Below are 55,159 nucleotides of genomic sequence, written 5' to 3' on the forward strand. Positions count from 1 at the left end.
GCTCAGCGTCATTCTGGAAAGCCGCGGCCACTCCGCTTCGATGATCGGCCTCAACACGGCCGTCGCCGGCCTCGCCTCTATCGCCGGCGCGCCGCTCGCCACCCCGCTTGCCATGCGGCTCGGCGTCGCCTGGACCATGCTGTTGATGATCGCCATCGGCGCGCTGGCCTTTGTCGGTTTTCATTTCGCGCCGGATTTCTGGATGTGGTTTCCGCTGCGCGTCGCCCTGCATATCTCGCTGACGGTGCTGTTCATCCTGTCGGAATTCTGGATCAGCACCTCCGCGCCGCCGAACCGCCGCGGCCTTGTGCTTGGGATCTACGCCACCGTTTTGTCGCTCGGCTTTGCCGCCGGACCCTGGCTGTTCGCCCATCTCGGCAGTTCGGGCTTCCTGCCATTCGGCGTCACCATAGCGCTGGTGACGCTTGCCGCGATTCCGGTGCTGGCGGCCCGCAACGAGAGCCCGACAATCGTCGCCGAGAGCGAGACCAGCCATTTCCTGCGCTACATCTGGCTGGTGCCGACCGCGACCTTCGCCGTGCTTGTCTTCGGCGCCGTCGAGACCGGCGGTTTCTCGCTCTTCCCCGTCTATGGCAGCCGCATCGGCTATTCGGAGGCCGACGCCGCACTGCTGCTGACAATGATCGGGCTCGGCAACGTGCTCCTGCAGATCCCGATCGGCATGATCAGCGACCGTGTCTCGGACCGGCGCCATCTGCTTCTGGGCTGCGCCACCGTCGGCCTGATCGGCACCGTCTTCATGCCCTTCTTCGCGCAGAACTGGCATCTTATGGCCGCCCTTCTGTTTGTCTGGGGCGGCGTCGTCGCGGCGATGTATACGATAGGCCTTGCCCATCTCGGCTCGCAGCTTTCCGGCCATGAGCTGGCGTCCGCCAACGCGGCCTTCGTGCTGTGCTACGGCGTCGGCATGGTGATCGGTCCGCAGGCGATCGGCATCGGCATGGACGCCTTCGGCCCCTCCGGCTTCGGCTGGTCGCTGGCCATCTTCTTCGCCGCCTACATGCTTCTGGTCCTGGTCAGGCTGGTGCGCAGGATTCTCTAATGGATGTCGCCCAGAAGTGTTCAGCGGTTCTGGGACAACGACATGCATCAAAATAAAGACCTAAAGCGCGTCGCCTGAATCTGTTTCAGCGCGACGCGCTTTAGGCGGACGCCGCCGGCATCGGACATCCTGACATCACCGTGTCAGCAGCACCCCTGCTATACCTTGGCTCCAACGCCAGGCAGGAGAATTGCGATGATCGACAGCGGCTTTGAAACCAGATCCCTCAGGATGGAACTGCTTCTGCTCGTCACATTCCAGGCGCCGGCCGCCGATGTCGAGCGCATCATGGAGGCGGTGGTGGCGATCACGCCGCTGCGCATGGGCAAATATGACAGCAACGCCTATCAGTCGGCGCAGGGCATTGAGCGCTACCGGCCGCTTGAGGGCGCCGCCGCCGGCGCTGAGAACGAACTGCGCCGGCGGCCGGGCACCGTCGAAGTGTCGTTCGAGATCGCTGACGACCAAGCGCTCGCCGCCCGCGTTGTCGAGGCGATATTCCAGGCCCATTCCTACCAGGAGCCCGTCATCCGCATCCAGCCGCTGCTCGCCAGCCGCTCCAAGGGTCTGGACGACCGCGCCAATCCGAATCGATGGTGGAACACGACGGGCGACTGGAAAAAGAAGGGACAGTTGGTCGAGCACAACGCCTGAAGCGTGAACTCCGACGATGCCGAAATGAGGCAAGAATGGCGCCCGGGCTTGACTTTCCGGGAGCGTTCTTTATGTGTCGCGCCAAGTTTCCCGCGTCCGGGTGTTTTCCCCGTGCTCCAGCGGCCAAAACTCCACGAACATTAACGGACGAACATCATGGCCAAAGCCGCAAACATCAAGATCAAGCTTCTGTCGACCGCCGACACTGGGTTCTTCTACGTGACCAGCAAGAACAGCCGTACCAAGACGGACAAGCTCTCGTTCCGCAAGTACGATCCGGTCGCCAAGAAGCACGTCGAGTTCAAGGAAACCAAGATCAAGTAACCTGGTTATCCTGAGAATCGAAACGCCGCCCTCCGGGCGGCGTTTTTGTTTTGGAGCAATTTTCAGGAAGCACGGTTTTCCGACAGGAAGAAAGACTGCGACACAGAGCTGCGCGGCTGTCAGCGCAAGGTCAGTCGGCGGTTTGTAGGAAAAAGGGGGCCGGTCGGCGTTTGGCAGCGGTACGAGGAGGCCACTATGTGCCAGCGCCGGCCGGCCGACCCCACGGACCCAGGAGATGCGGCGGACCTGAGCATCATGGGGTATTTTTCGGATCGAGCCGGCTAGTCTACCCTCGTGCCGGCTTGCCTTCTGTCTATGCGCCGCAGATTTGCGCAAGACCTTATAAAAATCAACCATTTCTTAACCACCGCTCGCGAATCGCTTGGGTTAAGGTAAATTCCTAACCTTGTGGGGACGGCCGGGAATCGGCGCCTTTTGCAGGCATGCCGCTGAAGCACGAGCATGCGCGAAATCTAAATCTAAAGCATAAACAGCGGGTCGGAAAGATGGCGAGGCGCTTCAAGCAGCCTTGGCGACCACCCGATTGCGGCCGCCGCTTTTGGCTTCATAGAGCGCAAGATCGGCGCGCTTCATCAGTGCCGCGACGCTGTCGGTTCCCTTCAGAAGCGAGGATACGCCGACGCTGACCGTCACCTCGATCGTCTTGCCGTCGCTCCCGATGACAAAAGGCGCCTGCGCGATCTCGGCGCGGATGCGCTCGGCCACCTTCTCGGCGACCGCGCCGTCGGTGTCGGGCATAACCACGACGAACTCCTCGCCGCCGAAGCGGCAGGCGAGATCGATGCCGCGCACATTCTTGCGCAGCCGTCTGGCGAATTCCCGCAGCACATCGTCGCCGCCGTCATGGCCATAAGTGTCGTTGATCGACTTGAAGCGGTCGAGATCGGTGATCATCACCGACAGCGGCCGCCGCCGCGCTGCGGCGCGATCGAACAGCGTCTGCAGGTGGCTGTCGAGGTAGCGCCGGTTGTGCAGCCCTGTCAGCCCGTCGATCACCGCCATCTCGATCGTCTGGGCGACGCTGGCGCGCAATTGGTCGTTGTAGCGCTTGCGCCGCACCTGTGTGCGCAGCCGCGCCGTCAGCTCGTGCTGGTCGATCGGCCGGATCAGATAATCGTTGATGCCGAGCTCCAGTCCGCGCAGGATGCGGCCCTCCTCGCCCTCGTCGGCGAGCAGCATGATCGGCAGGAAGCGGGTGCGGTCGAGCGAACGCAGTTGCGAGCAGAGCCTCAGCGCATCGAAGCCGGAGAATGCGGTCGAGATCAGCACGCATTCATACGGTGTCTCGGCCGCCTGAAAAAACCCTGCGTTGGGATCGATCGCCACATCGAGATCGGCGCTGTGGCGCAGCATCTTCTGGATGCGTTCGACCGAGGATCTGCGCTCGTCGATGAGAAGCACCTTCGGCTTGACGTCTTCGGTCGCGAAATCACGGCTCAGAAGTTCCTCAATCCCGATATTGCGCGTGGTCGAGGCGCGCAGCCTGAGCTCGTCGGTCAGCGACTTCAGCCTGACGAGGCTCTTCACCCGGGTCATCAGCTGCAGGTCGTTGACCGGCTTGGTCAGGAAATCGTCCGCGCCGGCCTCTAGGCCGCGCACCCGATCCGAGACCTGGTCGAGCGCGGTGATCATGACCACCGGTATATGCGAGGTCGCCGGATCGCCCTTCAGGCGCTTGCAGACCTCGAACCCGTCCATGCCTGGCATCATCACGTCGAGCAGCACGACGTCGACCTTGCCGTTCTCGCAGGTCTCGATCGCATCCGGGCCGTTATTGGCCGTCAGCACCTCGAAATACTCGGCAAGCAGCCGAACCTCCAGCAGCCGCACATTGGCCGGGATATCGTCGACGACGAGGATCCGCGCGGTCATCTCAAAAGGCTCCGGTTCTGCTGGTCACGGGCATCAGGCATCGCCCAGGTAGGATTTGATCGTCTCGATGAAGCGCGGCACCGAGATCGGCTTGGAGATATAGGCCTCGCAGCCGCCCTGACGGATGCGCTCCTCATCGCCTTTCATCGCGAAGGCGGTGACGGCGATGACGGGGATCGAATGCAATTCGTCGTCTTCCTTCAGCCATTTGGTCACTTCCAGGCCGGAGACCTCGGGCAGCTGGATGTCCATCAAAATGAGGTCCGGCCGGTGCTGGCGCGCCAGATCCAACGCCTCCAACCCGTTGCGCGTGCGGACCGTCTCGTAACCGCTGGCTTCGATGAGGTCCCGAAAGAGCTTCATGTTGAGCTCGTTGTCCTCGACGATCATGACCTTCTTAGCCATCAATTTCCCGTCCCGACCGCCCTCGAAGCCGAAGACCGTCGCAATGCGTCTCCTCGGACCGCACCCAACCCTTTCCACCCTAGCCCAATATAATTGACGAAACGGAAACCGGAGGTTGGAAAGCTGCACCAATTCCACCTTCGGGCGTTTTGCGGGAGAGAGCGGAGGCTTGCCGCAAGCGACGCTTGCCGTTACTGCGTTAGCAGACTCAAAAATCCACCATTCCAAAGGTAATGATGGCGAACGCAGCGTCAATGCGCGAGGAAGCGGAAACCATTGCCGTCAAGGCGCTGGGCTTCGTCGCCGCCGATCCGGAACTTCTGCCCCGCTTCCTGGCGATCACCGGCATCGAGGCCAACTCGATCCGCAAGGCCGCCGCGGAGCCTGGCTTCCTTGCCGGCGTCCTGCAATTCATCCTCGCTCATGAGCCGACGCTGCTGCGCTTCGCCGAGGAGACCGGCACGCCGCCGGCCGCCGTCGGCAAGGCATTGCGCGCGCTCCCGCTCGGCAACGACGATCACGAGCGCTCGACATGAGCGACGATCCCGAGACGGCGCGGCAGATCGAGGAGCTTGCCGCCGACGACCGGCCGCTGCTGGTGCTCGATGTCGACGATGTCGTGCTCGAATTCGTCCGGCCCTTTCCGCATTTCCTCAAAACGCGCGGCTTCGGGCTGACGCTGGCTTCCTTCCGCCTCACCGGCAACATCGCCGAAACGGCTACCGGGCGGCTGATCGAACAGCCGGAAGTGACGGCGCTGCTGGGCGAATTCTTCGACACCCAAGCGGATTGGCAAAGCATCACCGAGGGCGCGGCGGATGCCCTGGCGATGCTTGGACAAGGCGCCGAGATCGTCATGCTGACCGCAATGCCGCACAAGCATCGCGCCGTGCGCCGCGCCCATCTCGATGCGCTGGGGCTCGACTACCCGTTGCTGACGACCGAGATGGCCAAGGGGCCGGCCATCGCCAAACTGCGCGGACTTAAAGGCCGGCCGGTCGCCTTCGTCGACGACCAGCCCTCGAACCTGGTCTCGGCGCGCAATTCCGTGGCCGACGCCCACCTCTTCCATCTGATGGCCGACAACTCGCTGCGCGCCTTCCTGCCGCCGACGCCGGAGGACATCGTCTCGGTCGAGGACTGGCGCGAGGCCGCGCCCAAGATCGCTGCCGCGCTCCGTCTTTAGAGCGTTTCACCGTTTCACGGAAACGGCGAACCACTCTATCTCCTTGTTTTTACGCAATTCCGGACGGAAAACCGCTCACACTTTTCCTGGAATTGCTCTAGTCAGCCTGGAGGCGATGGATGCAGAAGTTCGAGGCAGGGGCAAACATCGATGGTTTCGAGCTCGTCGAGCGGCTTCAATCCGGCGGCATGGCGACGCTATGGCGCGCGAGAAATCCGAATTTCGATTTCCCGCTTCTGCTGAAGATACCGTTTCTCAACCCGGGCGGAGACGTTTCCGTCATTCTCGGCTTCGAAGCCGAGGAATTGATCCTCAAACGCCTGTCGGGTCCGCATGTGCCACGCTTCGCGGCATCCGGAAGCCTGGCGAAGGTTCCCTATATTGCCATGGAGTTCGTCGCCGGCATCGGTCTGGCGGAGCTGACGAACCGCGCGCCACAGCCGCCGGACGAGGTGGCAAGGATCGGCGCCGAAATCGCGAAAGCGCTCGCCGCTTTGCACCGCCAGAAGGTCGTCCACCTCGATCTCAAGCCTGAAAACATCATTCTGGCCGAGCGTGGCGCCGTGCTCTTGGACTTCGGCCTCGCCCGCCATGCGGAGCTTCCGGACCTTCTCGGCGAAGAGAGTTCCGTGCCGATGGGCACGGCAGCCTATATGTCGCCGGAGCAGGTGCTGGGCGAGAGGTCCGATCCCGCAAGCGATATATTCGCGCTGGGCTGCATCCTCTATCAGCTCGCCACCGGGGAGGAGCCATTCGGGCGTCCGGCCACCTTCGCGGGAATGAAGCGCAGGCTCTACCATGCGCCCAAGCCGCCGCGAGACATCGACAAGGCCGTACCGAGGTGGCTGGAGGCCGTCATTGTGCGCTGCATGGAAGTCGACCGATCCAGGCGCTATGGCGAAGCGGCGCATGTTCTGTCGGATCTCAGGAACCCCGATCAGGTTGTGGTCGCCAGGAAGAGCGCGCCGTCGAACGAACGGGCCTGGGGCGCGATCAGGAATCTTTTCCGCAGGACGGATGAGAAGTCGCTGGTTGGCAAGGCGGCCAGCTCCGCGGCGCGCGCCGGACCGCCGATCGTTCTGGCCGCAGTCGACCTTGCCAACGGCAGCGATGCGCTGGCAGGCGAGGTTCGCAACGAAACCGCGCGTGTCCTCGCGGCACGTCAGGATTCCTGGCTGGCCTGCGTGACGGTGTTGAAGACCGAGATTGTCGGCAAGACACCGGATGTCGATGAATCAGGGCGCCTTGTCTATCTGCAGCGCCTGGTCGCGCTCAAAGACTGGGCGCGTCCGCTGCATCTGCCGGAGGACCGCATAAGCTATCACGTGCTGGAGGCCGTCAGTCCGGCCGACGCGATCCTCAATTATGCCGAGCACAATGATGTCGGGCACATCGTTGTCGGCGCCCGATCCTCTTCGGCAATTCGCCGCCACCTCGGCAGCGTGTCGACCAAGGTCGTGGCGCGAGCCCTTTGCTCGGTGTCGGTCGTGCGATTGAAAGCGGTCGAGGAAGAAAGGCGGCTGCCGCCGTGACGTGGTCGGTGCCCTGCAAGCGAGCTTGACTTCGGCCTTGCCTGCCTGTCGACTGCTCCCAGAATTGCATTGGGCTTTGCGAGGGGCATTGTCCTGACATGGCATCGATCGACCAGCAACCCGCGGGGCGGCCGGACAGCGGGCTTTCCTTCATCCCGGTGGCCTGGCTCGTCATCGTCATGGGCCTGTCGGCCTATGGCCTGATCTCGAACTGGCGGCTGATCGGCGACTTCAGCCTGCCGGATAACGTCCTCTTCCTGATCTATGGCGGCCTCGCCGGCGGTGTCATCACCATTCTGTGGGGGCTGTACCTGCTTGGTCTCGCCTTCAACCGATCGGCCCGTTTCCCGCGCCACTACACGATCTGGCAGGTCGCCATCATCATATGGATCCTGGTACGCCAGGCCTATGTGCTGCTGGTGTCCGACTTCGTGTTCTCGGCCGAGGGGCTGGGTTTCACCGTCGCCGAGATCGCCATCGGCCTGCTCTGCATCTATCTCCTGCGCAACGGCGCCGGCGCCGAGACGGTCTACGCCAATCCGGAGACCGAGCGGCCGCCGGTCTTCGTCTCGATCCTCGCCGCGCTGCTCGGCATCATCCTTGGCGGCGTGATCGGCGCATTTGGTGGGTTCTTCGCCGGTTCGCTGATCGCGGACCTGACGCATATGAGCTGCTTCGAGGGCGCCTGCGGATTTTTCGCGGCTTTCATCGGGCTGGGCGGCCTGATCGTCGGCGCGATCGCCGGCGGCATTTTCGCCATCTGGCGGGTCAACCGGCGCAGGCCGCCGCGGGCTCAGTAATTCCAAGGCCTCAATTTCATGGGGCCGCGATTGCGCGGGAACCACGCACGCTCTATGTCGATGGCGGGGTAGACGGGAGCCTTCCCGGGGAGAGCGTCGATGTTGCGGTTCATCTTTCGGCTGGCAGCCATGATAGCGCTGTCGATTTCGGTCATCATGGCGGTGATCGACACGACACGCTCGGTCGCCGCCTCCTCGCTGGTGATGACGCCGCTCAACGCGAGCTGGCTCGCGGTCTCGCCGGATACCCGCGCCGCCTTCGAGAGCTTCGTGCGCGCCAAGGCAAGTCCGCTGGTGTGGGACGGCGCCATCGCCTGGGTGCTCGCGCAGCCTGGTTTCGCCGTGTTCGCGGTGCTTGCTTTCCTGCTCTACGCCATCGGCTACCGGCGCAGGCGCCGGGGCGCGGAATTCGCTCCAAGCCCCTGAAGGCTCTCGTTGCGACGCAATTCCGGACGGAATGCTACGGCGAAACCGCGCGAGCCTGACCGCTTCACACTTTCCTGGAATTGCTCAAAGAGCCGTGCCGGAGCGCCGGTAACCGCTTTTTCCAACAGGTCAAAAATCCACGTGAATTTTGTTTCGCGCCGTGCCAGATTGGCCGCGAGCGGGAAGGGCAAACAACTTCCTGCCTGGCGTCGCCAGCCTGCCGGAGAACCGGGCAGGCAGGCGGCGCAAAACGGAAAAATAACCGACAGGGTGTGGATCACATGAAACGTATCGTTCTCGGCCTTCTGGCCGCAACCGCAATGGTTCTTCCGGCTTTCGCCGCGGACGTGCAGCCGGCCATCCTCTATGATCTGGGCGGCAAGTTCGACAAATCCTTCAACGAAGCCGCCTATCACGGCGCTGAGAAGTTCAAGACCGAAACCGGCGTCGCCTATGTCGAATTCGAAGTCTCCAACGCCTCGCAGCGCGAGCAGGCGCTGCGCCGCTTCGCCGAGGATGGCCGCAACCCGATCGTCATGGCCGGCTTTGCCTGGGAAGACGCGCTTAAAGCGGTCGCGAAAGACTATCCTGACCTGAACTTCGCCATTATCGACGATGCCGTCGACCTGCCCAATGTCCGCTCGCTGGTGTTCAAGGAGAACGAAGGCTCCTACCTCGTCGGCATCCTTGCGGCGATGGCGTCGAAGTCGAAGAAGGTCGGCTTCATCGGCGGCATGGACATCCCGCTGATCCGCAAGTTCGAATGCGGCTATGTCGGCGGCGCCAAGTCGGCGGGTGCTACCGACGTCATCCAGAACATGACCGGCGACACGCCGGCCGCCTGGAATGATCCGGCCAAGGGCGGTGAGATCGCCAAGACCCAGATCGACCAGGGCGCCGACGTGGTCTACGCGGCGGCCGGCGGCACGGGCGTCGGCGTGCTGCAGGCGGCGGCGGATGCCGGCAAGCTCGGCATCGGCGTCGATTCCAACCAGAACGGCCTGCAGCCAGGCAAGGTGCTGACCTCGATGATGAAGCGCGTCGACGTCGCCGTCTACAACGCCTTCATGGACGGCAAGAACGGCACCTTCAAGGGCGGCCTCCAGAATCTCGGCCTCAAGGAAGGCGGCGTCGACTACGCCATGGACGACAACAACAAGGCGCTGGTGACCGACGAGATGAAGGCCGCGGTCGAAAAGGCCAAGGCCGACATCATCGCCGGCAAGGTCGAGGTGCACGACTATACCGCTGACAACAAGTGCCCCTATTGATCGGCAGCTGAAGCAGGGTTTGAACCGCCGGGCCAGTGCCCGGCGGTTTCGTTTTTGGCAGGGGACGATGCGGCCGGCGGTCGAAGCCGTGGCCGAGGGGACAACCTATAGCGTGCCGACGATATAGCCGAGCGCGAACGCTGCCAAAAGGGCAAGCGCAATGACAAAACCAAGCCTGCCGCCAAGCGAATGCAGGCCGACGCCGTAGGACTTGCGCTCGAGCCGGTGGATCATCACTGGCGGCGGTTCGGCCTCGGGAGCGGCAAGGCCGGCGCGCCGCGCCTGCATCTGCGGCAGTTCGGCAAGGCGTTGTGTGATCAGCTCCCAGCGATTGCTGCGTGCATCGGGCGCCGCCGGATCAAGCGCGCGCAGGCGCTCGGCGAGCCGCAGCACCGTGTCGCGAAAGGCAGGATCGATCTCGAGGTCACGCTCGGCGCGGGCGCGTTCCCTGTCGTTCATCAGGCCGAAGACATAGTCGCCGGCCCGGGCGACGCGGTCGCTTTCACTGGACATGGCCGTCTTTTCCCATGGGCCTCACCAATGCGGCGGCTTGGTCACCGGAACGTCGGAGGCGGTCTGCTCCTCCAACTCCAGGAAGCGGTCGGTCAAGGCAGCGAGCTTGCGCTCCATGCGCTCGATCACCTTCCACTGTTCGGCGATCTGGCCGGACAATTCCTCGATCGTCTTTTCCTGCTCGGCGGCGCGGATTTCCAGCGTCGTCAGCCGATCGTCAGGCGTGGCCATGCAAAACCGGTCCTTGCGAATGTGAAGCCTTCACCCAAGCAGATATTCGTGTGATGCCCACGAGTACCCGCTTATGCTCAGTTGGTTCTCGCAGGTTCCGATCGCAAAACCGCGGGACACTTTTGCGGAACCTGCTCAGGTTCGAAATTGACAAGGGCGCGGGGATTTGTCGAGAGTGAACGGCCGATTGGCATAAGCGGGGCATCATGCTAGGCATTTTGACCAAGCGATAAAAAAACTGAGTGGGACAGGCTGCATGGCGCAAGCCGCAATTGAGCTCATAGGCATCAACAAGAGCTTTGGCGCGGTGCGCGCCAACCGCGACATCAACCTGGAGGTCGCGCGCGGCACCATCCACGGCATTGTCGGCGAGAATGGCGCCGGCAAGTCGACGCTGATGTCGATCCTCTACGGCTTCTACCAGGCCGACAGCGGCGAAATCCGCGTCGGCGGCAAGCCCGTTTCGATCCACACGTCCAACGACGCGATCGCGCTCGGCATCGGCATGGTCCACCAGCATTTCATGCTGGTCGACAATTTCACGGTGCTGGAAAATGTCATCCTCGGCGCCGAGACCGATGCGCTGCTGAAGAGCAGCATAACCAAGGCGCGCTCGGAGCTTGACCGGCTGGAACGCGAATACGGCCTCGAGGTCGACCCCGACGCCGTCATCGAGGAGCTGCCGGTCGGCCTGCAGCAGCGCGTCGAGATCCTCAAGGCGCTCTATCGCGGCGCCGAGATCCTTATCCTGGACGAGCCGACCGGCGTCTTGACGCCGGCCGAGGCCGACCACCTCTTCCGCATCCTCAAGCAATTGAAGGACCAGGGCAAGACGATCGTGCTCATCACGCACAAGCTGCGTGAGATCATGGCGATCACCGACACGGTTTCGGTGATGCGCCAGGGAACCATGGTGGCGACCAGGACGACAAAGGAAACCACGGTCGGCGAATTGGCCGAGCTGATGGTCGGCCGGCGCGTGCTGCTCAGGGTCGAGAAAGGCCAGTCGGAAGCCGGCGCGGTGAAACTGTCGGTGAAGAACCTGACGGTGAAGGACCAGCGCGGCGTCACCATGGTCGACAACGTCTCCTTCGACGTGCGCGGCGGCGAGATCGTCGGCATCGCCGGCGTTGCCGGCAACGGCCAGTCCGAGCTGCTGGAAGCAATCTCCGGCATCAGGCATGCGGTCTCCGGCGAGGTGATGCTCGACGGCAAGCCGATCGACCTCACCGGCAAGGCCGATCCCGGCGAATTGCGCGACCGCGGGCTGGCCCATGTGCCGGAGGACCGCCACCATGTCGGGCTGGTGCTCGCTTTCGAGGAGAACGAGAATTCCATCCTCGGCTATCACGACGACGAACGCTATCTGAAGGGGCCGTTCCTAGACGTCGATGCCATCATGGCCGACGCCAAGGACAAGATCGAGAAATACGACATCCGTCCCGCGAATCCACGGCTGAAGACGGCCAATTTCTCCGGCGGCAACCAGCAGAAGATCGTGCTGGCCAGGGAAATGGAACAGGACCCCGGCGTGCTGATCGTCGGCCAGCCGACGCGCGGCGTCGACGTCGGCGCCATCGAATTCATCCACAAGCGGCTGATCGCCATGCGCGACCAGGGCAAGGCCGTGCTGGTGGTGTCGGTCGAGCTCGACGAAATCCGCTCGCTCTCCGACCGTATCCTGGTGATGTTCGCCGGCCGTGTCGTCGGCGAGCGCGGCCCCGAGGCGACCGAAGGCGAGCTCGGCCTGCTGATGGCCGGCGTCGAGCACCAGGAGGCCGCCGAATGAGCACGCCCTACGCCAAGCTGCCGGCCTGGGCCGATTACGGGCTGATCCCGCTGATCAACCTGTCGGTCGCCTTTATCGTCGCCGGTTTCGTCGTCATGCTGGTCGGCGAGAACCCGTTCCGCGCTGCCGTCATCCTCGTCGAAGGCGCCTTCGGCAGGGGCACGGGCATCGCCTTCACGCTCTTCTATGCCACCACCTTCATCTTCACCGGACTGTCGGTGGCGGTGGCTGCGCATTGCAGCCTGTTCAATATCGGCACCGAGGGCCAGGCCTATATAGGCGGCCTGGGCATCGCGCTCGTTTGCCTGAGCCTCGACAGCGTGATGCCCTGGTGGGTGATCTTTCCGATCGCGATCGTCGCCGCCGCGGCGTTCGGCGCGCTCTGGGGCCTGATCCCGGCCTATCTCCAGGCCAAGCGCGGGTCGCACATCGTCATCACCACCATCATGTTCAACTTCATCGCGGCCTCGGTGATGGTCTATCTCTTGGTCGGCGCGCTGAAGCCGGCCGGTTCGCAGGCACCGCAGACGCGCAATTTCCTTGCCGGGGCGGAACTGCCGAAGCTCAACTGGGTGATCGAATTGTTCGGCGCCAAGATCCGCTCGGCGCCACTCAACATCTGCTTCCTGCTGGCGCTGGTCATGGCCTTCCTGGTCTGGCTTCTGATCTGGCGCACCAGGCTCGGCTATGAGATGCGCACCTATGGCCATAGCCCCAAGGCCGCGCGCTACGCCGGCATTTCGGAAACCCGCATCATCATCACCGCGATGATGATCTCGGGCGCGCTGGCCGGCATGATGGCGCTGAACCCCGTCATGGGCGACCAGCACAACGTCGCGATCGATTTCGTGTCCGGCGCCGGCTATGTCGGCATCGCGGTGGCGCTGATGGGCCGGCTGCATCCGGTCGGCATCGTGCTGGCGGCGATCCTGTTCGGCATGCTCTACCAGGGCGGCGCCGAGCTTGCCTTCGAGATGCCGGCGATCAGCCGCGACATGATCGTCATCATCCAGGGCCTTGTCATCCTGTTCGCCGGCGCGCTGGAACATATGTTCAGGCCTTACATCCAGGCGCTGTTCGCCTCGGTCAGTCCGAAGTCGGTCGGCATGCAGGCGGTCAAGGGGACAGGGGCCTGAGATGGACATGTTCAACGCAATCGTCCAGGTGCTGGATTCGACCATCCGCCTCTCGGTGCCGCTGCTGCTCGCCTGTCTGGCCGGCCTTTACTCGGAACGGGCCGGCATCTTCGACATCGGGCTGGAAGGCAAGATGCTGGTCGGCGCCTTTGCCGGTGCTTCGGCCGCGGCGGTCTTCCACTCGGCGCTGATCGGCCTCGGCACGGCGATCCTGATCTCGGTCGCTTTCGCCCTGGTGCATGGCTTTGCCTCGATCACGCATCGCGGCAACCAGATCGTCTCCGGCGTGGCGATCAACTTCATTGCCGCCGGGTCGACCATCATCCTCGGCCAGGCCTGGTTCCAGCAGGGCGGGCGCACGCCGGCACTGCAGCCGGGCGAACGCTTCGAGGCGATCATCTGGCCCGGCGCCGAGGCGATCAGGGATGTGCCGATCATCGGCCCGATCTATGCCGAGCTGATTTCCGGCCACTCGATCCTGGTCTATTTCGCCTTCGCCATGGTGCCGTTCACCTGGTGGGTGCTGTTTCGCACCCGCTTCGGGCTCAGGATGCGCGCCGTCGGCGAAAATCCGGCCGCCGTCGACACTGCCGGCATCTCGGTCGCCTGGCTGCGCTATCGCGCGCTGATCTGCACCGGTATCCTGACCGGGGTCGCCGGCGCCTATCTGTCGATGGTCCAGAATGGCGGCTTCGTGAAGGACATGACGGCGGGCAAGGGCTATATCGCGCTGGCAGCGCTGATCTTCGCCAAATGGAAGCCGGTCAACGCCATGTTCGCTTGCCTGTTGTTCGGCTTCCTCGACGCGGCATCCATCCGCCTGCAGGGGTCGCCGCTTCCCCTTGTCGGCAAGGTGCCGGCGCAGTTCATGCAGGCGCTGCCCTATGTGCTGACCGTTATCCTCCTGGCGGGCTTCATAGGCAAGGCTATTCCGCCGCGCGCCGGCGGCGTGCCCTATGTCAAGGAACGTTGAGATCGGGAACGCTGAGGCTGGATTTTCGTTCGGCGGCGACCGGCATTTGAACAAGATCGTGGGAGAGAAGAACCGGATGTCGCATGATCTGTTCGAGGCGGCGAAGACGGCGATGGCCAAGGCCTATGCGCCCTATTCGAAATTCCCGGTGGGTGCCGCGCTTCGCACCGAGGACGGGCGTGTCTTCACCGGCGCGAACATCGAGGTGGCGTCCTACCCCGAGGGCTGGTGCGCCGAGACGACCGCGCTCGGCCACTACATCATGGGCGGCGGCGGCAGGATCGTCGAGATCGCCGTGATCGCCGAACGCATGGCCAAATGCTCGCCCTGCGGCGGCTGCCGGCAGCGGCTGGCGGAATTCTGCCGGCCGGACACGAAGCTCTATCTCTGCGACAACACCGGCGTGGCCGAGACGGTCACCATGGGCGAGATGCTGCCTTACGGCTTCAGGGGCGATATCTTGAAATGATGGAAGCGCTGGATCATCTGGTCGAGAAGCTGGACGGGCTGGCGCCCAAGGCGGCGCTGGTGCTGGGCTCGGGCCTTGGCGGGCTGGTCGACCAGGTCAAGGATGCCAGGCGCGTCTCTTATGCCGAGTTGCCGGGCTTCCCGCGCAGCGGTGTTTCAGGCCATGCTGGCGAGGTGGTTGCCGGGCATTTCGCCGGCACGCCGGTGCTGATGCTGTCCGGCCGCGCGCATTATTACGAGCATGGCAACGCCGCCGCGATGCGCCCGGCACTGGAGGTGCTGGCCGGCATCGGCATCTCGCATCTGATCCTCACCAATGCCGCCGGCTCGGTCGATCCTGAAATGGGACCGGGCTCGGTGATGCTGATCACCGATCACATCAATTTTTCCGGCTCCAACCCGCTGATCGGCGAGCCGAGCGACCGCCGCTTCGTCGGCCTCACCGAGGCCTATGATAAGGGCCTGCGCAGCGCGATCGAAAAGGCGGCCAAGGAAACCGGCACGGCGCTGCACAGAGGCGTCTATATGTGGTTCTCCGGACCCTGCTTCGAGACGCCGGCCGAGATCCGCATGGCGCGCGTCATGGGCGCCAACGCTGTCGGCATGTCGACCGTGCCGGAGGTCATTCTCGCGCGCTTCCTCGGCCTCAAGGTCGCCGCCTGCTCGGTCATCACCAACCTGGCGGCCGGCATGACCGGAGCGGAGCTCTCGCACCAGGAGACCAAGGACATGGCGCCGGTCGGCGGCGCGCGGCTGGCGACGATCCTGCGGCGCGTCTTCCAGGACGGCTTGCCCGACTGATGCTGCCGCAGGAGATCATCCGCCGCAAGCGCGACGGCCACAGGCTCTCGTCCGATGAGATCGCGGCCTTCGTCGCCGGGCTGACGGCCGGCACCATTTCCGAAGGCCAGGTCGGCGCTTTCGCGATGGCCGTGTTCCTCAACGGCATGAGCCCCGAGGAGGCGGTGGCGCTGACGATCGCCATGCGCGATTCCGGCGACGTGCTCGACTGGTCCGACCTGCCGGGGCCGGTCACCGACAAGCATTCGACGGGCGGCGTCGGCGACAATGTCTCGCTGATGCTGGCGCCGATCGTCGCCGCCTGCGGCGCCTATGTGCCGATGATTTCCGGGCGCGGCCTCGGCCACACCGGCGGCACGCTGGACAAGATGGATGCCATCCCCGGCTATGCCAGCCAGCCGGATGTCGCGCTTTTGCGCAAGGCGGTGCTGGAAACGGGATGCGCCATCATCGGCCAGACCGCCGATCTGGCGCCCGCCGACCGCCGGCTCTACGCGATCCGCGACGTGACGGGCACGGTCGAGTCCATACCGCTGATCACCGCTTCGATCCTGTCGAAGAAGCTTGCCGCAGGCCTGGGCTCGCTGGTGCTCGACGTCAAGGTCGGCAACGGCGCCTTCATGGAAAAGTCGCGCGATGCGGTGGCCCTGGCGAACAGCCTGGTGGAAGTCGCCAACGGCGCTGGCCTGAACGCTTCCGCCTTGGTGACGGGCATGAACGAACCGCTGGCTTCGGCTGCCGGCAACGCGGTCGAAGTGAAGAATGCCGTCGACTTCCTCACCGGCCGTTTTCGCGACAAGCGGCTGGAGGACGTGACGCTGGCGTTGGCGGCGGAGATGCTGCAGTCGGCAGGGCTGGTCTCGTCGCAGCAAGATGGTCTCAGGCGCGCGACCGAAGCGCTCGCCGGCGGCCGGGCGGCTTCCGTCTTTGCGCGGATGGTGGCGGTGCTTGGCGGTCCCGGCGATTTCATCGAGAAGCCGGAAAAATATCTGCCGACGGCGCCGGTCGAACTGGCCGTGATGGCGGAACAGGAGGGGTTCGTGACCGGCATTGCCACGCGCGACATCGGGCTGGCCGTTGTCACGCTCGGCGGCGGGCGTTCCCGTCCGGATGACAAGATCGATCATGCGGTCGGCTTGACCCGGCTGTTGCCGGTCGGCGCCGAGGCGCGCTCAGGCGAGGCGCTGGCGCTGGTGCACGCCCGCACAGACGCGGAGGCCGAGGCGGCAGCGGCGGCCGTGCGTGCCGCTTACACGATCGGAGGTTCCAAGCCGCCCGCCGAGAAGACCGTGCTCAGGCGGATATTGGCGCGATAAAGCAGGTCACCGTTTCGCGGAAACGGTGACCTGCTTTATCTATTTTGTTTTGACGCAATTCCGGACGGAAAACCGCTGCACACTTTTCCTGGAATTGCTTATCACACTTACTGGACGAGCAGCAGCGCGCCGTCCTGGACCTGGTATTTCTGCAACCGCTGCAGGAAGCTCATGCCAATCAGGTTGGTCTGCAGCGCCCGGTCATCAAGCACCATCGCCTGCACGTTGTCGACCGAGATCTTGCCGATCTGCAGGTGGTCGACCGTAACGACGGCGGCCTTGATCGCCCCATTGGCAGTGTTCACCTGTTGATTGAAATCTGACGGGTTGAGCGAGATGCCGATTCTGCGCGCGGTCGAGGCGTTGATTGCAACCAGTGTCGCGCCGGTGTCGATCATGCCGTCGATCTGCCGGCCGTTGAGCTTGAACTGCGATGTGAAATGGCCGCGGTCATCGGCATTGACCAGAACCTGCCGGCCGAGCGGCATCGGCGTGGCCGGCTTGGCCGGGACCGAGACGAGATTGACCTGGGGCTCGGCCTTGGGCGCCGTCGGCTGCGCGGTTTCGGTCGATTTGAGCAGGCCGTCCACCAGATGCGGATTGGCCTGAAAGACGATCGGAATCGAGGCCGAGGTTCCGGCAAAGATGCCGAGGATAAGAAGCTTGCGCAGCATGGATGCCCCTTGGATCAAGGCCACATCCTAAAGCCGGCATGGTGTTTGCCGCTTTAACGTGCGCCGGAACCACGTGGTTGTGTAAACGCGCGGTAAACGGATGCGCTCACTTTGTCCCGTACATGCGGTCGCCGGCGTCGCCGAGGCCAGGCATGATATAGCCCTTGTCGTTCAGCTGGCGGTCGATCGAGGCGGTGAAGATCGGCACATCCGGATGCGCCTTGGTGAAGCGCTCGATGCCTTCTGGCGCGGCAAGCAGGCAGAGGAAGCGGATGTTGGTGGCGCCGCGTCCCTTCAGCTTGTCGATCGCGGCAATCGCCGAATTGGCGGTCGCCAGCATCGGATCGACGACGATCACCAGGCGGTCGGCAAGGTCGCTCGGCGCCTTGAAGAAATATTCGACGGCTTCCAGGGTCTCATGGTCGCGGTAGAGGCCGATATGGGCGACGCGGGCGGCCGGCACCAGGTCGAGCAGCCCCTCGAGCAGGCCATTGCCGGCGCGCAGCACCGAGGCGAAGACCAGTTTCTTGCCTTCCAGCGTCGGCGCCTCCATCTCCTCGATCGGCGTCTCGATCATGGTCGTGGTCAGCTCGAGATTACGAGTCACCTCATAGCCGAGCAGAAGCGAGATCTCGCGCAGCAGCCGCCGGAAGCCGGCCGTCGAGGTCTCCTTCTTGCGCATGATGGTCAGCTTGTGCTGGACAAGGGGGTGGTCGACGACGGTGACGCCCTGCATCGTGATCTCCTGAAATTCCGGCTGCTGGAAGCGACCCTAGCGACAATGCGCCGGCCAAGGAACCGCCCGGCGGCCATCCACCACAGCTTTTGCCTTAAATCCAGAAAAAGAACGAATCCAGCAGAGAGTTAGCGGCCGACGCCGTTGACACGGGCAAGCAGGGCGGCCTTGGTTTTCTTGTCCACGAAGGCTGCCTCGATAGCCGTCCTCGTGATGGCGGTAAGCGCCTTGTCGTCCATGCGGAAATGCTCGGCGGCGATATCGTATTCGCGCTTCAGCGAGGTCCAGAAATAGGGCGGGTCGTCGGAGTTGAGCGTCACCTTGCAGCCGGCGGCGCGCAGCGCCGGAAAGGGATGGTCGGCGAAGCTGTCGAACACTTTCAAAGCGATGTTGGAGCCCGGGCAGCATTCCAGCACCACTCCCTCGGCAGCGATGCGGCGGACCAGGTCCGGGTTCTCGATGGCGCGCACGCCATGGCCAATGCGGGAGGGGCGGATGTGGTCAAGGGCGGCCTGGACACTTTCCCAACCCATCAGCTCGCCGGCATGGATGGTGATGCCGAGGCCGGCTTCACGCGCGATCTCGAAGGCGCGCACATAGTCCTCGAAATCGCCGATGCGCTCGTCGCCGGCGACGCCGAAACCGGTCACCAGCGGATGGCCGCAGCGCGCCGCGAAGCGTGCGGCATGTTCGATCGCCTCGACCCCGACATGGCGCACGCCGGTGACGATCATGCGGCCTTCGATCCCTGTCTTGGCCTTGGCGCGGGCCATGCCTTCGCCCAGCGCATCGGTATAGGCTTTTGGCGAGAGGCCAGCCTTCTTCGCGTGGTCCGGCGAGGTGAAGACCTCGGAATATATGGCGCCGTCGCGAGCGAGGCTGGTCAGATAATAGTCGGCGAGACGCGCATAATCGTCTTCCGTGCGAAACAGGTCGGACGAGAAATCATAAGCGGCGAGAAAGGAGGTGAAATCGTGCCAGACGAAGGAGCCATCTTGGATATAGGGCGAAGGATCCTTGCCATATTTGCGGGCCTGGGCAACGACAAGCTCGGGGGCCGCCGCGCCTTCGATGTGGCAGTGCAGTTCGGCCTTCAAAATCATGCGGTCATTGCGCCCGGCATGCCGTTCTCGCACGGAATTTGGCCGGAAAATCATGCGGGACCTTTCTCGACCGGGTTTTGCAAGCGCGGCCGAAAACCGCGCCTTGGACAATAGCGTCGGCACCATCGATCGGCTATGGTCCCGCCGGTTTTATGACGGATCAAAATAATGTCAGTTGAGAGAACCACGGCCGCGGGCGGCATGGAAACCTCCTATGGTTTCAGGAAGGTCGGGGCAGGCGAGAAGCAGCCCCTGGTCAATGACGTCTTCCATAAGGTGGCCAATCGATACGACTTGATGAACGATCTGATGTCGGCCGGGTTGCATCGGTTGTGGAAGGACGCGATGGTCGCCTGGCTGAACCCGCCGAAGCGGCCGGGCTGGAAGGTGCTCGACGTCGCCGGCGGCACCGGCGACATCGCCTTCAGGATCGTCGAGGCCAGCCAGCGCCAGGCCCATGCCACCGTACTCGACATCAACGGTTCCATGCTCTCCGTCGGCCGCGACCGCGCCGAGAAGCTGGGCCTTGCGGCAAACACCGACTTCGTCGAGGCCAATGCCGAGGAATTGCCGTTCGAGGACGAGACCTTCGACGCCTATACGATCGCCTTCGGCATCCGCAACGTGCCGCGCATCGAGGTCGCCCTTGCCGAAGCCTATCGCGTGCTGAAGCGCGGCGGCCGGTTTCTGTGCCTTGAATTCTCGGAGGTTGAGATGCCGCTGCTCGACAAGGCCTATGAGGCCTGGTCATTCAACGCGATCCCCAGGATCGGCAAGGCGGTGACCGGCGACGGCGAGCCCTATTCCTACCTGGTCGAATCCATCCGCAAGTTCCCCAATCAGCAGAATTTCGCGGCGATGATCGCCCGCGCCGGCTTCGATCGCGTCACTTTCCGCAACTATTCGGGCGGCATCGCGGCCCTTCATTCCGGCTGGAAGCTTTGAGGCTGGACCCCTTGAAGCAGGCTCCTTTGAATCAGGATGGGCGATGAGCAGCGTCGCCGCCGCCTTCAGGCTTGCCCGGGCCGGCTGGGTGCTGGTCCGCGAGGGCGTCGTCGCGGCGTTGCCTGGCGAAGAGCTCTCCGGCATGCCGAAATTCGGCTGGAGCGTTGCGCGGCTTTTCACCCGCCGCCGGGCGCTAGGCTATCAGCGCGGCGACAGGCTGGCGCGCGCCGTGGTTCGGCTCGGACCCTCCTATGTCAAGCTCGGCCAGTTCCTGGCGACGCGGCCCGATGTCGTCGGCAACGACATGGCGCTCGACCTCGCGCTGTTGCAGGACAAGATGCACACCTTTCCGAAGGTTGAGGCGGTGCATGCGATCGAGGCCTCGCTCGGACGGCGGATCGACGACCTTTATTTGAGCTTCGGTGAGCCGGTGGCGGCGGCCTCGATCGCGCAAGTGCACAGGGCCGAGGTCGTGCGCGAGGGCATTGCTTCGCGCGTGGCGGTGAAGGTCATCCGGCCTGGCGTGCGGCACCGCTTCTTCCAGGACCTCGAAAGCTATTTCCTCGCCGCCCGCCTGCAGGAAAAATACATTCCCTCGTCGCGCCGGCTGCGCCCGGTCGAGGTGACGCAGACGCTGGCGCAGACCACCAGGATCGAGATGGATCTGCGGCTCGAGGCGGCCGCGCTTTCGGAACTCGGCGAGAACACCAAGGACGATCCGGGATTCCGCGTGCCGGCGGTCGACTGGGAGCGGACCGGCCGCGACGTGCTCACCATGGAGTGGATCGACGGCGTCAAGATGAATGACATCGCCGGCCTCGCCGCCGCCGGCCACGACCTCAAGGCGATCGCCGCCAACCTCATCCAGTCGTTCCTGCGGCACACGCTGCGCGACGGCTTCTTCCATGCCGACATGCATCCGGGAAACCTATTCGTCGAGGCGGACGGCACCATCGTCGCGGTCGATCTCGGCATTGCCGGGCGACTCGGCAAGAAGGAGCGGCGTTTCCTCGCCGAGATCCTCTACGGCTTCATCGTGCGCGACTATCAGCGCGTCGCCGAGGTGCATTTCGAGGCGGGCTATGTGCCGCGCCAGCACAATGTCTCGGCCTTCGCGCAGGCGATCCGCGCCATCGGCGAGCCGATCCACGGCCAGTCGGCCGACACCATTTCGATGGCGAAGCTTTTGACGCTGCTGTTCGAGGTCACCGAGCTGTTCGACATGGCGACGCGCCCGGAGCTGATCCTGCTGCAGAAGACCATGGTGGTCGTCGAAGGCGTCGCCCGCACGCTCGATCCGGCCTTCAACATGTGGAAAACCTCGGAGCCGGTGGTCGGCGACTGGATCGCCGGCAATCTCGGCCCGCGCGGGCTGCTCACCGACGCGCGCGACGGCGCCAAGGCGCTGCTGGCTCTTGCAAGGCAGGCGCCGGACCTCGCAGCCCGCACCGACCGGCTGTCGCGCGAGATCGACCTGATGGCAGAGAACGGCCTGCGCTTCGACGAAGCGACCGCGCACGCCATCGGCAAGGCCGAAGCGCGCCATACCCGCTCCGGCCGCGCGGCGCTGTGGGTGATCGCGCTGACGCTGATCTACATCGCGTGGAAATTGCTCTGAGCGCACTGCGGCTTGTCGGCGATTGATTGCATTGCTATCATTGCATGCGGCGTCTGAAAAGCGAGTGCAATCACATGGCCAGCATCACGATCCGCAATCTCGATGACCAGGTCAAGGACCTGCTGCGGCAGCTCGCGGCCGAAAACGGCTGCTCGATGGAGGAGCAGGCGCGGGCGATGATCCGCGCCGCGGTCGAGGGCCGGGCGGGGCAGGCCGGCCGGATCGACCAGATCGAGGAGAAGCTGCGCGCGCTGACCGGTTCGAAGGAGCGGGCGGCGCCGGTTGCCGCGGCATCCGGCAAGCCCCTCGGGCGAGGCTCACTCTTCGGCAAGCGCATCCTGCTCATCATCGGCGGCGGTATCGCCGCCTATAAATCGCTCGACCTGATCCGGCGGCTGCGCGAGCGCGGCGCTTCTGTCCGGGTGGTGATGACGTCGGCAGCGCAGGAATTCGTCACCACGCTGTCGGTCGGCGCGCTTTCGGCCGACCATGTCTTCACCGAATTGTTCGACCGCAAGGACGAGCACGATGTCGGCCATATCAGGCTGTCGCGCGAGGCCGATCTGCTGGTCGTGGCGCCGGCCACGGCCGACCTGATGGCGAAGCTCGCCAACGGCCATGCCAGCGACCTTGCCTCGACGGTGCTTCTGGCCACCGACAAGAAAGTGCTGATGGCCCCCGCCATGAACCCGAAGATGTGGGCGCATCCGGCAACGCGGCGCAACCGGGCGACGCTGCAGAAGGACGGCATCGCCTTTGTCGGTCCCGGCAAGGGCGAGATGGCCGAAAGCAACGAAGCGGGCGAGGGGCGCATGGCCGAACCGCTGGAGATCGTCGCCGCGATCGAGGCGATGCTCGACGAGAAGCCAAAGCCGCTTGCCGGCCGCAGGATCATCGTCACCTCCGGGCCGACGCATGAGCCGATCGACCCAGTGCGCTACATCGCCAACCGGTCTTCGGGCAAGCAGGGCCATGCCATCGCGGCCGCGCTGGCAAAGCTCGGCGCCGATGTGCGGCTCGTTTCCGGTCCGGTCACCATTGCCGACCCGGCCGGCGTCGCGACCACCCATGTCGAAACGGCCGCCCAGATGAAGGAAGCGGTCGAGAGCCTGCTGCCGGCGGATGCCGCTGTCTTTGTCGCGGCGGTCGCCGACTGGCGCACGGCCAACGCCGCCGGCGAGAAGATCAAGAAGGTGGCGGGCGAGGGGCCGCCTGCGCTGCAGATGGTCGAGAACCCGGACATCCTGGCCAGCATTGGCCATCATGCGCAGAGGCCTGGCCTTGTCGTCGGCTTCGCCGCCGAAACGCAGGATCTGATCGCCAATGCCGAGGCCAAGCTCAAGAAAAAGGGCGCCGACTTCATCGTCGCCAACGACGTCTCGCATGAAAGCGGCATCGGCCCATCGGGCGTGATGGGCGGCGACCGCAACAAGGTGCGCATCGTCTCCAGGGCCGGCGTCGAGGAGTGGCCGGAGATGGGCAAGGACGAGGTGGCGGCGCGGCTTGCCGCGCTGATTGCCGAGCGGCTACAGACCATCGTGGTGTGAAGCCGAAGCCGGTGCTTGGATCGCCGGCCCTCGACGTCACTCGGCGGCGATGCCGGGACGGCTCGTGTTCGCGGCGAGCCCGGCCTCGATCGACTCGGCGATGATCTTCAAACCGAGCTCCAGCTCTTCCTCGGAGATCGTCAGCGGCGGGGCGATGCGGAAGACTCCGCCCATGCCGGGAAGCTTCACGATGTTCATGCTGAGACCGCGCTGGAACGCCTCCGCCGCGATCGCGGCGCCAAGCTGATGGTCGGGAACCCGGTCCTTGCGGTCCTTCACGATCTCGACGCCGAGCAGGAGACCGCGGCCGCGCACGTCGCCGACGCACTCGTAGCGCTGCTTCAGCCGCGAGAGGCCGTCGAACAACTGCGCGCCGAGATGCTGGGCGCGATTGACCAGCTTTTCTTCTTCCACCACATCGAGCACCGCCAGGCCCACAGCCGCCGGCAGCGGATCGGAGACATGCGTGGTGTAGAACAGAAAACCTTTCGCATGCGCTTCCTCCTCGATCTCGGCCGTCGTCATGACGGCCGATAGCGGAAGGCCGGCGCCGATCGTCTTGGAGAGCGTCAGGATATCCGGCGTGACGCCGTCCCTCTGGAAGGCGAACATATGGCCGGTGCGGCCGATGCCTGTCTGCGCTTCGTCGAGGATCAAAAGCATGCCGCGCTCGCGGCACTTCCGCTGGAGAGCCGCCAGGTAGCCTTGCGGCAGCTCCAATATGCCGCCGCTCGACAGGATCGGTTCGGCGACGAAGGCCGCCAGATTGCCCGTCGACTGGCTGTCGACCAGATCGAAAGCATCGTCGAGCTCGGTCTGCCAATCCAGCGAGCCGTCGGCATGCTTGAAACGCGGCCGGAAACTGTTCGGCGCCGGGATCGCGAGCGAGCCGACCGCGGCAGGTCCGTAGCCCTTGCGGCCGGCGCTGTAGGTTGCTGACGCCGCCACGCCGGTCATGCCGTGCCAGCTCTTCGAAAAGGCGACGATCTCGTGTTTGCCGGTCACCAGCTTGGCCATGCGGATTGCGGCTTCGTTCGATTCTGCGCCGGTCGACAGGAGCAGCACCCGGTCGAGGCCCGGCGCCAGCGCCGCCAGGCGCTCGGCAAGCTCGACCACCGGACGGGACAGCATGCCGCTGAACAAATGCGCGACCTGACCGACCTGGCGGCTCACCGTCGAGACAATCCGGGGATGGGAATGGCCGAGCAGCGCGCTCATCTGGCCGGAGGTGAAATCGAGGATCGGCCGGTCGTCGGCGTCGTAGACGAACGATCCCGCCGCGCGCTCGATGATCGCCGGCTCGAAACTCCCACCATACCGGATGAGATGCTTTTGCGCCGCATTCCAAAAACCATGATCCTGGTTCTTCGACATCGTTCCAGCTCCACCACATCGATTGGCAACAAATAGCGGTTGGCGTTGATGCAGTAAAATTGATAGTAATCGGATCCGGATATCAACGGATTTGATATGCAGGCTCCGCTCGATCTCAAGCTCTTGTCGACATTTGTGCGCGCGGCGCATTCCGGCACGCTGAGCGCCGTTGCGGTGCAGGTCGGGCGCACGCAATCGGCCGTGACCATGCAGATCCAGCGGCTGGAGGAGGCGCTTGGCCAGAGCCTTTTTCATCGCAGCGGCAGCGGCGTCCGGCTCACCGGCAGCGGCGAACGTTTTCTTGCCTATGCCGAGCGCATCCTCAAAATCCATGACGAGGCGATCTCGGCCTTTTCCGACAAGGGCCTGCATGGGTCGATCATCTTCGGCAGCCCCGAAGACTATTTGAGCGCGTTCTTCCCGGCGCTCTTGAAGGGTTTCGGCACCATGTATCCCGATGTCGAGATCAAGGTGGTCTCGGCGCCGACGGTCGAGCTGCGCACGCTCATCAATGCGCGTCAGGTCGATCTGGCGCTCGTTTCCACACCCAATCCAGGCGATGCGCCGGATGTCGTGCGCAGGGAATCGCTGGTCTGGGTCGGCAGCCGGCCAACCCTGGAACTCCATGATTTCGGCGACACCGTTCCGCTCGCCCTGGCTGCGTCGAACGCGATCGACCACAAGGGGGCTTGCGAGGCCATGACCCGCGCGGGCCTGCGCTACAAGATAGCCTATGCCTCCAACAGCCTTGCCGGGCTGATCGCCGTCGCGCGGTCAGGCCTGGCGATCAGCGTGATGGCGGAGGGGGCGGTGCCGCCCGATCTCCATGTCGGCGCTCCGCTTCCTCCGCTGCCCGGGCTTGGCATCGTGATCGATTTCGCCGATGCGGAAAGATCGCCCGCAGCTATCGCCTTTGCCGATCACATCCGCAAGGTTCTGCCGTCGCTTTGAGGGTCTGCCGCCTTGCAGCATGTCGATCAGCTCGTGGGCTGGACCGTCAGCCCGCGGCCATTTGCGGCCGGTTCGCCGTCACCGACATCCTCAGGGCCGCCAGGCACCCGACGATCCCGAGCGGCACGAAAGCCAGGAACAGCCAGCCGGCGACGGTCGCGGCCGCCTCCCGGCTGAGGCCATCGGAGAACCCACAGGCATTGGCGATAATGCCGGCAAGGGCGGCGCCTACCGCATAGCCTATGCGCTGCATCGTCGGCACGGCGGCCGAGGCGATGGTCTGTTCGCCCTCGCGCGCCGAGGCAACGATCACGCGCGTCAGGAACGGCCAAGCGACGCCGAAGCCGCCTCCCTGCAGAAGGGCGCAAAGCAGAATCAGCGGGATCGAGCCGATCGGGATCGTGTAGGCGAAACCGGCGAGGCCGGCGGCGATCATCAGCGCGCCGACGACGATGATCGACCGCTCGCGGTGCAGCGGCGCATTGGCGACGGCGATAGACAGGATCGACCAGGCAATCGATTCGGCGGCGATGATGTAGCCTGTCGTCAGGATCGGGATGCCGTGCAGCGTGGTCAGCAGCAACGGCCCGTAAATGGCGAAGGTGCAGGTCGCCACGGAGAAGGCGGCCACCATGGTCATGCCGCTGCCGAGCGCGGAATTCCAGGAAAAAAGTTGCGAGGGAAACAGGCGCGAGCGCGGCTTCAGCGCATCGACTCGGAAGAACAGCGCGAGGCCGGCCAGGCCGAGCAGTATGAGCAGCGACGAGCGCAGCAAGGCGATGTCGACACCCGCCGCGGCGATCAGCACGACGCTGACGGCAAGGCAGCCGAGCGCCAGGAAGGGGAAGGCGGGCGTCGGGCCGGCGCCGGCCTGCGGCCGCTTCGCCTGCGGCGTGCCAAGCACAGCGAAGCTTGCGAGCGCCATGGCCGCACCGCCAAACGTGAAGACACCGAAGGCCCAGCGCCAGGACAGGAAATCGACCATGATTGCGCCGAGCATCGGGCCGCTGAAGGCGGCGACACCCCAAATCGCCGAGATGATGCCGAAAAGCTGCGGCCAGATATTGCGCGGGAACAGGCGCTCGACCGAGACGAAGGCGAGCGAGACGAGCGCACCGCCACCCAGGCCTTCGACCAGCCGCCCGGCCAGGAAGACCGGCATTGATGGCGCGGTGGCGCAGACCAGCGCGCCAGCGGCATAAAGAAGGGCTGCGGCCATCATGTTGGTGCGCAAGGCGACGAAGCTGACCAGCCGGCCGGCGGCGGCACCCGCGACTATGGCGCCGAGTTCGTATACGGCCAGCGACCAGCCGACGAACTGCACGCCGGCAATATCGCCGACCATCGCCGGCATGACCGTCGCGATCATCGTCTCATTGGTGGCGTGGAGCAGGATGCCGAGGCTGATGAAGCAGAAGCGTGCCAAGTCGCCATTTGCCCACAGCGCGGGCCAATCTATCTTGTCGCCGCCTGCCTTGTTGCCGCTTGCTGCCGTCACGTCGATCTCCTGCTTGCGATCCGCAGCCTCATCCGCATTGCGAATGGGCGCCAGATCCAGTTCGGCAGGGCTTGTAGAACCTCAAGCGCGGTTGAGCTCAAGAGGCTTTTTCGCTTATCGTGGAAGGAAGGCTCCACCGGCCCTGGTGGTCAGTCAGTTCGCTGTGCTGCGCAACTGGAACTGGCTGACGCCGATGGCGATGTTGAGGCCGGTCTGGGTCTGGACGCTGAGCGGCTGCAGGGTGAAGGCATTGCCGGTGCCACCGACCAGGAGATTGGCGCCGGCGCCGACCGCGGCGGTCACTTCGGCGCTGGCGCCGACATAGTCGCCGGCAAGCGCACCTGGGGCGTAGATGTTGTTCATCGGCGTCAGCACCAGCCAGCGCATCACGCTCTGGCTGGTCGTGCCGATATCGAGGCCGTATTTGTTGACGGCGCCGAAATAGGCTTCCGGCGCGAAGGTCTTGTCGGCCGGCGTGAAGGTGCAGCTCAGATCCTTGCTGGAGCCGAAGACGAAGCCGGTGCCACCGCCGATGGCGCAATCCAGGACGCCGAGCTCGACGCCGCCGGTCTCCGCCCGAGCCTGCCCGGCCAGTGCAACGATCGCGATCGCGGTTGCGGCGATGATCCTCGACATATGTCCCCCTCTTGTTTTGACGCAATTCCGGACGGAAAACCGTATCGCACTTTTCCTGGAATTGCTCAAAAGCATGCGGCCCGGAACGGCTACAATGTCCTGTTCCGGGCCGCGCGTATAGGCGGATGTCGTTGGCGGCTGAGCGCCTATTTGTAGGAGTGGACCAGATCCAGCGACGCCACCGCGACAGCGAGGTTGACGCCTGTCTGTGCCTGCACGCTGAGCGGCTCCAGCATGAAGGCGCCGTCGAGGCCGCCGACCAGCAGGTTGGCGCCGCCGCCGGTCACGACGGAGGCCTCGGCGTTGACGCCATAATAGCTGCCGGCGAGGTCGCCCGCCTCATGATGGCGCGTGGCGGCAAGCACCGCCCAGACGAGCTGGCCCTGATGCGTCTGGCCGAGGTCGACGCCGAGCTTGGAGATCATGCCGGTGTACTGCTCGGCCGGACCGTGATGATAGGGACGGAAGGTGCAGGACACGCCCTTGTTGGACGTGATGACATAGCCGACGCCGCCGTCGATCGTGCAATCGAGCGTGCCGAGCCGGAGCGTGCCGGCGCTGACTGGGGAAGCGAGGACCGTGGCGGCAAGCGCGGCAGCGGAACAGGCAAGGGATTTGATCATTGGAAAGGTCCTTTCGCGAAAATCTTGGCCCCGGCTTGAACGGTCGAGGTGCGAGGAGCGTTCCGCCGAAAACTTGGCGCGAACATGGCAAAGGTTAACGCACTGCCCTGGGCGGTTAACGGATCGCTATCGGCGTCGCCACGGCGCAACACTGCGGCCGCCGGCGGCGACCGCGCCTGGCGCGAGATGCCCTTCCGTTACAGGCTTCAGCTGGCGTTGCCGCCGGTGCGCGACAGGCCGTCCTTGGCCGGCTGGTAGTTCGGGTCGAGGTGGATCGCCTCGCGATAGGACTTGGCGGCTCTCACCTTGTCGCCGCGCCGCTCGTAAATCAGCGCCTGGTTGGCCCAGGCCTCGGCATTCTTGCCGTCGAGCTTGATGGCCATGTTAAAGTCGGAGAAGGCGTTGTCCTCGTCGCCTGTCGCCAGATAGGAGAGGCCGCGGCCGTTGTAGGGCTCGGCGGCGTCCGGCGCCAGCGAGATCGCGGTCGAGAAATCCTCGATGGCGAATTTGTGCTGGCCCTGGCTCTGATAGATCAGACCGCGATTGTGGTAGGCGCGCGCATCCGTGGTGTCGAGCTGGATCGCCTTCTGGAAGTCGTTGAAGGCATCCTGGGTGCGGCCCGCCTTACGGTAGAGATTGCCGCGGCCGATATAGGCGGCATCGTAGTTGGCGTTGATCTGGATCGAGCGGTTGTAGTCGGCCAGAGCGGCTTCCTGATTGCCGAGGAAGCGCTGGATCAGCGCGCGGTTCGAATAGGCCTGGTAGAAATTCGGGTTGAGCTGGATGGCCTGGTTGAAGTCCTTGAGCGCCGCCTGGTACTGGCCGCCGCGGCCATAGGCCGAGCCGCGCACATTGTAGCCCTCGGGATCCTGCGGATTGCGCTGGATGACCGCCGAGAGCGAGGAGATGTTCTCGCTTGAGCCTTGCGCCTTGTCGATCGAGTTGAACTCACCCGTCGGGGCTGTCTGACATGCTGCAAGCATCAGACCCGAAAGCAGGGCCGCCGTCAGGGCGAAGCCGCGAAAAGCGGTTCCACGCTCCACGGTAATAGCGTTCATCTTTGTCCTCACTGCCGCAGCGCCGTCAGTCCGTTCCCTCTCCGAACCGGCTCGAATCTATAAACAAAAAGGTGGCGGCGATTCCGCATCGCGCCACCTTCGGTATCCTTCGAAAAGGACGAAAAATAGGCGTTATGAGCGCGGCGAACGCGGCGCGCCACCAGCACCGGCCGGAGCCGGACGCGGGGTCATCGGCAGCAGGCCTTCGCGCTGGGCGCGCTTGCGGGCCAGCTTGCGGGCGCGGCGCACGGCTTCGGCCTTCTCGCGGGCACGCTTCTCGGACGGCTTCTCGTAGTGACCGCGCATCTTCATTTCGCGGAAAATACCTTCGCGCTGCATTTTCTTCTTCAGCGCGCGAAGCGCCTGATCAACGTTGTTGTCGCGGACGAGTACCTGCACGGGCAATCCTGTCTTCGGGTTTGAAATCGTTAGGCAATCGGCCATAGCCGAGATGCCTCCGCGGCGAGTTGCACCGCGAATTGTGGCGGCTGATAGCAGAATCAGGCCGGGATGTCCACCTCTCATTGCCGGAAAGCGCGATCAAAAACCGGAGCGGCGCGCCCCGCCGCGATTCAGCCTTCCACCGCCGCCAGATGGAGGCGTGCGAAATCCTCAAAGAATTCGCCATAGTCGCAGGTGATTTCCTCGCCGGCGGCGATGTCGCGAATGGCGGTGGCGCCGCCATATTGCGAGAAATCGGTATTCGGCCGCTCGGAATGGTTCATGAAGCGGCCATTGTCGACCTCATAGACCATGAAGCCCGGCTTGTCCGGGCTCGGATAGGCATAGCGGTCGAGCAGTTCCCTCAGATGCGGGGATGCCGCTTCATATTTTTCCATCGGAATCAGGCGGTCGAAATCCGGGTCGAGCCGCCAGATCGAAGCACCTTTGCGGATCGGCTCGGCAGCGAAGACGCCGACGCCTTCGATGGCGCTCTGGGCAACATAGGTCCTGATCAGCAGCATCGTTCCCCATCCATTCTCGACGGGAAACGAAAATCGTCAAAACGGGCCGGAATGCAAGGCCGCCGGCGCAAGATTTTCCACTGGCCTGCGGCATGGCAGGCGCCAATACCCTCACGTCCGCTTGATCAGGCATCGCCGTCGGCAGCGGCGCGATCCGGCATGGCGCAAAGCGGCAAGCGCCGTCGCAAACAGCGCAAGGATGACATCGCGGTTTCGCTAGTGATACTCCTCGCGTGACGGGCGGACGACATCCGCGATTTTTGGCGCGAGGCTATAACGTGAAGAAATATTCGGTATTCGCCATCGCCCGCGAGGCGATGCGCGGCCACAAGGGCTGGGAAGAGCAGTGGACCTCGCCCGAGCCGAAGAAGGAATATGACGTCATCATCGTCGGCGCCGGCGGGCACGGCCTGGCGACGGCCTATTACCTGGCGAGCGAGCACGGCATCACCAACATCGCGGTGCTGGAAAAGGGCTGGCTCGGCGGCGGCAACACCGGTCGCAACACCACCATCATACGCTCCAATTATCTCTATGACGAAAGCGCCGGCATCTACGACCACGCGCTGAAGCTGTGGGATGGGCTGAGCCAGGAGCTCAACTACAACGTCATGTATTCGGCGCGCGGCGTCATGATGCTGGCGCACAACGTCCATGACGTGCAGGTGTTCAAGCGCCATATCCATGCCAACCGCCTCAACGGCATCGACAATGAATGGCTGACGCCGGAAGAGGCGAAGGCATTCTGCCCGCCGCTCAACATCTCCAAGGAAGCGCGCTATCCGGTGATGGGCGCGGCGCTGCAGCGGCGCGGCGGCACGGCGCGCCACGACGCGGTCGCCTGGGGCTATGCGCGCGGCGCTTCGGCGCGCGGCGTGCACATCATCCAGAACTGCGAGGTCACCGGCATCAAGCGGGCTGCGAACGGCGCGGTCAGCGGCGTCGAGACGACGCGCGGCTTCATCGGCGCCAAGAAGATCGGCGTGGTCGCGGCCGGCCATTCCTCGGTCATCATGAACATGGCCGGCGTGCGCATGCCGCTGGAAAGCTATCCGCTGCAGGCGCTGGTGTCGGAGCCGGTCAAGCCGGTGGTGCCCTGCGTGGTGATGTCCAACACCGTGCACGCCTATATCTCGCAGTCCGACAAGGGCGAGCTGGTCATCGGCGCCGGCACCGACCAGTATGTCTCCTATTCGCAGACCGGCGGACTGCACATCTTGCAGCACACGCTCGACGCCATCTGCGAGATGTTCCCGATCTTCACACGCATGAAGATGCTGCGCTCCTGGGGCGGCATCGTCGACGTGACGCCCGACCGCTCGCCGATCCTGGCGAAGACGCCGGTCAAGGGGCTTTACGTCAATTGCGGCTGGGGCACCGGCGGCTTCAAGGCAACGCCCGGCTCGGGCAACGTCTTTGCCCACACGATCGCGAAGGACGAGCCGCACCCGATCAACGCGCCCTTCACGCTCGAGCGCTTCCGCACCGGACGTCTCATCGACGAGGCCGCGGCGGCGGCGGTGGCGCACTGATGATCAATCAGTCGCATTGCGATCAACAGGCCGGCGCGCGCGCCGGTCACGGCAAGTTTTAGGATCACCCAGATGCTTCTCATCCGCTGTCCCTATTGCGAGGAAGAGCGCCCGGAACTCGAGTTCCGCAATGCCGGCGAGGCGCATATCGCGCGCCCGACGAACATTGCCGCCGAGAGCGACGACGATTTCGAGAAATTCTTCTTCATCCGCGCCAACCCGAAGGGCGTCATCTATGAGCGCTGGCGGCACATCCATGGCTGCGCGCGCTTCTTCAACGCGGTGCGCGACACCGTCACCGACAAGTTCGTCATGACCTACAAGGCCGGCGAGCCGAAGCCCGCGAAGCTGCCCGGAGCCGCGAAATGAACGCCATGTTCCGCATTTCCGGCGCCGGTCGCCTCAGCCAGGCGAAGACCGCCTCCTTCAGTTTCGACGACAAATCCTATGTCGGCATCGAGGGCGACACGCTCGCCTCGGGGCTGCTCGCCAACGGCGTGCATCTGGTCGGGCGATCGTTCAAATACCATCGGCCGCGCGGCGTCGTGTCGGCCGGCGCGGAAGAGCCCAACGCGCTGGTGCAGATCGTGCGCGACGATGCGCGCAAGACGCCGAATGTTCGCGCCACCGTGCAGGAGCTCTATGACGGGCTGACCGCCCATTCGCAGAACCGCTGGCCGTCGCTTTCCTTCGACGTCGGCGCCGTCAATGACATCGCCTCGCCGCTATTTTCAGCCGGCTTCTACTACAAGACCTTCATGTGGCCGAAGTCGGCCTGGAAGAGCCTTTACGAGCCGAAGATCCGCGCCGCGGCCGGCCTTGGCGTTTCTCCGGACAAGCCGGACCCGGACCACTATGCCGCGCGCTACGCGCATTGCGAGGTGCTGGTGCTGGGCGGCGGCGCTGCCGGCATTGCAGCTGCCCTTGCCGCCGCCGAAACGGGCGTGCGGGTGATCCTCGCCGACGAGCAGGCCGAATTCGGCGGCAGCCTGCGCTTCGAGAGCGGCGCCAGGATCGATGGCCAGGACGGCTATGCCTGGGCGCAAGCCGCGATCGCCAAGCTCAAGGCGATGGACAATGTGCGGGTGCTCTCCCGCACCACGGCTTTCGGCTATTACGCGCAAAACTTCGTCGGACTGGTCGAGCGGGTCAGCGATCACCTGAAGAGCCCCGGCCGCGACCTGGCGCGCGAGCGCCTGTGGCAGATCCGCGCTGGCCGTGTCGTCATTGCCACCGGCGCCATCGAGCGACACATGGTGTTCGCCAACAACGACCGTCCGGGCGTCATGCTGGCCTCGGCGGCGCGCACCTATCTCAACCACTACGGCGTGGCCGTCGGCAAGAATGTCGGCGTCTATACGGCCAACGATTCCGCCTATACCGCGGCGATCGACCTCAAGAAGGCCGGCGTCAACATAGCGGCCATCGTCGACCTGCGCGACAATCCGTCGGGACCGGTGATCGACGAGGCGAGGGCGCTCGGCATCGAGATCAATTTCGGTCGCGCGGTGGTGAGCGCCGGCGGCAAATTGCGCGTGTCATCCATGACCGTGCAGCCGAAGAATGGCGGCGGCGGACGCACCATCCCGGTCGACGCGATCCTGATGTCGGCCGGCTGGACGCCGTCGGTGCATCTGTTCTCGCAGTCGCGCGGCAAGGTCGCCTTCAACGCCGAGACCAAGCGCTTCGTGCCCGGCACCTACGCGCAGGATTGCGTCTCGGTCGGCGCCTGCAACGGCACGGACGGGCTGGACGCGACGGTAGACGAGGCCTATGCGGCCGGCGCCAAGGCGGCGAAGGAAGCCGGCGGCAAGGCCGGAAAAGGCGCCAAGCCGAAGGTCGATGCCGGCGAGAGCTGGTCGCGCGGCATGCTGGGCGCCGCCCCCGGCGCCGGGCCAGGCACCACGGTCAAGGCCTTCGTCGATTTCCAGAACGACGTCACCGCCAAGGACATCCGCCAGGCGGTGCATGAAGGCATGCATTCGATCGAGCACGTCAAGCGCTTCACCACCAACGGCATGGCGACCGACCAGGGCAAGACGTCCAACATGCATGGCTTGGCGATCGCCGCCGAGGAGCTCGGCAAGCCGATCCCGCAGGTCGGCCTCACCACGTTTCGCGCGCCCTATACGCCGGTGACCTTCGGCTCGATCGTCGGCCACGCGCGCGGCGCGCTGTTCGACCCGACCCGGCGCACGGCGACGCATGGCTGGGCGGCACGCCAAGGTGCGGTGTTCGAGGATGTCGGCCACTGGAAGCGCGCCTGGTATTTCCCCAAGTCCGGCGAGGACATGCACGCCGCCGTCAACCGCGAATGCGTGACGGTGCGAAAAGTGGGCGGCCTGTTCGACGCCTCGACGCTCGGCAAGATCGAGGTGGTCGGGCCGGACGCGGCGAAGTTCATGGAGCTGCTCTACACCAATCCGTGGGAGAAGCTGGAAACCGGCCGCTGCCGCTACGGCATCATGCTGCGTGAGGATGGCTTCATCTATGACGACGGCGTCGTCGGTCGGCTAGCGCCGGACCGTTTCCATGTGACGACGACCACCGGCGGCGCGCCGCGCGTCATGAACCATATGGAGGATTACCTCCAGACGGAGTTCCCGCATCTCAATGTCTGGCTGACCTCGATCACCGAGCAATGGGCTGTGATCGCGGTGCAGGGGCCCAAGTCGCGTGAGATCATCGCGCCACTGGTCGAAGGCATCGACATGTCGGACGAGGCGATGCCGCATATGTCGGTGCGCGAGGGCAAGATCTGCGGCGTGCCGACCAGGCTGTTCCGGATGTCCTTCACCGGCGAGCGCGGTTTCGAGGTCAACGTGCCGGCCGATTACGGCGAGGCGGTCTGGGAAGTGCTGTGGGCCGAAGGGCAGAAGCATGGCGCGACCGCCTACGGCACCGAAACGATGCACGTGCTGCGCGCCGAGAAGGGCTATATCATCGTCGGCCAGGACACCGACGGCACGGTGACGCCAAACGATGCCGGGCTCGACTGGGCGGTCGGCAAGAAGAAGACCGACTTCGTCGGCATCCGCGGCCTGACCCGGCCGGACCTAGTGGCCAAGGGCCGCAAGCAGCTCGTCGGGTTGAAGACCAAGGACCCGAAAGTGGTGCTGGAAGAGGGCGCGCAGATCGTCGCCGATCCGAAGCAGCCGATCCCGATGAAGATGATCGGCCACGTCACCTCCAGCTACTGGTCGGAGAATTGCGGCCGTTCGATCGCGCTGGCGCTGGTCGCCGGCGGTCGCGACCGTATCGGGCAGACGCTCTATGTGCCGATGCCGAACGGCACGATCGAGGTGGAAGTCACCGGCATGGTGTTCGTCGACGAGAAGGGAGAACGCCTCAATGGCTAAGGCTGCCGCCAAGACAAAAGCTGCTGCATCCGCTTCCGCCGAACGGCGTCCTGCGCTTGCCGGCCGCACGCTGTCGGCGCCGGGCGTGAAGGTGGAGATCCTGCCGCCGGCCGAACGCGTCTCGCTGCGCGCGCCGCAGGCTTCGATCGCCGCGCTCTCCAAGGCGCTCGGCGTGACGCTGCCGGTCAAACCGAAGAGTTCGGCGGCGAAGGATGGGCGCACGGCGCTGTGGCTCGGCCCGGACGAATGGATGATCATCGACGAGGCCGGCAACGATCCGCTCGCCGACTGCGCCAAAGTGACGGCGCTGCATTCGGCGGTCGGCATCTCGCATCGCAATGTCGGGATTTCCGTCGCCGGACCAGCGGCCGCCGTGACGGTCAATTCGGGTTGTCCGCAAGACCTGTCGCTCGAGGCTTTCCCGGTGGGCGCCGCCTCGCGCACCATTTTGGGCAAGTCCGAGATCGTGCTGTTGCGCACCGCAGCGGAAGCGTTCCGCGTGGAATGCTGGCGTTCCTTCTCGGACTATGTCTTTACTTTGCTGTCGGAAGCGGCGAGCGACGCGGCGAACTGATCCTCGCAGCAATCGGTGCGAGGAACCATAGCCGGTCCGGCCCGTTTCTGCGGCTTGCGAGGAGATTGCCGATGCCGTCCAAAACCGCGCCGAAATCGCCCAAGAAGACTCCGGCCGTCCGCTCGCTGGAGCACGAAAAGCATCGGGAGGTCGAGGAAGAGGAACTCGAGGAAGGCCTCGAGGACACGTTTCCGGCCAGCGACCCGGTGTCGATCACGAGCACTTCCATCCCCGGCGGGCCGGCAAAGCCGGGGAAAGCCAAGGCGGTGCCAGGAACGAAACCGCGCAAGAAATAAGCCTGGACCGATCGCTCGGGGCTAGAGGCAGTACGAAAAAGGGCGGCCAGGTGCCGCCCGTTTTCGTTTGAAATCGCACCTGCAGCGCTTACAGCCCGGGCACGAACCACGGGTTGACGTCGATGCCAAGCTTCGGGCTCTTCGGCTGGCTCTTGGTGGTGTCCGCCTTTTCGACCGAGCCGGTCGCGGTGCAATCGAGGGTCACATTGGCGTTGGTCTGGGTGCAAGCAGCAGGCGCATGCTTGGCCGGCTGGCTCGCGCCGGCAAAGGCGGCGCCTGAGAAAGCCAGAACGGCAGCGAGGGTGAGGATGGTCTTCTTCATTTTCCGTCTCCGGTCGTACATGTACGATACAACGTACAGATACGGTTAACGGAAACTGAATTCAAGAGAGAATTTGTACGCGTACGACAAATCTTCTTGAACATAAGAATTCGCCGGCGCGAATCCAGGCGATGGGCTATCACGGAAAAGCGCTGCAACCGCCGGTCAGCAGTTGACGGGTGTTTCGGTGAGCGAGGGGATATCCTGCGCCGACAATGAGGCCAGCATGAAGTCGCACATCCGCTTCACATAAGCCTGCGGATCACCGAACGGATAGAAGGGGAAGGTGATCAGCAGGGAAATCGTGCCGTGGCCGACGGTCCACAGCATAGTGGCGATAGCGCGCGGATCGCCCTTGAGCTTGCCGGCGGCCACGCAGGCCTCGACCCGCTTGATCAGCACCTTCATGGCGGGGTTGCCCGCTTCCATGTCCTCGTAGCTGCGGCCCTCGGGCAGCCGGGTCTTCTCGGTCATGAAGACGGTGCGGTATTCGTTGGGATTGCCAAGGCCGAAAGCGGCATATTCCGTCATCACCGCCTTGAGCGCCTCGATCGGATCGTCGGCGGGGTGTTCCTCGATGCGACGGGCGAGCGTTTCGAAAGCGTCCTCGGCGAGCGCGAACAGGATGTCCTGCTTGTCGGCGAAATAGGAATAGACCGACATGGGCGCATAGCCGACACGCTTGGCAAGCTTGCGGATGGTCAGGCCTTCGTAGCCCTCCTCCTGAACAAGCTTGTGAGCTGCCGCGACCAACTCGGAGCGAAGCTCAGCCTTCTGCTTTTCGCGGCGTTTCTGAACGCTCAGCGTCAATGTCCGCTGCCTTTTGTCGTTGGTTGCCTGGCGAAATTATATACGCTGTACGGAAACGGACAAGAGAGCAGGCTGGTTCCCTTGCGTACGCTCCAACCTCTGTTAAACGCAATTCCGGACGGAAAACCGCAAAGCACTTTTCCTGGACTTGCGCTCTGTTAGACGCAATTCCGGACGGAAAAACCGCAAAGCACTTTTCCTGGAATTGCTCAAATCGCCCCGATGCCGCCGTCGAGCGCGAGGGCATGGCCGGTCATGAAGGAATTGGCCGGGTCGGCGAGGAACAGGATGCCGGTGGTGATCTCGTCGACCTCGCCGACACGCTTCATCGGCACGCCGCGAGTGAGCTCGGCAAGCGCTTCGGCTTCGGGCGTGCCGGTGAAGCGGACGAAGCCGTCGACCATCGCCGTCCTGGTGTGGGCGGGGCAGACGGCGTTGATGCGAATGCCCTTGCTGGCATATTCCACGGCGGCCGAGCGCGTCAGACCGACGACGCCATGCTTGGCGGCGGCATAGACCGAAAGCTTGGGCGCGCCGGAGAGACCGGCGACGGAGGCGATGTTGACGATGACGCCGCCCTTGCCGCTTTCCCTGAACTGCCGCTCCATCCGAGGGATCTGGTGCTTCATGGCGTAGAAGACGCCGAGCAGGTCGACTTCCACCACGCGGCGGGCCTCCTCGGACGTGACCTGCGGCAGGCGTACGAAGCTGTGCACGATGCCGGCATTGTTGACGGCGATGTCGAGCCGGCCGAATTTTTCGACGGCCAGTTTGACAAGATCCTCCGAGAGCTTTTCATCGGCGATGTTGCCGGCAAGGATCGCGGTCTGGGCGTCGAGGGTTGCGGCGAAATCGGCAAGCGCGGCCTCGTTGAGGTCGGAAAGAACCAGCCGCGCGCCTTCGGCGGCAAAGGCCTTGGCCGCGCCGCTGCCGAGACCGCCTGTCGCGCCGGTGATGAGGACGGTCGCCCCGTTGAAACGGCCCATTTGTCTGCCCTCCGCTTCAGCTCTTCTTGTCGATCAGCTCCACCGCCAGCGTTGCAAGCAGTTTGACGGCCTCTCCATAGGTCTTGGCCTTCTCGGGATTGGAGGCATTGCCGTCGAGCGCGCGGCGATAGACGCCCTGGCAGATCGCCGCCAGCCGGAAGAACGAGAAGGCCAGGAAGAAGGTCCAGTTGCCGATCTCGTCAAGGCCGCGCCGGCGGCAATATGCTGCGACATAGGCCTCTTCGGAAGGCAGGCCGGCGGCGGCGCGGTCGATCCCGCCGAGGCCGCGAAAGCCCGAAGCATGCGGCAGCCGCCATTGCATGCATTGATAGGCGAGGTCGGCGAAGGGATGGCCGAGCGTCGACAGCTCCCAGTCGAGCACCGCGATGACTTTCGACGCATCGAGCGCGAACATCATGTTGTCCAGCCGGTAGTCGCCATGGACGAGCGAAACGCGGCCGTCATCGGTCGGCATATGCGTCTCGAGCCACGCAACCAGCCTGTCGATATCGGCTATGGTTTCGGTTTCGGAGGCCCGGTACTGGCCGGCCCAGCGCGCGAGCTGGCGTTCGAAATAGCTGCCGGGCTTGCCGAAATCGCCAAGGCCGACCGCGTCCACATCGACATCGTGCAGGGCGGCGAGCGTGGCATTCATGGCATCGTAGATCGCCGCCCGCTCGTCATTGCCGGAAGCGTCCGGCAGGGACGGATCCCAGAAGACGCGGCCGTCGAGATACTCCATGATATAGAACATGCGGCCGATCGGCGATTCCTCGCCTGAGAGATGCAGCATGCGCGGCACCGGAACAGCCGTGCCGGCAAGCGCCCGCATCACCCGGAATTCGCGGTCGACCTGGTGCGCGGATTTCAGCAATTGTCCCGGCGGCTTGGCGCGCAGCACATAGCGGCCGCTGGCGGCGGTCAGGAGATAGGTCGGATTGGACTGTCCGGATTTGAATTTTTCGACCTCGGACAGGCCGGCAAAACCCGGGACATGCGCCTCGAGATAGGGCGCAAGCGCCGCCTGGTCTATGGCACCGGCCTCGCCGCTCATGCGTTCTCGGGCTGACGCTCGATCAGCGTCAAGGTCAGCCAGCGCGCCGTCAGCGCCGGCTTCTTCGAGCCTTCGATCTCGATGGTTACGTCATGCGCCGTCTGCACCCAGCCGGATGGCCTCACCTTGACGTCGGCCAGCACGAAACGGGTGCGGATGCGGGCGCCCGTCTTCACCGGCGCCAGGAAGCGCAGCGTATCGAAGCCGTGGTTGACGCCCATCTTGGTGTTTTCCAGCGGCGGCATGGTCTCGAAGGTCATGGCCGACAAAAGCGACAGCGACAGAAAACCATGCGCGATGGTGCCGCCGAACGGCGTTTCGCGCTCGGCGCGCTCCGGATCGCAATGGATGAACTGGTGGTCGTCCGTCGCATCGGCGAACTGATCGATCATTCGCTGCGTCACCGTTCGCCAGGGCGAGACGCCGACCTCCTTGCCGACGCTTGCCAGAAGCGTATCGAGACTGATCGGTTCCACGCTCATGTCCTCCGCACCCCCGTCTGGTTCCTTGAGCCGGGCGTCTTATTCCTTGAACCCCGCCCGGATTCCTTGAATCGGGCGTCTTACTCCTTGAACAACGTCATTCCGTGCTGCACCGACTGGCCGCCGTCGATGGGCAGGATGGCGCCGGTGACATAGCTTCCGGCACGGCTGCACAAATAAAGCGTTGCGCCGGCAATGTCATCCGCCACGCCGATGCGGCCGAGCGGAACATGGTTACCAACATGTTTCGCCTGCTCCTCGGTCGCGGTGGCGAAGGCCGTCATACGGCTCTGGAAAGGACCGGGGGCAAAGGCGTTGACGGTGATGCGGCGGGCGGCGAACTCGATCGCCAGCGTGCGCGTCAGATGATGCACGGCGGCCTTGGAGGCGGCGTAGGAATAGGCGTCGTCGGCAAGCGGCTGGGTGCCCATCACTGAGCCGAGATTGATCACGCGGGCCGGATCCTCGTCGCTTGCTGCCGCGTCAAGCAGCGGCAAAAGCTCCCGCGTCAGGTGGAAGACGGCGGTGACGTTGACGCCGAACACCTTGGCCCAGGCGTGGTAGGGGAACTCCTGCAGCGGCGCGCCCCAGGAAATGCCGGCATTGTTGACCAGGATATGCAGGCGCTCCGTGCGCGCCTTCACCTCGGTGACAAGAGCGGCGATGCCAGCTTCGCTGGACACGTCGCCGGCAAAGCCCTCGGCTTGGCCGGAGCCGCCGAGCGCGTTCAATTCGTTGGCGACTTTGGCGCAATCCTCACCCTTGCGCGAGGCGATCATCACATGAGCGCCGGCGCGGACCAGGCCGGTCGCCACCATGCGGCCAATGCCGGTCGCCGCGCCCGTCACCAGCGCAGTCTTGCCGGCGACCGAGAACAGCTTGTCCAGATAGCTCATTGCATTCCTCCGCACCCTCGATCAAACCGGCGAGGGACTCGCGTTGACAAGGCTAGCCGAAGTACGGTCATCCTTGCCACGGGTAAAGATTTATCTGCGAAAGGGACCGGAAGCGATGGCGGACATGAATCTCGGCATGACCGAGCGGCTGAAGCCGATCCACCGGCGTGTGGCGGCTATGGTTCGCGACGAGATCGCGCCACTCGGGGAGGAGTTTCTCGCCGAAATCGGCAAGGAGGGCGACCGCTGGGCCTACACCGCCAGGCAAACCGAGATCCTCGAAGGCTTGAAGAAGACGGCGCGGGAGCGCGGGTTGTGGAACTTCTGGCTGACCGATTCCAAACGGGGCTACGGTCTTTCCACCGTCGAATATGCCTATCTGGCGGAGGAGATGGGCAAGGCGCATCTCGGCGCCGAGACCTTCAACTGCTCGGCGCCCGACACCGGCAACATGGAGGTGCTGGAGCGCTACGGCTCGGAGGCGCACAAGCGCGACTGGCTGGAGCCGCTGCTGGAGGGCCGGATACGCTCGGCCTATCTGATGACCGAGCCGGACGTTGCCTCCTCGGACGCGACCAACATCTCGATGCGCTGCGAGCGACAGGGCGGCGATTATGTGCTGAACGGCGAGAAATGGTGGGCGTCCGGCGCCGGCGATCCGCGCTGCGCCATCTATATCGTCATGGTCAGGACCGGATCGGACGAGGAGCCGCAGCATCGCCGGCATTCGATGTTCCTGGTGCCTTCCGACAGCAAGGGCGTCACCAAATTGCGGCCGATGCAGGTCTATGGCGACGATGACGCCCCGCACGGCCATATGCATCTGAGATTCGAGAATGTGCGAGTGCCGGCGACGAACCTCATCCTCGGCGAGGGCAGGGGCTTCGAGATCGCGCAGGGGCGGCTCGGGCCGGGCCGCATCCATCATTGCATGCGCGCCATCGGCCAGGCCGAGATGGCGCTGGAGATGCTGTGCCAGCGCTCGGTTCGGCGCGAGGCCTTCGGCAAGTCGCTGGCCAAGCTCGGCGCCAATTTCGACATCATCGCCGAATGCCGCATGGAGATTGAGATGGCGCGGCTCTTGTGCCTGAAGGCGGCGTGGATGATCGACCAGGGAGACGCGCGCGCGGCCGCCCCCTGGATCAGCCAGATCAAGGTGGTGGCGCCCCGCGTCGCGCTGAAGGTCACCGACGAGGCGGTGCAGATGTTCGGCGCGCAAGGCATCAGCCAGGACACGCCGCTCGCCCGCTCGTGGACGCATTTGCGGACGCTGCGGCTGGCCGACGGGCCGGACGCCGTGCACCGGCGCCAGGTGGCGCGCACGGAACTGAAGAAATACACGCAGGAAAAGGTCTGACAGCCATGACGCTTCCATCGCAAATGCGAGGTCTGCTGCTTGTCGGCGACGGTTACACCAGAACGCCTTCGGCGGCCGCGCTGGAAGCGATGGAGCCTTACCTTGAGCCCGGCAGCATAGCCGTGCCGGAGCCGGGGCCGACACAGGCGCTGATCAAGGTCAGCCTCGCCTCGATCAACCCCTCCGACATCGCCTTCATCAGGGGCCAGTACGGCCAGCCGCGGGTCAAGGGCCGCCCGGCAGGTTTCGAGGGCGTCGGCATGGTCGTCGCCACCGGCGACGACCCGTACGCAAAAAGCCTGTCGGGCAAGCGGGTCGCCTTCGCCATCGGCGTGTCGAACTGGGGGGCATGGGCGGACTATGCGGTTGCCGAGGCCGCATCCTGCATCCCGCTCATCGACACGGTGCGCGACGAGGATGGCGCCGCGATGATCGTCAATCCGCTGACCGCCTTGGCCATGTTCGACATCGTCAGGGAGGAAGGCGAAAAGGCCTTCGTCATGACGGCCGGCGCCAGCCAGCTCTGCAAGCTGATCATCGGGCTGGCGAAGGAGGCGGGTTTCCGGCCGATCGTGACGGTGCGCCGTGACGAGCAGATCCCGCTTCTGGAGGAGCTCGGCGCCGCCCACGTCCTCAATGAGAAGGCGGCGGATTTCGAGGCCGTGCTGCGCGAAACCATGAAGGCAGAGCAGCCGCGCATCCTCCTCGATGCGGTCACTGGCCCGCTCGCTTCGACTATTTTCAACGCCATGCCGAAGCGGGCACGCTGGATCGTCTATGGCCGGCTCGACGCGGAGCCGACGGTTATCCGCGAGCCGGGGCAACTGATCTTCCAGCACAAACGCGTCGAGGGTTTCTGGCTGGCCGAATGGATGCGCCAGTTCCGCGACAGGCTGGGTCCGGCGGTGCTGGAGGCGCAGAAGCGCTTTTCCAACGGACGCTGGTCCACCGACGTCACGGCGGTGGTGCCGCTGGACGAGGCGATGGCTCGGCTGCCGGCCGAGCTCGCCAAGCCCAACGGAAAGGTGTTCATCAGGCCCTGAACAGCCTGGCGCCGATTTGAACACAAAGCTGTGATCGGCAAGAGAGTGGCGGAAAAACGCCGCTGTCTCGCCTTCCGTTGCTCCGCGTCGGTAACAGGCACCCTCGGATGTTCTATTTCATTTCGATGTGATATCTGGCCGGCGCTTGAGGCCAAACGGCGATGGGAAAGCCGTTCTGGTCGGAATGCGGGGTGCGCTATGAGGGTGACCAAGCCGGTTTTCGACCGTTTGGGGTTTTGGCTTTGGGTCGGGTCGTTTCTGATTGTGCTTGGCCTGGCGCTATGGTCGCCCAATCCGCGTTCGGTGGTCCATATCTACAGACACGGCAGTGAATCTTTTCTCGCAGGAGAACCGCTGTATCAGGTCGAAGTCGCCATGGGGTACCTATATGCTCCCGCCTTCGCCGTCCTCTATGTTCCGCTGCTGAAGCTCGGGCCGTATCTGGGCAATGTTTTGTGGCACATGCTGGGCTTCGGGGTGCTTACCTTTGCCGCGATGCGCCAGGTCCGCAAGGTGGGCGGCGAGGAGCAGACATGGCTCCTGTCTTTCGGTCTCTTCCTCGCCCTGCCGGTTTCGTTGGCAGCGCTTCGCAATGGCCAGGCGACGATCCTGCTTACCGGGGCGTGCTGGTTTCTGACGCTGTCGGCACTCGAGGGGCGCCGCGCCGAATGCTTCTTCTGGGCCATGCTTGCGATCATCGCCAAGCCGACCGCGATCATCATGCTGCTTCTGGCGGGAGCGCTGCGTCCCAGGCTGATACCGGCGCTGGTGCTGGCGGTCCTCGTCGTTCTCGTCATCCCCTATGGCTTTGCGCCGACCGACTATATCAACGCGCAATATCACGATTTCTTCCGGCTGCTGACTTCGATGGCGGTCGACCCGACCGGGCCATTCGTCCCGGCCGACTTCACGGCGCCTTTCACGCGGTTTGGGATGCCGATCCCTGAATCCGTGGCGACAATCGTGCGCGTCGTCGCCGGTTTGCTCACACTTTGGCTGGTGCTCCAGTTCGATCGCAGGCTGGACTCCAACCTCAGCGGACTCGCCATCTTCCTCGCCGCGGCATTCTACATGTGCGTCTTCAATCCGCGGGTCGAGCAGAACACCTATGCCATGGTGGCAGTGCCAGCCGGTCTCTCCATCGCATTGCTTTGGCGGGAGAAGAGAGCCGGTGCCATACGCTGGTTCCTGGCAACGCTCCTCTTCGTCACGGGGCTGACCAGTGTCGATCTGCGACTGCACGATTTTTTCCATCTGTGGTTCCGACCGCTCAGCGTCAGCATAATTGCCTGCGTGCTCATCGGCTGGCTCTGGACGCAAGACAGACAGAAGGCGCCAGCCGCGGGAGCCGTCGCGCATGGCTGAGAGGCTCGACGTCATCGCGCCGTTCTTCAATGAGGCCGAATCCGCGATTGCCTTCGTCGGGCTGCTCGACAGACTCGAGGCAGCCGTGGCGGAGCGCTTCGGCATGACGGTGCGCAAGATCCTCGTCGATGACGGCAGCCATGACGGCAGCGCCGAAACATTCGCGGCGGCGCTGTCCGGTTCCTGGGAGATCGTGCGGCTCAGCCGCAATTTCGGCAAGGAAGCCGCGGTGCTCGCCGGGCTCGACCATTCCCGCGGCGACCTGGTCCTCATCATGGACTCCGACCTCCAGCATTCCATGGATATCAGCCTGAAGATGATCGGCGAGCTGGTCAACAACCCGGAGATCGATGTCGTTTACGCGCAGAACGACCGGCGGGAGGGCAGTTGGCGGCGCAGCCAGCTGGCGCGGCTTTTCTACAAGCTGATCAACAGCAGCCAGCGCTTCGATATCCCCGAAAATGCCGGGGACTTCCGCGTCATGCGCGGCGCCGTGGCGCGCGCCCTGACCAGCGTGCGCGACAAGCGTCGTTTCAACAAGGGCCTGTTCGCCTGGGCGGGCTTTCGCCAGAAGGCGGTGCTTTATTCGCCGGAAAGCCGCGCCAGCGGCACGTCGAAATGGAGCCGGTTCAACCTGATCGCGTTCTCGCTCGAAGGGTTCACCTCGTTTTCCGTGATCCCGCTGCGCATCATCAGCCTCATCGGATTGCTGGCGGCATTTGCCGGTCTCGCCTATGGCGTGAAAGTGCTCTTCGAGGTGCTGTTCTACGGCATCGCCGTGCCCGGCTATCCAAGCATCATGGTCGCCGTCGTGTTGCTGGGCGGCCTCAACCTGGCGCTGCTCGGCCTGATCGGCGAATATGTCTGGGTCACGCTCAGCGAAAGCAAGGACCGGCCCGTCTACATCGTGCGCGACGTGCTGCATGGCAATGCCGCCGAGCAGGTTGCTCCCGACAGATGACCCGGCCGATCCGCCTGATCGCCGACGATTACGGCCTGGCGCCGGGGGTATCGGGCGCGATCCTCGACCTCATCGAGCGCGGCCGGCTGACCGGAACCGGATGCATGACCGGTTTTCCCGAATGGGAAGAGGCGGCGGCGCGCATCCGGCCGTTCCGCCGTCGGGCCGCCGTCGGGCTGCATCTGACCCTCACCGATCAGGTCGCCGCGACCGGACCGTCCAGCCTGGCGCCGGCCGGTAAATTGCCCGGGCTCGCTTCCCTTGCGCTACCGGTGCGGCGCGGGCGTATCGACGAGCGGGACGTTCATGCCGAGCTCGACGCCCAGTACGACCGTTTCGTCGAAACGCTGGCCGGCCCCCCCGACTATATTGACGGGCACCAGCATGTGCATTTTCTTCCCGTGGTGCGGAATTGGCTGCTCGCGCGGTTTGGGGCAAGCGCGCACAAGCCGGCGCTGCGAGGGGCGCCGGGACTTCCGGGCATGGACGCTGCGGCGGCGAAGATCGCGGCGGTCGCCGCTCTCGCCGCAGGGTTCAACGGATCGATGCGCCGGGCCGGCTTTAGCGTCTTGACGCCGCTTTCCGGGATTTATGACTGGCGGCAGCCGGAGAAGTTCGCTTCAACGCTGCGCGCCGCGATCAAGACCTTGCCCGAACAAGGGGTGTTCATGTGCCATCCGGGCCATGTCGATGACATTTTGCGGGCGCGAGACCCGATGCAGGCCGCGCGCGAGGTTGAGTACACGGTTCTTTCCTCGCAGGATTTCGGCGACATCCTCGACAAGGCCGGAGCCCGCGTCATGGATGGCGGCGCATGAGTAATGCCGGCCAGCCGCAGCGCTCGACCGGCAACAAGATCGTCCGCTTCGCTCTTGTCGGACTGGTCAACACCGGCATCGACCTCACCGCATTCTACCTGCTGCTCAAGCTCGCGGCGCCGGCTCTGGCCGCCAATGTCGGCGCCTGGTTCGTCGCGGTGCTGTTCTCCTTCGTTGCGAACCGCTTCTGGTCGTTCGAGCGGGACCCGGACATCCGGCTGCACCATTCCTTCCTGCGCTTCGTCTCGCTGGGCGCGTTGATCTCGCTGGGCGTTTCCAGTCTCTCGATCGCGGCGCTGGCAGGAGCCATCGGCGTGTGGCCGGCCAAGATCATCGGCGTCGCGGTGGCGGCCGTGCTGAATTTCTTGGCCGCGCGCTGGTCAATCGAGGGGCGGTTGTTGAGGTGAGTCCAGGGATGCCACTGCCCGGCCGGCTGGATGTCAGGACTATGTCTTTATCCCGAAACCGGTTCCCACTTTCGGGAGACATGCCTTAGCGCAAGCTCTCGAGATCGCGGATGCGCTTGGCGCCGGCGGCTTCCAATTGCCTCGTCACAGCGCCGATCAGGGTTTCGGCGACCACGAACAGAGCGGCGGACGAATCCCAGGCCGAAGGCACGGCGGTGCGTCCGGCGATCACATGGCGGGCGAAGCGGGCGATCGGCGACAGCCATTGGTCGGTAAAGAGGATGATCTGCACGCCGCGGTGATGCGCCTTCTCGGCGAAGCGGACGAGGCTTTCCTGGTAGCGGCGGATGTCGAAGATCACCAGAACGTCGCGCTTGCCCATGTCGATCAGCCGGTCGCGCCAGATGCTCTCCTGGCCGGCGAGGTGGTAGACATCCGGCTGGATGATGGCGAGATGGGCGGCCATGTAGCGCGCCAGCGGATCGGTGAAGCGGCCGCCGATGAGGAAGGTCTTGCCGCGCCGCTCGGCAAGCCGCGCCGCGATGTCGGCCAGCTGTTTGTCGGTGAGGTGGCGGAAGGTCTCGCGCAAATTGTCGAGCGTCGCCTCCAGCATCGGCGAGACGGCGCCGCCGGCCGAGCCCGGATTGAGCGTGCGCGAAGCGGGCGACTGCAATTGCGCGGCCAGCTCATCCTGCAACGCCGACTGGAATTCGGGGTAGTTCTGGAAACCCAGCCTGGCGACGAAACGCAGGATCGTCGGCGAGGACACGCCGGCCGCGGCCGAGAATTCGGCGACGGTCTTCAGCCCGGTCAAAGGATAGTTGGCAATCAGCGTCTGGGCAGCGCGGCGCTCGCCGGCCGGCATCGCGCCGATGCGGTCGGAGATCAGTTCGGCAATGCTGGAAATCATGGTTTTCCCCCACCCGTTGACCCGCCGCCGCCGTTTTCCCGAATTCGCGTTTGACAAAGCCGGTCAAACTGTATGAAATCATTCACCGGGACGCAATGAGGCAAAATACGTAACATAAGATACAGCGCTCCCGAGGGGACGGCAGTATGGAGAAAGCACGGCCCGCCAGCCTTGCACCGTCGGAGACCGTAAGGGTGACCAACCCTGGCGGCTCGAGCCCCTTCGTTTTCACCTGCGACCACGCCTCGAACTTTCTGCCCGCCGAATTCGGCACGCTGGGGCTGCCCCTTGAAGACCTTTCCCGTCACATCGCCTGGGATCCCGGCGCGCTGCCCGTCGCCAGCCGCATGGCCGAGGCGCTCGACGCCACTTTGGTCGAGACCCGTGTGTCGCGCCTCGTCATCGACTGCAACCGGCCGCTCGACGCGCCCGACCTCGTGCCACCGGTCAGCGAGACGACAGTCATTCCGGGAAATTCCGGCCTGTCCGATAAGCGGCGCGCCGCGCGCGTCGACCTTGCCTGGCGCCCGTTTCATGACGCCATCTCCGGGATCGTCGACCGGCGGCTGGCGCGTGGACAGGAGACGCGGCTGGTCTCGGTGCACTCCTTCACGCCGGTCTACAAGGGCAAGAGCCGGCCCTGGCATATCGGCATCATCCATGATGACGACCGCAGGTTGGCGGCGCCGCTGATATCGGCGCTGCAGCGGCTCTCCGGCGTCACCGTCGGCGTCAACGAACCCTATTCGCCGGCCGACCGCGTGTATTTCACGCTGGAGCGGCATGCGCGCTCGCGCGGCCTTGCCTGCGCGATGATCGAAATCCGCAACGACGAAATCGCCGGCGAGACCGGGCAGCGGAAATGGGCGGATCTGCTCACGGGCATATTCTCGAATCTGGAGCCCGAGGAGGCCAGGGGCTCCCGACAACGCGCAATGGGAAAGTCAGTACAGTCGGCCAGCTAAGAACCAACAGGGGACCAAAATGTCAGCGCATGACTATACGGAGCACGACAAGCACGAGGACTTAAAGGTCCTCCACGGAATGGGCTATGCCCAGGAATTGTCGCGAAGCATGAGCCGCTTCTCGAACTTCGCGATCTCTTTCTCGATCATCTGCATCCTTTCAGGCGGCATCAACTCCTTTGCCCAGGCGATATCCTCGATCGGCGGCGCCGGCGCGGGCATAGGCTGGATCGTCGGCTGCGCCGTTTCCGGGTTCTTCGCCCTCGCCATGGCGCAGATCGCCTCGGCGTTCCCGACAGCCGGCGGCCTCTATCACTGGGCATCGATCCTCGGCAACCGGTTCACCGGCTGGCTCACCGCCTGGCTCAACCTGCTCGGCCTGATCACCGTGCTGGGCGCCATCAACATCGGCACCGCCTTCTTCTTCGTCGGAACGTTCGGTAGCTGGTTCGGGCTGACCGGCACGGCGGGCGAGGTCGTCGGATTTGTCGCCGTCATCACGGTGATCCAGGCGCTCTGCAACCACTTCGGCATCAAGCTGACCGCCATGCTGACCGATGCTTCCGGCTTCCTGATCCTTGGCGCAACGGCGGTGCTGATCGTCGCCTGCCTGGTGTTTGCCCCGGCAATCGACGTCACCAGGCTATGGACGTTCACCAACTATTCGGGCGACGCAGGCGGCGGGGTTTTCCCGCAGTCGGATTCCATGACCTATCTGTTCCTGCTCTGCCTGCTGCTGCCGGTCTATACCATCACGGGATACGACGCGTCGGCGCATACGTCGGAAGAAACGCTGAAGGCAGCGCACTCCGTGCCGAGGGCAATCATTTCGTCGGTGCTTTGGTCGTCGCTTATCGGTTGGGTGATGGTCTGCGCGATCACGCTGGCGATCCCGGACCTGGCTGCCGGCGCCAAGCAGGGCTGGAGCGTCTTCTTCTCGACCATGGACGCGATCCTGCCGGTGTGGCTCAAGGAACTGCTCTATCTCGCCATCCTGATCTCGCAGTTCCTCTGCGGCCTCGCCACGGTGACCTCGGCCTCGCGCATGCTGTTCGCCTTCTCGCGTGACGGCGGCATGCCGGTCGGGTCGGCCGGACTGGCGAAGGTCAGCCCAACCTGGCGCACGCCGGTGAACGCGATCTGGACCGCGGCGATCCTTGAGATCATCTATGTCTTCCTCGCCCAGTTCATCTCGATCGGCGGCACGAATATCTACACCATCGTCGTCAATTCGACGCTGGTCTTCCTGTTCCTGTCGTTCACCATTCCGATCGTGCTCGGCATGCTCGCCTTCGGGACGGCGAAATGGCCAAAACCCGGCCCGTGGAACCTCGGCGGCGGCCTGTTCAAGCTGTTTTGCATCCTGTCGGTCGTCGGCATGGCGATCATCTTCTACATCGCGGTTCAACCGCCAAACGACAAGGTGCTCTACATCACCATCGGCTTCATCATCTTGACCGCCGTGCTCTGGCTCGGCTTCGAGAACCGCCGCTTCCAGGGTCCGCCGATCGGTGAGCAGATCGCGGCGCGCCAGGCGGCAATCAAGGCGGCCGAACAGGCGGTCGGCGAGACCGGCAACTGACCTTCGCTCATGACCATGGCCGGCGCAATGCCGGCCATGGTCTCGTTTTTTCCCTTTCAAATCGACAGCACTGGAGCGCCAAAGGAATGGCCGGGAATTTCTCGTTCGATCAGTTGAAGAAGGCGGTCTCGAACGGCGAGATCGACACGGTGCTGGCCTGCATCGTCGATATGCAGGGCCGGCTCTCGGGAAAACGCTTCCTGGCCCAGTATTTCGTCGATTCCGCGCATGGCGAGACGCATGGCTGCAACTATCTGCTCGCCTGCGACATCGATATGGAGCCGGTGCCGGGCTACAAGGCGGCGAGCTGGTCGAAGGGCTATGGCGACTTCGTCATGAAGCACGACCTGTCGACGCTCCGGCGCATTCCGTGGCTGGAGAAGACGGCGCTGGTCATCTGCGACGTGCTCGACCATCACACGCATGAGGATCTTGGGCACTCACCCCGCGCGATCCTGAAGAAGCAGGTCAAGCGCCTGCAGGAGCGCGGCTATATCGGCTATTTCGCCTCCGAGCTCGAATTCTACCTGTTCAGCGAGACCTACGAGTCCGCCCGCAAGAAGCATTGGCAGGGGCTCGACAGCGCCTCGCCCTATATCGGCGACTACCAGATCGGCATCACCACCAAGGAAGAAGGCGTCATGCGCCGGCTTCGCAACGAGATGGAGGCGGCCGGCATTCCGATCGAGAATTCCAAGGGCGAGTGGGGCCCCGGTCAGGAAGAGATCAATGTGCGCTACGCCGAAGCGCTCGATATGGCCGACCGCCACGTCATCCTGAAGAACGGTGCCAAGGAGATCGCCGATTCCGAAGGCAAGGCCATCTCCTTCATGGCCAAGTACAATTACGGGCTCGCCGGCAATTCCAGCCACATCCACAATTCGCTGTGGAGCGCCGACGGCAAGACGCCGCTGTTCTTCGACAAAAAGGCCGAATGGACGCTGTCGAGCCTCGGCCAGCAATGGGCGGCCGGTCAGCTCAAATACGCCAAGGAGTTCACCTGGTTCCTGGCGCCCTACATCAACTCCTACAAGCGCTTCCAGGCTGGCACCTTCGCGCCGACCAAGATCATGTGGAGCGAGGACAACCGCACCGCCGGCTTCCGGCTCTGCGGCGAGGGCACGAAAGGCATCCGCATGGAGTGCCGCATCGGCGGCGCCGATTTGAACCCTTATCTCGCCTTCGCGGCGCTGATCGCGTCCGGCCTCGCCGGCATTGACGAGAAGCTGGAACTGCAGAAGCCGTTCGTCGGCGACGCCTACCAGGCTTCGCGGCTGCCGGAGATCCCGAAGACGCTGCGCGACGCCACCGAGACGCTGGCCAAGTCGAAGATGCTGAAGCAGGCCTTCGGCGAGGAGGTGATCGAGCACTATGTGCACACCGCCCGCTGGGAGCAGTTCGAATACGACCGCCGCATTACGGATTGGGAACTGCATCGGGGCTTCGAGCGATATTAAAGCTGTAATAGACGTTTGACTGAACTTAACTGAAGCTGTAATTTGGCGGAAGTTAGGTTTCAGGAGCGTGAAAATGGGAAAGTATTCGCCTTTGCGTTCGTATCTCATGGCTCAAGCCGGTGAGCGGGTATCAATGTCGTTCAGCGATATTGAGAAGGTGCTGGGTGAAAAGCTGCCGGCGTCCAAGCAGTATCCCGCTTGGTGGAGCAACAATCCCAGCAACAATCCGATGACAAAGGAATGGCTGGCCGCGGGCTTCCTGACGGAGTCGGTCAATATCGCCGGCGAAAATCTGGTATTTCGACGTTCTTCGCAAGGGACTGCAGGTGGGCAGGCCGGGGAAGGAGGTTCGGGGCGCCGGCCAGGCTTCATGGAGGACAAGGCGGTATTCAAGAATGCACCGGACATGAGCGGTAAGAGCCAAGATTATATCGTTCCGCCTCGGGGCGCCGACCCGCTGTTTGGATGCATGGCCGGGACGCTCACGCTTCTTCCGGAGGTCGACTACACCGCCCCCGCGGATCCGGACTGGGGCAAAGTGTATGAGGACTGATGGAATATTGTTGGACACGTGCTTCATGCTGTGGCTGTCGACCGAGCAGCCGGTCGCGAGCACGGCGATCGATAAGGTGACCAGTGTGCGAAAAAACGGTGGCGTGATCGCCGTTTCCGTGATGTCGGCCTGGGAAATCGGAATGCTCGTCTCCAAGGGCCGGCTTCCGTTCATCAAGTCGCCGCTCGCCTGGTTCGATGGGTTCGTGAAAGCCGGCGCAACGAGTGTCGAGGGGGTGGATAGCGAACTCCTCGTCGAGTCGTCGTTCCTACCCGGCGCCGTTCACAACGATCCGACGGACCGGATCATCATAGCCACGGCGCGATCGAGGAACCTGGAAATCATCACCCGCGATCGCGCCATCCTCGCCTACGGCGCGGCCGGCTTCGTCAAAACAGTAGCTTGTTGATCTGGAGATCCTTTTTGGAAACCGTAAAACTCAAATCCCCCGTCGACGGCTCGATCTATGCCGAGCGGCCGGTCGCGAGCGACCAGGCGATCAACGCGGCGGTCGAGCGCGCCAGGGCGGCGCAGGAGAAATGGGCCGAGACGCCGGTCGTCGAGCGCGGCAAATACATGCTGGCGATGCTCGAGGCGCTGGTCGCCATGACCGACGAGATCGTGCCGGAAATCGCCTGGCAGATGGGGCGGCCGGTGCGCTATGGCGGCGAGTTCGGCGGCGTCAAGGAACGCACCAACTACATGGTCGAGATAGCCGAGCAGGCACTGAAACCGGTCATGGCCTCGAACCCGAAGGAGGGTTTTCGGCGCTATGTGAAGAAGGTGCCGCTCGGCGTCGTGCTGGTGATCGCGCCTTGGAACTATCCCTATCTCACCGCCGTCAACACCATCGTGCCGGCGCTGATGGCCGGAAGCGCCGTTATCCTCAAGCACGCGGCACAGACATTGCTCGTCGGCGAACGCTTCCAGCAGGCTTTCGACAAGGCCGGCCTGCCCAAGGGGCTGTTCCAGAACCTCGTCATGAACCATGCCCAGACCGAGAAGCTGCTCGGCTCCGGCAAGATCGACCATGTCAACTTCACCGGCTCGGTCGGCGGCGGCCGCGCCATCGAGAAGGCGGCGGCCGGCACCTTCATGACGCTCGGCCTCGAGCTCGGCGGCAAGGATCCGGCCTATGTGCTGCCCGACGCCAAGCTGGACCATGCGGTCGCCAATCTTGTCGACGGCACCTTCTACAATTCGGGCCAGTGCTGTTGCGGCATCGAGCGCGTCTATGTGCACGAGAAGGTCTATGACGAGTTCGTCGAAGGTTTCGTCGCCGAGACGAAGAACTATGTCGTCGGCAATCCGCTGGAACAGGCGACCACAATGGGCCCGATGGCGCAGGCGCGCTTCGCCGACCTGATCCGCGAGCAGAAGGCCGAGGCGCTGCGCAAAGGCGCGACCGCGCATATCAACATGAAGGTCGAGAACGACAGGGCGGGCTCGCCCTATCTGGCGCCGGAAGTGCTGACAGAAGTCGACCACCAGATGAGCGTCATGCGCGAGGAGAGTTTTGGGCCGATCGTCGGCATCATGAAGGTGCGCAACGACGAGGAGGCGATCGCGCTGATGAACGACAGCCCCTATGGGCTGACCGCGTCGATCTGGACACGCGACACCGAGCGCGCGATCGCCATCGGCGACCGCGTCGAGACCGGCACCGTGTTCATGAACCGCTGCGATTATCTGGACCCGGCGCTGGTCTGGACCGGCGTCAAGGACACCGGCAAGGGCGCGGCGCTCTCGGCCATCGGCTACGACAATCTGACCCGGCCGAAATCCTATCACCTGCGCGAAACGATCTGACCTTTCGAAAGACAGAAAATGTCCAAGCTGATCTCCAAATGGAACTACCCCACCACCGTCCGCTTCGGCGCCGGGCGCATCAAGGAATTGCCTGATGTGCTCAACGCGACGGGCATCAAGCGGCCGCTCTTCGTCACCGATCCGGGCCTTGCGAAGCTGCCCGTCGTCGCCTCGACGCTGAAGATCCTCGACGATGCCAAGATCCCATACGGCGTCTTCTCGGAGGTGAGGCCCAACCCGGTCGAGTCCAATCTCGCCGCCGGCATCGCGGTGTTCAAGAAGGGCAAGCATGACGGCGTCATCGCCTTCGGCGGCGGCTCCGCGCTCGACCTCGGCAAGCTCATCGCCTTCCAGGCCGGGCAGACACGGCCCGTTTGGGATTTCGAGGATATCGGCGACTGGTGGACCCGGGCCAATTCGGACGTGATCGCGCCGATCATCGCGGTGCCGACCACGGCGGGCACGGGATCCGAGGTCGGCCGCGCCGGCGTCATCACCAATGAGGAGACCCACACCAAGAAGGTCATCTTCCATCCGAAGCTTCTGCCGGCGATCGTCATTGCCGATCCGGAACTGTCGGTCGGCATGCCGCCCTTCATCACCGCCGGCACCGGCATGGACGCGCTGGCGCACTGCCTGGAGGCCTATTGCGCGCCGGGCTACCACCCGATGGCAGACGGCATCGCCGTGGAAGGTGTCCGGCTGGTGTTCGAAAACCTGCCGAAGGCCTTCGCCAACGGCAAGGATCTGGTTGCGCGCGCCCATATGATGAGCGCGGCGGCCATGGGCGCCACCGCTTTCCAGAAGGGGTTGGGGGCCATCCATTCGCTGTCGCATCCGATCGGCGCGCTCTACGACACCCATCACGGCATGACCAATGCGGTGTTCATGCCCTATGTGCTGGCCTTCAACCGGGAGGCGATCGAGGATCGTATCGCACGGCTCGCCGCCTATTGCGGCATCAAGGGAGGCTTCGACGGCTTCGCCAAGGCCATCATCAAGCTGCGCAAGGAGCTTAAGGTGCCGCACGCGCTGCCCGGCCTGATCAAGGGGCTCGACATGGACAAGAAGCGCAAGACGCTGATCGCCGACATGGCGGTGGTCGATCCGAC

The 55,159-nt window shown here is 64.2% G+C and carries 58 protein-coding genes (1 of these 58 cut by a window edge); 37 read left to right on the plus strand and 21 right to left on the minus strand.

Going from position 1 to position 55,159, the window contains the following annotated elements:
• The 3 genes from E5X34_RS03250 to rpmG all read left to right on the plus strand — a co-directional run.
• Window positions 1-1,063, plus strand: a 1,063-nt coding sequence (locus E5X34_RS03250) for an MFS transporter (protein WP_292560971.1), incomplete at its 5' end; no start/stop codon positions are given.
• Window positions 1,064-1,258: 195 nt separating this feature from the next.
• Complete coding sequence (locus E5X34_RS03255) at window positions 1,259-1,717, plus strand: hypothetical protein (RefSeq protein ID WP_127305573.1); 459 nt, start codon at window positions 1,259-1,261, stop codon at window positions 1,715-1,717.
• A gap of 156 nt (window positions 1,718-1,873) precedes the next feature.
• Window positions 1,874-2,041, plus strand: a complete 168-nt coding sequence (gene rpmG, locus E5X34_RS03260) for a 50S ribosomal protein L33 (RefSeq protein ID WP_006201775.1) — start codon at window positions 1,874-1,876, stop codon at window positions 2,039-2,041.
• A 519-nt stretch (window positions 2,042-2,560) separates the two neighbouring features.
• Here rpmG and E5X34_RS03265 read toward each other — a convergent pair.
• Window positions 2,561-3,934, minus strand: coding sequence for a PleD family two-component system response regulator (locus tag E5X34_RS03265; RefSeq protein WP_292560975.1), 1,374 nt, complete (start codon window positions 3,932-3,934; stop codon window positions 2,561-2,563).
• Window positions 3,935-3,967: 33 nt separating this feature from the next.
• Window positions 3,968-4,339: a response regulator gene (locus tag E5X34_RS03270; protein ID WP_027166515.1), complete on the minus strand. Its 372-nt coding sequence runs from the start codon at window positions 4,337-4,339 to the stop codon at window positions 3,968-3,970.
• Window positions 4,340-4,575: 236 nt separating this feature from the next.
• Here E5X34_RS03270 and E5X34_RS03275 point away from each other — a divergent pair, with 236 nt between their 5' ends.
• The 6 genes from E5X34_RS03275 (at window position 4,576) to E5X34_RS03300 (ending at window position 9,554) form a co-directional block, all read left to right on the plus strand.
• Entirely contained in the window at window positions 4,576-4,875 is a 300-nt protein-coding gene (locus tag E5X34_RS03275; RefSeq protein WP_112127631.1) for a DUF3572 domain-containing protein, read from the plus strand.
• On the plus strand, window positions 4,872-5,525 hold the full coding sequence (locus E5X34_RS03280; protein ID WP_292560978.1) for a hypothetical protein: 654 nt from the start codon (window positions 4,872-4,874) through the stop codon (window positions 5,523-5,525). The genes E5X34_RS03275 and E5X34_RS03280 overlap by 4 nt, the downstream gene beginning before the upstream one ends.
• A gap of 119 nt (window positions 5,526-5,644) precedes the next feature.
• On the plus strand, window positions 5,645-7,057 hold the full coding sequence (locus tag E5X34_RS03285) for a bifunctional serine/threonine-protein kinase/universal stress protein (RefSeq protein WP_292560982.1): 1,413 nt from the start codon (window positions 5,645-5,647) through the stop codon (window positions 7,055-7,057).
• A 98-nt stretch (window positions 7,058-7,155) separates the two neighbouring features.
• Entirely contained in the window at window positions 7,156-7,857 is a 702-nt protein-coding gene (locus tag E5X34_RS03290; RefSeq protein WP_292560984.1) for a hypothetical protein, read from the plus strand.
• Between the two features lie 99 nt (window positions 7,858-7,956).
• Complete coding sequence (locus E5X34_RS03295; RefSeq protein ID WP_292560986.1) at window positions 7,957-8,283, plus strand: hypothetical protein; 327 nt, start codon at window positions 7,957-7,959, stop codon at window positions 8,281-8,283.
• A 281-nt stretch (window positions 8,284-8,564) separates the two neighbouring features.
• Entirely contained in the window at window positions 8,565-9,554 is a 990-nt protein-coding gene (locus E5X34_RS03300) for a BMP family ABC transporter substrate-binding protein (protein ID WP_042639278.1), read from the plus strand.
• A 105-nt stretch (window positions 9,555-9,659) separates the two neighbouring features.
• Here E5X34_RS03300 and E5X34_RS03305 read toward each other — a convergent pair whose 3' ends face one another.
• The gene (locus tag E5X34_RS03305) at window positions 9,660-10,067 is read right to left on the minus strand and encodes a hypothetical protein (RefSeq protein ID WP_292560989.1); all 408 of its coding nucleotides are present in this window, start codon (window positions 10,065-10,067) and stop codon (window positions 9,660-9,662) included.
• Between the two features lie 21 nt (window positions 10,068-10,088).
• On the minus strand, window positions 10,089-10,298 hold the full coding sequence (locus tag E5X34_RS03310) for a SlyX family protein (protein ID WP_042639282.1): 210 nt from the start codon (window positions 10,296-10,298) through the stop codon (window positions 10,089-10,091).
• 256 nt (window positions 10,299-10,554) lie between these two features.
• Here E5X34_RS03310 and E5X34_RS03315 point away from each other — a divergent pair, with 256 nt between their 5' ends.
• From E5X34_RS03315 to deoA, 6 genes are all read left to right on the plus strand, one after another.
• On the plus strand, window positions 10,555-12,087 hold the full coding sequence (locus E5X34_RS03315) for an ABC transporter ATP-binding protein (protein ID WP_292560993.1): 1,533 nt from the start codon (window positions 10,555-10,557) through the stop codon (window positions 12,085-12,087).
• The gene (locus E5X34_RS03320; protein ID WP_042639286.1) at window positions 12,084-13,223 is read left to right on the plus strand and encodes an ABC transporter permease; all 1,140 of its coding nucleotides are present in this window, start codon (window positions 12,084-12,086) and stop codon (window positions 13,221-13,223) included. The genes E5X34_RS03315 and E5X34_RS03320 overlap by 4 nt, the downstream gene beginning before the upstream one ends.
• A gap of 1 nt (window position 13,224) precedes the next feature.
• Window positions 13,225-14,196 carry an ABC transporter permease gene (locus tag E5X34_RS03325; RefSeq protein ID WP_042639287.1) on the plus strand — a complete coding sequence of 324 codons (972 nt, stop codon included), beginning with the start codon at window positions 13,225-13,227 and terminating at the stop codon, window positions 14,194-14,196.
• A 76-nt stretch (window positions 14,197-14,272) separates the two neighbouring features.
• The gene (cdd, locus tag E5X34_RS03330) at window positions 14,273-14,665 is read left to right on the plus strand and encodes a cytidine deaminase (RefSeq protein ID WP_126081399.1); all 393 of its coding nucleotides are present in this window, start codon (window positions 14,273-14,275) and stop codon (window positions 14,663-14,665) included.
• The gene (locus E5X34_RS03335) at window positions 14,662-15,465 is read left to right on the plus strand and encodes a purine-nucleoside phosphorylase (protein WP_292560997.1); all 804 of its coding nucleotides are present in this window, start codon (window positions 14,662-14,664) and stop codon (window positions 15,463-15,465) included. Before cdd ends, E5X34_RS03335 begins: the two co-directional genes overlap by 4 nt.
• A complete protein-coding gene (gene deoA, locus E5X34_RS03340; protein WP_292560999.1) occupies window positions 15,465-16,781 on the plus strand; it encodes a thymidine phosphorylase in 1,317 nt (438 codons plus the stop codon). The genes E5X34_RS03335 and deoA overlap by 1 nt, the downstream gene beginning before the upstream one ends.
• Before the next feature lie 107 nt (window positions 16,782-16,888).
• Here deoA and E5X34_RS03345 read toward each other — a convergent pair whose 3' ends face one another.
• The 3 genes from E5X34_RS03345 to E5X34_RS03355 all read right to left on the minus strand — a co-directional run bounded on the left by E5X34_RS03345 (window position 16,889) and on the right by E5X34_RS03355 (window position 19,294).
• The gene (locus E5X34_RS03345; RefSeq protein WP_292561002.1) at window positions 16,889-17,455 is read right to left on the minus strand and encodes a TIGR02281 family clan AA aspartic protease; all 567 of its coding nucleotides are present in this window, start codon (window positions 17,453-17,455) and stop codon (window positions 16,889-16,891) included.
• A 106-nt stretch (window positions 17,456-17,561) separates the two neighbouring features.
• Window positions 17,562-18,191, minus strand: coding sequence for a uracil phosphoribosyltransferase (upp, locus tag E5X34_RS03350; RefSeq protein ID WP_027165262.1), 630 nt, complete (start codon window positions 18,189-18,191; stop codon window positions 17,562-17,564).
• A 128-nt stretch (window positions 18,192-18,319) separates the two neighbouring features.
• Complete coding sequence (locus E5X34_RS03355) at window positions 18,320-19,294, minus strand: adenosine deaminase (protein WP_292561005.1); 975 nt, start codon at window positions 19,292-19,294, stop codon at window positions 18,320-18,322.
• A gap of 168 nt (window positions 19,295-19,462) precedes the next feature.
• On the opposite strand from E5X34_RS03355, the gene ubiE reads away from it, so the two are divergent.
• The 3 genes from ubiE to coaBC all read left to right on the plus strand — a co-directional run bounded on the left by ubiE (window position 19,463) and on the right by coaBC (window position 23,404).
• On the plus strand, window positions 19,463-20,239 hold the full coding sequence (gene ubiE / locus E5X34_RS03360) for a bifunctional demethylmenaquinone methyltransferase/2-methoxy-6-polyprenyl-1,4-benzoquinol methylase UbiE (protein ID WP_292561008.1): 777 nt from the start codon (window positions 19,463-19,465) through the stop codon (window positions 20,237-20,239).
• Window positions 20,240-20,282: 43 nt separating this feature from the next.
• The gene (gene ubiB, locus E5X34_RS03365) at window positions 20,283-21,857 is read left to right on the plus strand and encodes a 2-polyprenylphenol 6-hydroxylase (RefSeq protein ID WP_292561011.1); all 1,575 of its coding nucleotides are present in this window, start codon (window positions 20,283-20,285) and stop codon (window positions 21,855-21,857) included.
• A 74-nt stretch (window positions 21,858-21,931) separates the two neighbouring features.
• Window positions 21,932-23,404, plus strand: coding sequence for a bifunctional phosphopantothenoylcysteine decarboxylase/phosphopantothenate--cysteine ligase CoaBC (gene coaBC, locus E5X34_RS03370; RefSeq protein WP_292561014.1), 1,473 nt, complete (start codon window positions 21,932-21,934; stop codon window positions 23,402-23,404).
• A 36-nt stretch (window positions 23,405-23,440) separates the two neighbouring features.
• Here the strand turns inward: coaBC and E5X34_RS03375 are convergent, their stop codons facing one another.
• Window positions 23,441-24,778 (minus strand): aspartate aminotransferase family protein, encoded by a 1,338-nt coding sequence (locus tag E5X34_RS03375; protein ID WP_292561017.1) that lies wholly within the window; start codon window positions 24,776-24,778, stop codon window positions 23,441-23,443.
• 96 nt (window positions 24,779-24,874) lie between these two features.
• Here E5X34_RS03375 and E5X34_RS03380 point away from each other — a divergent pair, with 96 nt between their 5' ends.
• The gene (locus tag E5X34_RS03380) at window positions 24,875-25,729 is read left to right on the plus strand and encodes a LysR family transcriptional regulator (RefSeq protein ID WP_292561020.1); all 855 of its coding nucleotides are present in this window, start codon (window positions 24,875-24,877) and stop codon (window positions 25,727-25,729) included.
• A 46-nt stretch (window positions 25,730-25,775) separates the two neighbouring features.
• Here the strand turns inward: E5X34_RS03380 and E5X34_RS03385 are convergent, their stop codons facing one another.
• From E5X34_RS03385 to E5X34_RS03410, 6 genes are all read right to left on the minus strand, one after another.
• Window positions 25,776-27,227: an MFS transporter gene (locus E5X34_RS03385; RefSeq protein ID WP_292561023.1), complete on the minus strand. Its 1,452-nt coding sequence runs from the start codon at window positions 27,225-27,227 to the stop codon at window positions 25,776-25,778.
• 153 nt (window positions 27,228-27,380) lie between these two features.
• The gene (locus tag E5X34_RS03390; RefSeq protein ID WP_292561026.1) at window positions 27,381-27,863 is read right to left on the minus strand and encodes a DUF992 domain-containing protein; all 483 of its coding nucleotides are present in this window, start codon (window positions 27,861-27,863) and stop codon (window positions 27,381-27,383) included.
• 146 nt (window positions 27,864-28,009) lie between these two features.
• Window positions 28,010-28,486 carry a DUF992 domain-containing protein gene (locus E5X34_RS03395; protein ID WP_292561031.1) on the minus strand — a complete coding sequence of 159 codons (477 nt, stop codon included), beginning with the start codon at window positions 28,484-28,486 and terminating at the stop codon, window positions 28,010-28,012.
• 206 nt (window positions 28,487-28,692) lie between these two features.
• A complete protein-coding gene (locus E5X34_RS03400) occupies window positions 28,693-29,544 on the minus strand; it encodes a tetratricopeptide repeat protein (protein WP_042639313.1) in 852 nt (283 codons plus the stop codon).
• A 132-nt stretch (window positions 29,545-29,676) separates the two neighbouring features.
• The gene (gene rpsU / locus E5X34_RS03405) at window positions 29,677-29,943 is read right to left on the minus strand and encodes a 30S ribosomal protein S21 (RefSeq protein ID WP_042639546.1); all 267 of its coding nucleotides are present in this window, start codon (window positions 29,941-29,943) and stop codon (window positions 29,677-29,679) included.
• Window positions 29,944-30,116: 173 nt separating this feature from the next.
• On the minus strand, window positions 30,117-30,509 hold the full coding sequence (locus E5X34_RS03410) for an SET domain-containing protein-lysine N-methyltransferase (RefSeq protein ID WP_042639315.1): 393 nt from the start codon (window positions 30,507-30,509) through the stop codon (window positions 30,117-30,119).
• A 278-nt stretch (window positions 30,510-30,787) separates the two neighbouring features.
• Between E5X34_RS03410 and E5X34_RS03415 the strand changes: the two genes are divergently transcribed.
• The 5 genes from E5X34_RS03415 (at window position 30,788) to E5X34_RS03435 (ending at window position 36,270) form a co-directional block, all read left to right on the plus strand.
• Complete coding sequence (locus E5X34_RS03415) at window positions 30,788-32,041, plus strand: sarcosine oxidase subunit beta (RefSeq protein WP_292561035.1); 1,254 nt, start codon at window positions 30,788-30,790, stop codon at window positions 32,039-32,041.
• A gap of 72 nt (window positions 32,042-32,113) precedes the next feature.
• Window positions 32,114-32,410 (plus strand): sarcosine oxidase subunit delta, encoded by a 297-nt coding sequence (locus tag E5X34_RS03420; RefSeq protein ID WP_112126462.1) that lies wholly within the window; start codon window positions 32,114-32,116, stop codon window positions 32,408-32,410.
• Entirely contained in the window at window positions 32,407-35,400 is a 2,994-nt protein-coding gene (locus E5X34_RS03425; RefSeq protein WP_292561038.1) for a sarcosine oxidase subunit alpha, read from the plus strand. Before E5X34_RS03420 ends, E5X34_RS03425 begins: the two co-directional genes overlap by 4 nt.
• Window positions 35,393-35,974 (plus strand): sarcosine oxidase subunit gamma, encoded by a 582-nt coding sequence (locus E5X34_RS03430; RefSeq protein WP_292561041.1) that lies wholly within the window; start codon window positions 35,393-35,395, stop codon window positions 35,972-35,974. Before E5X34_RS03425 ends, E5X34_RS03430 begins: the two co-directional genes overlap by 8 nt.
• Window positions 35,975-36,045: 71 nt before the next feature.
• Window positions 36,046-36,270, plus strand: a complete 225-nt coding sequence (locus E5X34_RS03435; RefSeq protein WP_292561044.1) for a hypothetical protein — start codon at window positions 36,046-36,048, stop codon at window positions 36,268-36,270.
• A gap of 88 nt (window positions 36,271-36,358) precedes the next feature.
• Here E5X34_RS03435 and E5X34_RS03440 read toward each other — a convergent pair whose 3' ends face one another.
• The 6 genes from E5X34_RS03440 to E5X34_RS03465 all read right to left on the minus strand — a co-directional run bounded on the left by E5X34_RS03440 (window position 36,359) and on the right by E5X34_RS03465 (window position 40,820).
• Entirely contained in the window at window positions 36,359-36,592 is a 234-nt protein-coding gene (locus tag E5X34_RS03440; RefSeq protein WP_292561047.1) for a DUF680 domain-containing protein, read from the minus strand.
• Window positions 36,593-36,757: 165 nt separating this feature from the next.
• A complete protein-coding gene (locus E5X34_RS03445) occupies window positions 36,758-37,402 on the minus strand; it encodes a TetR/AcrR family transcriptional regulator (protein WP_042639329.1) in 645 nt (214 codons plus the stop codon).
• A 209-nt stretch (window positions 37,403-37,611) separates the two neighbouring features.
• Window positions 37,612-38,388 carry a glucose 1-dehydrogenase gene (locus E5X34_RS03450; protein WP_292561052.1) on the minus strand — a complete coding sequence of 259 codons (777 nt, stop codon included), beginning with the start codon at window positions 38,386-38,388 and terminating at the stop codon, window positions 37,612-37,614.
• 16 nt (window positions 38,389-38,404) lie between these two features.
• Complete coding sequence (locus tag E5X34_RS03455) at window positions 38,405-39,442, minus strand: phosphotransferase family protein (RefSeq protein ID WP_292561055.1); 1,038 nt, start codon at window positions 39,440-39,442, stop codon at window positions 38,405-38,407.
• Window positions 39,439-39,924 (minus strand): MaoC family dehydratase, encoded by a 486-nt coding sequence (locus E5X34_RS03460; protein ID WP_281035842.1) that lies wholly within the window; start codon window positions 39,922-39,924, stop codon window positions 39,439-39,441. Before E5X34_RS03460 ends, E5X34_RS03455 begins: the two co-directional genes overlap by 4 nt.
• 80 nt (window positions 39,925-40,004) lie before the next feature.
• A complete protein-coding gene (locus E5X34_RS03465; RefSeq protein ID WP_292561059.1) occupies window positions 40,005-40,820 on the minus strand; it encodes an SDR family oxidoreductase in 816 nt (271 codons plus the stop codon).
• 115 nt (window positions 40,821-40,935) lie between these two features.
• Here E5X34_RS03465 and E5X34_RS03470 point away from each other — a divergent pair, with 115 nt between their 5' ends.
• From E5X34_RS03470 to E5X34_RS03495, 6 genes are read left to right on the plus strand one after another with little or no spacing between them, the layout of a single operon-like run.
• Window positions 40,936-42,177, plus strand: a complete 1,242-nt coding sequence (locus tag E5X34_RS03470; RefSeq protein ID WP_292561062.1) for an acyl-CoA dehydrogenase family protein — start codon at window positions 40,936-40,938, stop codon at window positions 42,175-42,177.
• A 5-nt stretch (window positions 42,178-42,182) separates the two neighbouring features.
• On the plus strand, window positions 42,183-43,220 hold the full coding sequence (locus E5X34_RS03475) for a zinc-binding dehydrogenase (RefSeq protein WP_292561065.1): 1,038 nt from the start codon (window positions 42,183-42,185) through the stop codon (window positions 43,218-43,220).
• Between the two features lie 30 nt (window positions 43,221-43,250).
• Window positions 43,251-44,585, plus strand: a complete 1,335-nt coding sequence (locus E5X34_RS03480) for a glycosyltransferase family 87 protein (RefSeq protein ID WP_292561068.1) — start codon at window positions 43,251-43,253, stop codon at window positions 44,583-44,585.
• Window positions 44,578-45,546 (plus strand): glycosyltransferase family 2 protein, encoded by a 969-nt coding sequence (locus E5X34_RS03485; RefSeq protein ID WP_292561071.1) that lies wholly within the window; start codon window positions 44,578-44,580, stop codon window positions 45,544-45,546. Before E5X34_RS03480 ends, E5X34_RS03485 begins: the two co-directional genes overlap by 8 nt.
• Window positions 45,543-46,364: a ChbG/HpnK family deacetylase gene (locus E5X34_RS03490; protein WP_292561074.1), complete on the plus strand. Its 822-nt coding sequence runs from the start codon at window positions 45,543-45,545 to the stop codon at window positions 46,362-46,364. Before E5X34_RS03485 ends, E5X34_RS03490 begins: the two co-directional genes overlap by 4 nt.
• Window positions 46,361-46,771, plus strand: coding sequence for a GtrA family protein (locus E5X34_RS03495; protein ID WP_292561077.1), 411 nt, complete (start codon window positions 46,361-46,363; stop codon window positions 46,769-46,771). Before E5X34_RS03490 ends, E5X34_RS03495 begins: the two co-directional genes overlap by 4 nt.
• Window positions 46,772-46,856: 85 nt before the next feature.
• Here E5X34_RS03495 and E5X34_RS03500 read toward each other — a convergent pair whose 3' ends face one another.
• Window positions 46,857-47,681 (minus strand): MurR/RpiR family transcriptional regulator, encoded by an 825-nt coding sequence (locus E5X34_RS03500; protein WP_126059523.1) that lies wholly within the window; start codon window positions 47,679-47,681, stop codon window positions 46,857-46,859.
• Between the two features lie 146 nt (window positions 47,682-47,827).
• Here E5X34_RS03500 and E5X34_RS03505 point away from each other — a divergent pair, with 146 nt between their 5' ends.
• The 7 genes from E5X34_RS03505 to E5X34_RS03535 form a co-directional block, all read left to right on the plus strand.
• Complete coding sequence (locus E5X34_RS03505; RefSeq protein ID WP_292561080.1) at window positions 47,828-48,646, plus strand: N-formylglutamate amidohydrolase; 819 nt, start codon at window positions 47,828-47,830, stop codon at window positions 48,644-48,646.
• Window positions 48,647-48,665: 19 nt separating this feature from the next.
• Complete coding sequence (locus E5X34_RS03510) at window positions 48,666-50,228, plus strand: amino acid permease (RefSeq protein ID WP_292561083.1); 1,563 nt, start codon at window positions 48,666-48,668, stop codon at window positions 50,226-50,228.
• A gap of 86 nt (window positions 50,229-50,314) precedes the next feature.
• Window positions 50,315-51,685 carry a glutamine synthetase family protein gene (locus tag E5X34_RS03515; RefSeq protein ID WP_292561086.1) on the plus strand — a complete coding sequence of 457 codons (1,371 nt, stop codon included), beginning with the start codon at window positions 50,315-50,317 and terminating at the stop codon, window positions 51,683-51,685.
• 73 nt (window positions 51,686-51,758) lie between these two features.
• Window positions 51,759-52,238 carry a hypothetical protein gene (locus tag E5X34_RS03520; RefSeq protein ID WP_292561089.1) on the plus strand — a complete coding sequence of 160 codons (480 nt, stop codon included), beginning with the start codon at window positions 51,759-51,761 and terminating at the stop codon, window positions 52,236-52,238.
• Window positions 52,228-52,647, plus strand: a complete 420-nt coding sequence (locus E5X34_RS03525) for a type II toxin-antitoxin system VapC family toxin (RefSeq protein WP_292561093.1) — start codon at window positions 52,228-52,230, stop codon at window positions 52,645-52,647. Before E5X34_RS03520 ends, E5X34_RS03525 begins: the two co-directional genes overlap by 11 nt.
• Before the next feature lie 14 nt (window positions 52,648-52,661).
• Entirely contained in the window at window positions 52,662-54,047 is a 1,386-nt protein-coding gene (locus tag E5X34_RS03530) for an aldehyde dehydrogenase family protein (protein ID WP_292561096.1), read from the plus strand.
• Window positions 54,048-54,065: 18 nt separating this feature from the next.
• Window positions 54,066-55,159, plus strand: partial view of an iron-containing alcohol dehydrogenase gene (locus tag E5X34_RS03535; protein WP_292561099.1) — the 5' portion only. The gene runs 79 nt beyond the window's last position; only the first 1,094 of its 1,173 coding nucleotides appear in the window; its start codon is at window positions 54,066-54,068; its stop codon lies off the right edge, out of view.

The organism is Mesorhizobium sp. (genome assembly GCF_004963255.1).
Taxonomy (GTDB): Bacteria; Pseudomonadota; Alphaproteobacteria; order Rhizobiales; family Rhizobiaceae; genus Mesorhizobium.

Excerpts from the sequence above, each read along its gene's own strand:
- E5X34_RS03520 (WP_292561089.1), top strand. The coding sequence starts at position 51,759 with ATGGGAAAGTATTCGCCTTTGCGTTCGTATCTCATGGCTCAAGCCGGT.
- E5X34_RS03450 (WP_292561052.1), bottom strand. The coding sequence starts at position 38,388 with ATGGGCCGTTTCAACGGGGCGACCGTCCTCATCACCGGCGCGACAGGC.
- E5X34_RS03390 (WP_292561026.1), bottom strand. The coding sequence starts at position 27,863 with ATGTCGAGGATCATCGCCGCAACCGCGATCGCGATCGTTGCACTGGCC.
- E5X34_RS03475 (WP_292561065.1), top strand. The coding sequence starts at position 42,183 with ATGACGCTTCCATCGCAAATGCGAGGTCTGCTGCTTGTCGGCGACGGT.
- E5X34_RS03420 (WP_112126462.1), top strand. The coding sequence starts at position 32,114 with ATGCTTCTCATCCGCTGTCCCTATTGCGAGGAAGAGCGCCCGGAACTC.
- E5X34_RS03485 (WP_292561071.1), top strand. The coding sequence starts at position 44,578 with ATGGCTGAGAGGCTCGACGTCATCGCGCCGTTCTTCAATGAGGCCGAA.
- E5X34_RS03440 (WP_292561047.1), bottom strand. The coding sequence starts at position 36,592 with ATGAAGAAGACCATCCTCACCCTCGCTGCCGTTCTGGCTTTCTCAGGC.
- E5X34_RS03400 (WP_042639313.1), bottom strand. The coding sequence starts at position 29,544 with ATGAACGCTATTACCGTGGAGCGTGGAACCGCTTTTCGCGGCTTCGCC.
- E5X34_RS03345 (WP_292561002.1), bottom strand. The coding sequence starts at position 17,455 with ATGCTGCGCAAGCTTCTTATCCTCGGCATCTTTGCCGGAACCTCGGCC.
- deoA (WP_292560999.1), top strand. The coding sequence starts at position 15,465 with ATGCTGCCGCAGGAGATCATCCGCCGCAAGCGCGACGGCCACAGGCTC.
- E5X34_RS03300 (WP_042639278.1), top strand. The coding sequence starts at position 8,565 with ATGAAACGTATCGTTCTCGGCCTTCTGGCCGCAACCGCAATGGTTCTT.
- E5X34_RS03460 (WP_281035842.1), bottom strand. The coding sequence starts at position 39,924 with ATGAGCGTGGAACCGATCAGTCTCGATACGCTTCTGGCAAGCGTCGGC.
- ubiE (WP_292561008.1), top strand. The coding sequence starts at position 19,463 with ATGTCAGTTGAGAGAACCACGGCCGCGGGCGGCATGGAAACCTCCTAT.
- E5X34_RS03395 (WP_292561031.1), bottom strand. The coding sequence starts at position 28,486 with ATGATCAAATCCCTTGCCTGTTCCGCTGCCGCGCTTGCCGCCACGGTC.
- E5X34_RS03435 (WP_292561044.1), top strand. The coding sequence starts at position 36,046 with ATGCCGTCCAAAACCGCGCCGAAATCGCCCAAGAAGACTCCGGCCGTC.
- E5X34_RS03305 (WP_292560989.1), bottom strand. The coding sequence starts at position 10,067 with ATGTCCAGTGAAAGCGACCGCGTCGCCCGGGCCGGCGACTATGTCTTC.
- E5X34_RS03275 (WP_112127631.1), top strand. The coding sequence starts at position 4,576 with ATGGCGAACGCAGCGTCAATGCGCGAGGAAGCGGAAACCATTGCCGTC.
- cdd (WP_126081399.1), top strand. The coding sequence starts at position 14,273 with ATGTCGCATGATCTGTTCGAGGCGGCGAAGACGGCGATGGCCAAGGCC.
- E5X34_RS03515 (WP_292561086.1), top strand. The coding sequence starts at position 50,315 with ATGGCCGGGAATTTCTCGTTCGATCAGTTGAAGAAGGCGGTCTCGAAC.
- E5X34_RS03255 (WP_127305573.1), top strand. The coding sequence starts at position 1,259 with ATGATCGACAGCGGCTTTGAAACCAGATCCCTCAGGATGGAACTGCTT.
- E5X34_RS03290 (WP_292560984.1), top strand. The coding sequence starts at position 7,156 with ATGGCATCGATCGACCAGCAACCCGCGGGGCGGCCGGACAGCGGGCTT.
- E5X34_RS03465 (WP_292561059.1), bottom strand. The coding sequence starts at position 40,820 with ATGAGCTATCTGGACAAGCTGTTCTCGGTCGCCGGCAAGACTGCGCTG.
- E5X34_RS03495 (WP_292561077.1), top strand. The coding sequence starts at position 46,361 with ATGAGTAATGCCGGCCAGCCGCAGCGCTCGACCGGCAACAAGATCGTC.
- E5X34_RS03335 (WP_292560997.1), top strand. The coding sequence starts at position 14,662 with ATGATGGAAGCGCTGGATCATCTGGTCGAGAAGCTGGACGGGCTGGCG.
- E5X34_RS03285 (WP_292560982.1), top strand. The coding sequence starts at position 5,645 with ATGCAGAAGTTCGAGGCAGGGGCAAACATCGATGGTTTCGAGCTCGTC.
- E5X34_RS03265 (WP_292560975.1), bottom strand. The coding sequence starts at position 3,934 with ATGACCGCGCGGATCCTCGTCGTCGACGATATCCCGGCCAATGTGCGG.
- E5X34_RS03500 (WP_126059523.1), bottom strand. The coding sequence starts at position 47,681 with ATGATTTCCAGCATTGCCGAACTGATCTCCGACCGCATCGGCGCGATG.
- E5X34_RS03325 (WP_042639287.1), top strand. The coding sequence starts at position 13,225 with ATGGACATGTTCAACGCAATCGTCCAGGTGCTGGATTCGACCATCCGC.
- E5X34_RS03410 (WP_042639315.1), bottom strand. The coding sequence starts at position 30,509 with ATGCTGCTGATCAGGACCTATGTTGCCCAGAGCGCCATCGAAGGCGTC.
- E5X34_RS03430 (WP_292561041.1), top strand. The coding sequence starts at position 35,393 with ATGGCTAAGGCTGCCGCCAAGACAAAAGCTGCTGCATCCGCTTCCGCC.
- E5X34_RS03425 (WP_292561038.1), top strand. The coding sequence starts at position 32,407 with ATGAACGCCATGTTCCGCATTTCCGGCGCCGGTCGCCTCAGCCAGGCG.
- E5X34_RS03320 (WP_042639286.1), top strand. The coding sequence starts at position 12,084 with ATGAGCACGCCCTACGCCAAGCTGCCGGCCTGGGCCGATTACGGGCTG.
- E5X34_RS03455 (WP_292561055.1), bottom strand. The coding sequence starts at position 39,442 with ATGAGCGGCGAGGCCGGTGCCATAGACCAGGCGGCGCTTGCGCCCTAT.
- E5X34_RS03505 (WP_292561080.1), top strand. The coding sequence starts at position 47,828 with ATGGAGAAAGCACGGCCCGCCAGCCTTGCACCGTCGGAGACCGTAAGG.
- E5X34_RS03295 (WP_292560986.1), top strand. The coding sequence starts at position 7,957 with ATGTTGCGGTTCATCTTTCGGCTGGCAGCCATGATAGCGCTGTCGATT.
- E5X34_RS03490 (WP_292561074.1), top strand. The coding sequence starts at position 45,543 with ATGACCCGGCCGATCCGCCTGATCGCCGACGATTACGGCCTGGCGCCG.
- E5X34_RS03380 (WP_292561020.1), top strand. The coding sequence starts at position 24,875 with ATGCAGGCTCCGCTCGATCTCAAGCTCTTGTCGACATTTGTGCGCGCG.
- E5X34_RS03310 (WP_042639282.1), bottom strand. The coding sequence starts at position 10,298 with ATGGCCACGCCTGACGATCGGCTGACGACGCTGGAAATCCGCGCCGCC.
- E5X34_RS03270 (WP_027166515.1), bottom strand. The coding sequence starts at position 4,339 with ATGGCTAAGAAGGTCATGATCGTCGAGGACAACGAGCTCAACATGAAG.
- upp (WP_027165262.1), bottom strand. The coding sequence starts at position 18,191 with ATGCAGGGCGTCACCGTCGTCGACCACCCCCTTGTCCAGCACAAGCTG.
- E5X34_RS03280 (WP_292560978.1), top strand. The coding sequence starts at position 4,872 with ATGAGCGACGATCCCGAGACGGCGCGGCAGATCGAGGAGCTTGCCGCC.
- E5X34_RS03470 (WP_292561062.1), top strand. The coding sequence starts at position 40,936 with ATGGCGGACATGAATCTCGGCATGACCGAGCGGCTGAAGCCGATCCAC.
- rpmG (WP_006201775.1), top strand. The coding sequence starts at position 1,874 with ATGGCCAAAGCCGCAAACATCAAGATCAAGCTTCTGTCGACCGCCGAC.
- E5X34_RS03375 (WP_292561017.1), bottom strand. The coding sequence starts at position 24,778 with ATGTCGAAGAACCAGGATCATGGTTTTTGGAATGCGGCGCAAAAGCAT.
- E5X34_RS03315 (WP_292560993.1), top strand. The coding sequence starts at position 10,555 with ATGGCGCAAGCCGCAATTGAGCTCATAGGCATCAACAAGAGCTTTGGC.
- ubiB (WP_292561011.1), top strand. The coding sequence starts at position 20,283 with ATGAGCAGCGTCGCCGCCGCCTTCAGGCTTGCCCGGGCCGGCTGGGTG.
- coaBC (WP_292561014.1), top strand. The coding sequence starts at position 21,932 with ATGGCCAGCATCACGATCCGCAATCTCGATGACCAGGTCAAGGACCTG.
- E5X34_RS03510 (WP_292561083.1), top strand. The coding sequence starts at position 48,666 with ATGTCAGCGCATGACTATACGGAGCACGACAAGCACGAGGACTTAAAG.
- E5X34_RS03355 (WP_292561005.1), bottom strand. The coding sequence starts at position 19,294 with ATGATTTTGAAGGCCGAACTGCACTGCCACATCGAAGGCGCGGCGGCC.
- E5X34_RS03525 (WP_292561093.1), top strand. The coding sequence starts at position 52,228 with ATGAGGACTGATGGAATATTGTTGGACACGTGCTTCATGCTGTGGCTG.